Source organism: Bacteroides sp. An279 (assembly GCF_002159615.1).
In the GTDB taxonomy this organism is placed as follows: Bacteria; Bacteroidota; Bacteroidia; order Bacteroidales; family Bacteroidaceae; genus Phocaeicola; species Phocaeicola intestinalis.
Genome location: NZ_NFJA01000022.1, coordinates 1 through 45,949 on the forward strand (window position 1 = coordinate 1; position 45,949 = coordinate 45,949).

A 45,949-nucleotide genomic window follows, 5' to 3' on the forward strand; every position below is an offset into this window, starting at 1 on the left:
ATCTGACGAAGAACAGGAGCGAAAAAGACCAAAAAATCGCCCAAAGCACACACGAAAACGTATACATCAAGACAAGAAAAACTTTTTGGAGAAATTCAAAACAGCTTCTAAGTCTTACAGGTTTCGGATATGATTTAGTAAACCTTTGCAAGCATCTTCCAGAATGTCTAGTACATTTTCGAAGCCTTGTGCACCGCCGTAGTAAGGATCGGGTACATAATCGGCTACTTTCGTTTGGCAGAAATCGGTCATCCGACCAATCTTTCGTTCTGTTTCCACATCAGGGGCTTTCTCGCGTAAGGCATCGATATTGGCATCATCCATACCAAGAATCCAATCGAAGTTGTAAAAATCATCGGTACGCACGGGACGCGAATGGTGCGTAATCTGGTAGCCACGCCGGGAGGCATGCATTCGCATCCGTGGGTCGGCAAGGTCGCCTTCATGATATCCGCTGATACCTGCCGAGTCGACCTCTATTTCCATTTCCAGTCCTTCTTGTTTCAGGTAAGTACGCATGATTTCTTCGGCGGCAGCCGAACGGCATATATTGCCGAGGCAGACAAAGAGTATTCGCTTCATAATTTGTAAAGGAATTAGAAAAAGCAAAAGAAGCCAGGAGAACAAGAGGAGCAAGAAGAGTTTAACGGCATTTCGGACATAAAAGTCATGGCTTCTTGGATCCCCGATAACAGTTCCTTTCCTCCCTGCTTACATTATATATTCAAATAAGTTTTAAACTTTTCTACGCTGGTGTTCATGATCAGTTCTTCAGGGAACTCTGTCTCACCTACCAGCTGCAAGGCATAATCGTAAGTTGCAATATCGAACGAAATGTGTGCATCGCTTCCCAATATGACCGGTACTTCGTATCGTTTGCACAAACGCAGTATTTCCAGGTTATTGTCGCGTGCATCCATCTTTTTCCGGCAAGGACGAAGTGAAGAATTGTTGATTTCGAGCAACGTGTGGTGCTCTTTGGCGGCCAGCACAATGGGTTCGAAATTCAGTTTCGCAGTCCCGTCTCCCGGATGACTGATAATGTGAATGTAAGGATTGGCTATTGCCTGTACCATGCCGTGCGTGTTTTCTTCAGGTGTACCGCCCGCATAACACAACGAGTGTATACCGGCAATACGCAAATCGAGCAAATTAAGGTAAAACTCGTCCATGTCAATGTTGCCTTCACAATCCAGAATGTTGATTTCCGCTCCCAGCAGCAAATCGACGCCGTACATCCGGCGCGGTACGACATAAAGATTGCGGAAATAAATGGGACTGCACGAACCCGGAATGCCGGGAGCATGTTCGGTAATGCCCAACAGTTTCAATCCCTTTTCGGAAGCCGCTTGCACCATTTCCTGCAAAGTGCTGAATGCATGCCCGCTGGCTATCGTATGGGTGTGTACATCTAATTCTATTTTCATATTCTTTATTATAATTGGAGAGAAAACTCAACTCACATAGGGTCTACGTCATAATATACCAACAGCGAACGAAAACGTTCGTCTTCTGCGATGGCACGTTGCACTTGGCGCAGGTATGCCCGTACTTTTGACATCGACGCCTGTAATTCTACTTTTACCATTATCTTCTTTATGAACAAAGTTTGAATACGTGCTACCAAAGGTAAATCCGGTCCTAAAATCCGTTCGCCCAATCCTTGTCGCAAGTAACGTGCCATTACGTCAGCCGCCTGGTCGAGAACTTCTTGTTTACGGTGTTTCAGGTATACATAGACCAACCGGTAAAAAGGCGGGTACTTGAACAAGTGGCGTTCGGCAATTTGCTCATCGAACAAACTGCGGTAATTATTCGTTACCACTTCGTGTATCAACGGAAGGTCGGGCGATTTGGTCTGCAAGATTACCAGTCCTTGCTTGTTTTTCCTGCCCGCACGTCCTGCTACCTGTGCCATCAGTTGGAACGCGCGCTCGTATGAACGGAAGTCGGGATAGTTCAGCATCGAATCGGCATTCAGTATGCCAACCACACTTACCCGGTCAAAATCCAAACCTTTCGATACCATTTGGGTTCCGATAAGGATATCGGTTTTTCCTTCTTCAAAATCAGCGATAATTTTTTCGTATGCAGTACGGGTACGGGTCGTGTCCAGGTCCATCCGGGCAATACGTGCTTCGGGAAAGATTTCCTTGATGCTGTCTTCCACCTTCTCGGTTCCGAACCCCCGACTGACCAGTTCCACTCCTCCACATGCCGGGCATGCTTTCGGTATGGGTTCGGCATACCCGCAGTAATGGCACGTCAACTGGTTCAATCCTTTATGATAAGTCAGGCTCACATCGCAGTTTTTACACTTTGGTATCCAGCCACATGTACGGCATTCTATCATCGGGGCAAATCCTCGCCGGTTCTGAAACAGGATGACCTGTTCCTTTTGCTCCAACGCCTCCCTGATCTTTTGTAAAAGCAAAGGAGAAAATTGTGCCGTCATCCGTTTCTTGCGTGCCAGTTCCTTGATGTCTACCACTTCGATTGCCGGCAACTGAATCTGTTGGTGACGCTCGGTTAGTTCCACCAGGCCGTATTTCCCCTGAAGGGCATTGTAATAGGTCTCGATACTGGGAGTGGCAGTCCCCAGTAATGTCTTTGCACCGAACAATGAAGCCAGCACCATGGCAGCATTACGGGCATGATAGCGCGGTGCCGGTTCTTGTTGCTTATAGGTGTTCTCGTGCTCTTCGTCAACGATGACCAGCCCTAACCGACGGAAAGGCAAGAATATGGACGAACGTACACCCAATATGATATCGTAATCGTTTTCGGAAAGCTGCTTCTGCCAGATTTCTACCCGTTCGGCATCCGGAAATTTGGAATGATAAATTCCAAGCCGGTTGCCAAATACTCGCCTTAGCCGTTCGGTTATCTGAGTGGTCAAGGCTATTTCGGGCAGCAAATACAACACTTGTTTGCCACTCTGGATAACCTGTCTAATCAAATGAATGTAAATTTCCGTCTTACCACTGGAGGTCACTCCATGAAGCAAGCATACGGATTTTGTAGCGAACGACCCGATTATTTGCTCGTATGCTTTTTGCTGTGCCATGCTAAGCGGGTTTAGCGGAACTGTATCCAAAACACCTTTTGCCAGTCTTCCTATTTCCTGATGGTATAATTCAAATACTTTTTTATCCACCAGGCCAGACAATACAGCAGGGGTCACTCCCGATTCTTGCAGCAAAGCCTTGCGTGATACTTCTTTCAGAAAGCAGCCGGGACGCACCCAGCCTGAAAGTTCTACGTATTTCATCAAAGCAGCCAGCTGTTTAGGAGCACGTGCAAGCGCATCGAACAGCCGATGCAGGTCTGCTTCCTGTTGTATCGTCTGTGGAAAACGCACAAAAACCTCGGTACGTGGCTTGTAGCTACGTTTCAGTTCCTCCTTGACATAAATGGCATTTCTCTTCAGCAGGCTATGAATAACAGGAAGTATGTTCTTGATGCCGGTGATTTTTCCCAGTTGGGTAATGCATTGTTCGTTATCAAGGGTCAGGGCATCAAGCACAGATTGTTCTTTCTCAGGAAGGATGGAATCCGCTTCAAATTCAGGATTGTAGACTACTAGAGTCTCGCTTTCCAGCTTCATCCCCGAGGGTAGGGCAGCCTTATAGACATCGCCCAACGTGCACAGGTAATAATCGGCTATCCATTGCCAGAAATCGTATTGCCGTTTTAGCAATACAGGTTTTTCATCGAGCACTTCTACAATCTCCTTGGTCTCATATCCTTCTGGAACTTCTTCGTGCACGCGTGTCACAATAGCCGTATAATATTTCTTTTTGCCGAATGAAACAACGACACGGATGCCTGCGCATACTCTTCCTTCCAACTCTGCCGGAACAGCATACGTATATTGCCCCAGGATAGGCAACGGCACTATGACATCTGCAAACTTTTTCATGCCGCAAAGTTACAAAAACCCGTGCATCTTGCTGGGATATTTTGGAAACTTTTAATAGCTTTGCATCCGACTCATTGTTTCATCTTATAGTTAATTCAATATGAAAGTTTATAAAATAGGTATCATCGGTTGTGGCAGAATAGCTCAGAAGATGGCAACTACCTTGGGAGGAATGAAAGGAGTGGCCCGTTATGCCGTCGCTTCGCGCAGTAAAGAAAAAGCAGAACATTTTGCCCGTGAATGGCAGTTTGCCAAAGCATACGGCTCTTACGAAGAACTGGCAAACGACCCGGAAGTAGACCTTATCTATATAGCTACTCCGCATTCGCACCATTACGAGCAGGCACGAATGTGCATCGGAAAAGGGAAACCGGTATTGTGCGAAAAGTCTTTCACCGCCAATGCACGCCAAGCCGAATCTTTGCTGGCATATGCCAAAGAGAAAGGAGTCTTTGTTACCGAGGCTATTTGGACACGATATTTGCCTCTCTCGCTCAAAATACAGGAACTGATACATAGCGGCATAATCGGTACACCTTATACACTCTCGGCAAACCTTAGTTATCCGGTATCGTACAAAGAACGCATCCAACGTCCGGAACTGGCGGGAGGTGCCTTGCTGGACATTGGCGTATATACACTTAACTTTGCCGCTATGGCATTCGGCACCGAAATAGAACGGATGGAATCTTCTTGCCTGCTGGCCGATACAGGAGTGGATGCACAAGAAAACATCACTTTGTTCTACAAAGACGGGAAAATGGCTTCGCTCCAGTCGAGTATTTATGCCAAGAGCGACCGTATGGGAGTCATCAGCGGAGATAAGGGACAACTCATTGTAGAGAATATCAATTGCCCACAATCGGTACGGGTAATAGATGACGATTACAATGTATCTGCCGTATATTATGCCCCGCAATGTATCACAGGATTTGAATATCAAGTATATGCCTCCATCGAGGCCATTGAAAAAGGCTGGCTGGAATCTCCTTATATGCCGCATGCAGAAACACTTCGCATCATGAGACAAATGGACGAATTGCGGAAATCGTGGGGAGTGGTTTTCCCGTGTGACTGACTTAATACGATGCCATGTAGGGGCATATTCAACTTCTCTATTTGCAGACACACGCATATAGATGCGTAAGCATAAGCATAAGCAACTATTCCTGATTAATTAAATTCATCACAGAAGACAAAAATGCCCATAGCATAAAAGGGAGTTAGAAGGAGTTATGTCTTCGGCAGGAGTTAAAGGCCAATAATCCTGTTATGGCTTCCATGAGCAAAAGTATTGGCTTCTAACTCCCTTTAACTCCCTGAAATAACTCCTTTTCAACTCCTTATTGGGGAAAATGCTTAAAACATATATGCCAGTGATACCTGCCACGTGTTTTTCTTCATGTCTACCGTGCCTTCATAATCTTCTATCACGGCTTTCGCCACTTTGTTGATGCTGAAGTTATAGTTCAATCCGATTTGCAAATGCTGAATGAGTTTTACACCTGCTCCCACATTGAAGGTAGTATAAGATTTCTTCATATCAAATGTTTCCGAACCGATATTGAAAAGTCCGCTGCCTACATTGAAGCCGAATTGGGGTCCCGCCGCAATATAAGCTCCGAAGGTACTTCCCAGTCCAAACGTCCATTTTAAGTTGACAGGTATTTCTATTGTTTTCAATGTCCTGTTTTGAGATACTCCTTCTTCATAATAATTCGCCTTTCCTTTAGACTGGTTATACAGGGCAGCCACATCAATGCCCAGTCCCACTACCGGAATAGTAAATTCAGCCATCGGTCCGATAAAGAATCCGGTCCGGTTGTCTCCTTTAAACACATCTTCTGAAAAGGTGAGGGTGGAAATGTTCAGACCTCCTTTTAAGCCGAACTTCAATTGAGCCTGTGCCGGTATGGCTATCCACAGGCAGGCCACCACCATAAGAGTCGATAAAATCTTTTTCATAACGCAAATAGTTTTAGTTTAGCCAGACAAAAATACGTATTTACCTTGTGGTTTACAAATGTTTGAAGGTAAATATTTGCATAAGCCCCCGATTCTATCTGTATAAGCCAATGCACCTATATGCATCGGGCGGTGCAGCTATAATTTTTTATGTAAAAACAGAAAGAAGGAAACCGGTTAGGTTATGAACCGGCTTCCTTCTTTCAATCAGTTTATAGAAGCGATGTGTCTTCTTATAAAATCATAGCTCAATACCAGCGAGGATCGCCTACCTGGTTGTAAATCAACTCTTCATTACTTAATGTAAAGTCACCGTTTGCAGCATCTGCATACCCCGGGTCAAGCGTTGTACCATCGGCGTCGAAGAACTTGGCTTTGCCGTCTCCTCCATCTGAAACAAGGTTCTTCGTATTGAAGTAATTATTGTTTTCGAATGTAGGTTCTGCCGTATTGCTGTTGTCGGAGAATCCTCTGCCACAATTCGGCATATTGGAAACCATGTTGTTAGTAAAGCTAATGCTATTGCCCTTGAAGCGTACGTAAAGCAAACGGCGGCTGCTGTCATTGCTTGCACCGTCAATCGTACAATGGTCGACTGTAATGACAGGGGCAGCACCGGCAAAGTCGCCGGAAGCATCATCATAGCGTATGAAGTCACGATCGGCACAACTGTTCCAGATGGTGCTGTTTGTGATGTTCAGTGTGGCAATGTATCCCTTGCGGCAATCGAACATATCGCCACCGCTGCACTGTATTCCGTGCATCAGGCTATTGTTGATGGTGATTTCATTGATAGAGGCAGTTACGTTGACATAATACAGGCCTTTCACATAATTGCGGATTTCACAATCATTAATCATCAAATGTCCATACGTGCCTTCATCTTTGTATTCGAAAGCCTGGCTACCGTCTGTACCTGTTCCATCCATGACAATCTGGCTCAGGCTCAACGATGCTCCTTCATTGAGTGTAATGCAACCATTGATAACCGGCCGGTCGCTTGGACGTACAGCTTTGAGTTCGATATCTGCCTTGATATTCAACTTACCAACTCCACCTTCTTCGCCAGGTACGGTATAGGTGCCCGGATAAAATGCGAAGGACGCACCGTCTTCGGCTCCTTCCAGGATGGCAACAAAGTCATCTTCGGGACTAATTGCTGTAGCGCCCGCCAAATCAATCAATGTTGTAAAGGTTTGCGAGCCTCGGGTCTTGTTACCGTTCATCAGTTTGGCGGTATATTCCGTTTCCGGTTTCAGACCGGTGATAGTGGCCTGTCCGGCTGCTATTTCTTCGGACGTGACTGTATGTGCAGGCACATCGGCAGGACTTAGCACGATTTCTGTTGCCGTTTGTCCTGCAGGCCAACGTAAAGTGACTGAATTGTAGGTAAGGTCGGCTTCGGTTACGGTTTCCAGTATCTGTTCAGCATCGGTCTCGAAAAATACGCCGCTCCATTTCGAAGTCTTGCTTTCGTCTTCACCTACTGCCTGTACACGTGCCGAATATTGAGTTTCACCTTCCAGTCCGGAAATAACATAAGGAAGGTCGTCCGCCGTAATTCCGTCGAATGTCAAAGCTGCTGTACCTGCAAAAGTCAGGCTATCATTGGCAAATAGTTCAATATTATAGCTTGTCGCGCCTTGGCTAGGAGTCCAGGTCAGACGAACGTCCGTGCGGTTTACAACTCTTGCTTCCAGATTGATAGGAGCAAAGTAACGGCTATAGTCAATGCTCAGCACTTCTTCGCTTTGGTCTTCGCAAGCCGTAGCAAGAGCCACCAAAGCAACTCCCAACAAATAGGTATATTTTTTCAGCTTATTCATAATCATGTGTTTTTAATCATTCGTTAACATTCCATTGCTATTATCCACGAATATCTGCCAGATAGGCCAATATTGATTTTCATCCGGATTATTCACATAAAGTACGTCTACCTTGGCGTCTTCCAATTTGTCGGTTCCCAGCCATGTCGTACTTGTATATCCTTGGTCCAGCAAGGTTTCACCGACCGTTTCCGTATCGCCATAATTCAAACCGTAAATTACGAAAATATCAGTCATGCCATCAATGGTTTCGATGGAGGTATAAGCACCTGCAGGAATAGCGTTCACAATTTCGCTTGCCTCTCCCTCGTTTACTACTGTCTGGTATGTATAGACTTTATCTATCAAGTCGGCGTATTTTCCTTCACGTCGTGCCAGTTGTTTCATCTTGGTCTTGGCCTCGTCCAGTTTGGTCTTTAACAAATTCCAGCGTATCAGGTCAGCTTTCCGCAACGATTCTCCGGCAAATTCCAATCCGCGTTGCTCTACAATGGCATCAAAGAACGATTCTTTGCTGGCAGTAGCTGTATTCATATAAGCGGAAACTTTGTCTGATGGTAATGCACGTTCCAGCACCGGACGCATGTATTGGGCAGCATTTGCCGGACCTTCCAGTTCGTTAACAGCTTCTGCAGCCATTAAATAGACATCTGCCAAACGCATGTATTGCCAGTTTACACCGTCATCATTAGTAGAAGTCACGATGCGGCTCATCCATTCGTAACGCAATTTTCCGAAGTTCCATTCTTTTAATGAAGCCAGCTCTTGTGTACTGCGTCCGTTGGTCAATGTTTGCGACCACCTGAAAGGGGCACAGGTGATGTTGCGGCGTATGTCATCTACATCATAATCATAAAATAAAGTAGGAAGAGGACCGTTCACACCGCCTTTGTTCTGTTGGGTATACTGGTCTTTCGCCTGATGTTCTACCCCTAATGTATAAAGTACACGGCCACGTCCTTCCGAGAAAGGAATCTCCCAAATAGACTCCTGCCCGGCGGTAACTACATCCCGGCACAAATTCGTAAAGTTATCTTTAAACGGAAGTGAAGCCAGATTCGGATATTGTGCTATCACATCAAGGCATTCGTCACGTACGATGGTATACATGGCGGTACGATCCAGGTCTGGGTCATTGCTTAACCGTATACCGTCGGCACGTTGGCTGTAGCCTCCTGCATAAAGAGCGATTCGAGCACGAAGTGCCTTGACAAAAGCCTTGCTTACACGTTCGGTAGTCTGGGTTATGTTGGACTCATTAGGCCAATATACATAGTTTTCTGCTTCCAGCAGGTCAGCCAACAGTTGTTTGTATATTTCATCCCGGTCAGCCCGCGGAAGGTACATCGTTTCTGATGTGATAGAAGAAAAACGTGCAGGTACATCTCCCCAGCCTTTAATCAAGTCAAGATAGATGACAGCCCGTAAGGTCAAAGCTTCTCCCAGCAGGTGTGCCATGTCAGGGTTGTTTTCATAATTGCCGTATGCACGTATGCCTTCGATCGCCTTGTTGGCACGTTCGATACCTTCGTAAAACTTAGCATATGCATTATTGTCTGTATTCATCTGTGAATTGGAAGGCTGGGCATTATAAGTGGCGAGGTCGTTCTTCCCTCCGTCATTGATACCGCTGGCTTCCAAGCCATTAATCCATTCCACATCGCTATTGATGCCATAGTAAGGCAAGTAGCGTCCACGATAAGAATTGGTTTCTCCGAATGACTGATGAATACCCATAACGGCAGCTTCTGCCATCTCATACTGCGAAAAAATAAGCGATGAGTCCATTGATGACTGTGAGGGAGCTTCCATATCACAGGAGCTTATACCGCATGCCAGCAACGCTAATAGAGGTATATAAAATAATTTTTTCATATTGTCTTAATTTACGGGTTTAGAAATTCAAGTTAACACCAATGACGAATTGGCGGCTCTTGGGATAAGCAGAATAATCTACCCCCGGAGTCAGATTCGTCTGCAAGGCAGTAGATACTTCCGGATCGAAGCCTGAGTAACCTGTAAGGCAGAATACATTATAAGCTGTCACATAGAAGCGCAGGTTCTTGATGTGTACTTTGTTCATCAAAGATTCCGGCAATGTATAGCCTAATGTCAAAGTGTTCAGGCGCAGGAATGAACCGTCTTCTACCGCCCAGTCGCTGAATACCATGCGTTGAGTCATAGGAGACCACATTGTGGTATTGGCATTCATGGCTGCAAGCTGTTCCGGGTCATTACAAATGGTTCCGTCCGGATTCAAGTTAGTCCAACGGTTTCCGTCAGCCATTTCCGTAGTCATGTTACGGTACTGGTATTTACCGGTCATGGTGTACTCGATTTTGTTGGCATTGTAAACGTCGTTGCCGATACTGAAATTAAAATTGGCACTCAAATCAAAACCGTATGCACGCGCATTGATTCCGAAACCTCCGGTTGCTACCGGATTGGCATCGCCAATGATCTCACGGTCTTCATAACCTCCAGTCACTACTCCGTCGCCACTTAAATCTTTCAGTTTCATCATACCTGGACGTAATGTCCCCACTACCGCAGTACAGTCATCAACACCTTCTTTCAGTATCCATGTTTCTGATGCAGCATCGTAACCTACGAAATCACTCACTTCATAACGTCCTGCCGAACGATAGCCTAACATCTCACCTACAGACCCGCCTTTGGCAATCCAGAAATCTTGACCGATTTCAGAAGAAGCCCAACTGGTATCTTGTCCGAAATCCTGCATAATTCCCAAATCCTTGATTTCATTCTTGTTGAAACCGATATTGGCATTCAAGCTGATTCCCCAGTTTTTCTTGTTGACAATAGTCCAGTTAATAGTAGCTTCAATACCTTTATTTTGAGTTTCTCCCATGTTACGGTATTGGGTATCATACCCCGTTCCACTGACTGGGAAGTTTATCAGCAAGTCCTTAGTCGTATTCAAGTAAGCTTCGATTGTACCATTCAGCTTGCCACCGAATAATGTGAAATCCAATCCTAAGTTACGAGTAATGGTTGTTTCCCATTTCAAGTCTGGATTTGCCATGGTCTTGCTGGGTGCCCAATAATTATTAAAACCGTTAATCCACGAAGTCGTATTACTGTTGTACACCTGTACGAGTTGTCCTGACGGGATGTTGTTGTTTCCTGCAGTACCATAACTGAAACGCAACTTCAAGTCATCCAGCCAATTCTTGGCACCTTCCATAAAAGATTCAGACGAAATACGCCATGCAACAGCAGCCGACGGGAAAAATCCCCAACGATTGTCTTCCGAAAATTTGGAAGAGGCATCGGCACGGAATGTTGCAGTCAACAAATATTTGCTTTTGTAATTATAATTGACGCGTCCGAAGAACGAAAACAACTTATCGTCTGGATTTAATGTATTTTCTATGTTATAAGGAGTGGTACCCTGAATATTTGTCAGTTTCCACGCCTCTGTAGCCGAAATCCAGTCTGGAAATCCGTGAACTTCATTTTCCAGCTCGTTTTCCTTGGTTATAATCCATTCGTGCCCTACCAACAGATTCAAACTATGGTCTTTGTTTTTGAGTACTTTCTCAAAATCATAATTGATGGTATTCGTATTCCGGAAACGGTGACGGAACAAATTGTTGATGCGGATAGCAGGATGTCCTTGATTGGCTGCAGCCGGTGTGTTTTTTATATAATAGGTAGTTGTACCCCAAAAACGTTGGTCATTATTGCGGTAATCATCATAACCGAATTCAGTTTTTACCTTGAAATTCTTGAATATTTCCCAGCCAAAACTACCGTTCATATTCAGGGTCTTGCGCTCTTTCATACGGTCGTTGTCCCAAATGGCGGTTATCGGATGATATAGATTACCCAAGTCATCGTCGGCACTACCTGCCGATTCATCCAGATTTGCCAAAGGTATCGGCGTATAGATAACAGAATACTTCAAACGCTTGTCTGTATCCAATGTACTGCTTGTTTCATTGGCACCACCACCTCGGATATCGGTTTCCGAATAACGGATGGAGAAATCCAGTGTCGTGTTCTTGGTAGGCTTCGTGTTCAGTTTCAGACTGAAGTTATCACGCTTATAATTCGAACCTTCCATGATGGCTTTATCGTTCATGTGTGCATAGCTGAACGAATAGCGGATACGTTCCGTACCACCGCTGATATTCAGGTTATGATTAAACGTATGCCCTATACGGCCGAATGTCAAGTCTTGCCAGTCATTATAAGGTATATTTTGATACATATCCATGTCTTCATACTTCCCGAAATATTGTTCGTACGAAGTCAAGTCATCTTTCAGCAAAGCCAGTTCATATTGCCACTTGGCATAATCATAAGGGTCGAGCACATCCATTGTATTGGCAATTTTCTTCCACGAATAATAGGCATTATAACTGACGCTGACCTTACCTTCTTTTCCCGATTTAGTTGTGACCAGAATAACACCATTGGCACCACGTGAACCGTAGATAGCAGTAGAAGATGCATCTTTCAGCACAGTGATATCTTCTATTTCCGAAGCGGGGATATCTGAAATAGACTCTACCGGGAAACCGTCTACGATAAACAGAGGACTGTTATCGCCTGTGATAGAGCCTCCACCACGTACACGGATTTTCATTTCTGCATCAGGCGAACCTTCTGTTGTGGTAATCTGTACACCAGCCATCTTACCTGTCAAGGCTTCTGTGGCCGAAGCTACCGGAACTGCTGTCAGTACGTCTGCATCAACCGTAGCCACAGAACCGGTCAGGTCTTTTCTCCTTACAGAACCATAACCAATGACAACAACCTCTTCCAACGCCTGAGAGTCATCATCCATTGTTATATTCAAGATAGTCCGCCCCTTTACTGCCACTTCTTGTGTCTTCATTCCGATGTAAGAAAACACCAAAGTTGCATCAGAAGGAACGGTAAGCGTGAAATTACCATCAAGATCCGTAATTGCTCCATTGGTGGTATTTCCTTTCTCTACTACAGAAGCACCGATAACAGTTTCTCCTGTATTGTCTTTCACTGTACCTTTTACGGTTACATTTTGCGCTGATACGCTAAGCGATATCATCGCTGCAAAAAACAGCAGCACATAACGCATAGATTTCATCTTACTAGCCATTCTTACGCATATATTAAATAAAAGATTAATAAAGGGTTAATAACGTATGCAAGCATACATTGTTAACGTATCGTAGCAAATGTACGAAAATATAGAATCAAAATTGTGGAAAAATTGTTTTTTCACAGGTCTTTTTTGTTCATGCCTGTCTGCAAAAGAAAAAGCGTAATCCGTATGTGTTGCATAACATCATTTATACATCACACAGTATAAGTTCCATGTTTGTAATGTGCTAGCGAAAAAACAGCTTCTTAATTTCTCCGATAAGTTTGGCATATACGAATCAATGTATGATTGAAAGGTTCAGTATCTGTTTCAGGCTGTCTTCTTTTTACGTTCTCCATATGGAAACCGTACGGTTTCCATATCGAAAACATACGGTTTCCATATCAAGAACGTATGGTTTTGAGATGGAAACTATAAAAGGAAGCTATCTGGATTGATAACGCAACCCAATCAGAAACTCCAATTGTTTTGATTACCTTTTGGAATTTGATTACCCAATTGATTAGATGCCCATAGCATTTTTCTTTGATTAATTCAAAACTGTCTCTTAATAATAGTCCGTTAAGAATTCAACATATCGGCTAAGCGGCTTCTGCCACTATGCCAAATAGTTCTTTGATAAGTTTAGTATTAAAAGTTCTGTTCGGTTTCAGACCGGACTTGCTAAAAATTCTTTTGAGCATGTAAATATTACTCAGATAGGCCTTTAGCAGTCCGATGGAAAGCGAGGGATAGTATCGTTGCCGCAAATAATTTATAATTTTGCGACAAACTCAATGTAAAGGTAAGCATAGAAGACCATATTTTGACTGAAGTCGGAAACCTGTTTTTATCGCATATCTTAGAGATAAGAATTCATCTGGATATGGCAATCTCTCGTTAGTCTTTTAGCTCATTCTGTAATCTGCAAAAAATATATAATACTATTTTGCACGATAGAATGATTGTCATAAAACCAATATAAACCTTCTCCCAAGATGTGAATTTTCTTTTCGGTTGACCTAATACTTTTCTCAAATGTTCCATTGTATTCAAAATTTAAGTTAGGGGCAGAGATTGTCAATACGGCATTCCTTTTGCAGGAATACCAAGACAAAGACACAGGTAAAGCCAAAGTCCAAGACCGGATGTTTTTATAGCTGCAAACATCCGCCGTTTGTTAATTAGACATCCTTATTCCAATTCCTATTAAATAAGAACGACAACCTCTGCCCCATCAAAGCCGTGATTAGCATCCATTGAGATGCAAGTTCACGACACCTTTTTTATTCTTCAAGCCGGCTTAATTGCTCATAAGTGCTTTGCAAGGCTTCCGGTACATTGATTTTCAGTTTAGAGATGCGTTCCTGCTCTTTCAGTTGCCATTCTTTGTATTGAGTGAAAAGCGTCATGTGGCATTGTTTTTCACTTTCCAGTTCCTGCTTGAACCGATGCGTATTTTCTAAAGTCTGTTTCTCGGCTTGTTTTTTGATAGCAAACTTCATTTTATTCAGCTCCCGTTCATTCTGACGATGCCATTTTTGGAGTTCGAAAAACACATCTTCTACTTTTTGCGGGTCAACGGAAGGAACATGAGCGTAAATCAGCGTGTCTTTTCCATTGCCATCGGTGCTGTATGGCTTCATGATTCCGTTTTGGAGTTCTTCACGAGCAGAAGAAAATTGGCCTCCGGGATGGATGTATTTTCCAATAGTAGCAGCTACGGCTTCCAATTGTAGATAACGGTTACGCTCCTTGATATTCATTTGAGCAATGATATCCGTTTCCGTCGTTTCCTTCGGATAGGATGGACTGGAGGGTATTTCGACTCCTTGAAGCGTACACCATTCTTCAAACGTAAAGTTTGCTACTTGTTTCAATTCCCTGTCTTTAGCCTTGACTGCTTCCCTCATCCAAGCGCAAAAAGCGTTCATTGCAGCTATGTTTTCCAAAAGAGGACGCACCTGGTCCAGCATATTCCCGTCATAACCGACACATATAGTTTTTCCCGATTCAGAAGGTGAGCCTACAATATCAACTTTCGTAGTCAAAAAAGTCATGTTTTTCAACTTTGCCTCATTCCCAGCTATGACTTCTTGTGCCAAATCCGCCAAATGCGATGCCGATGTGGAAGTCAGCCCGTGATTGTCAAAGAATATTTCATTAATATTATTCATGCCGTTTTATTAATTAGTGAGTTTGATTATACGAAGACAAACAAAGATACACTGCATTGATTTAAAATATTGGCACGTTCTTGTATTCCCCATATCACCTCTATATCCTGTTTTGTTAAATTGTTCAAACAATCAGCCATGCCCTCAAGTTCTTCCATCATAAACGGATATGAAGGATTGAACGAGACAGACAGAATTATGGCTGACATCACAGTTGTCTCTTGTTTCCTTATTTCCTCCATAGCAGTTTCAATTTGAGCGGAAACCGAGATGCGGGCATCAACGGTTATCTGCATTACGAGTTTATACTTATCAGCGAATTTTCTGAAATCATTCAGATCTAAATTAATCAATCCTTTTGCTTGGGCTACATTGATGAAATAATCTTTTGTTATTTCCTGTTCATCCTTGATAACTCGTATCAAATCTTCTCTACTTGATTCTTTCATTTCTATTTACTATTAAAAACCTATTCTTACCCACCGCTCTTCCGACATTTCTCCGTTAAGCGAGACAAGCAGGAAAAAAATAAGGGTAAAAACAATACATGCCCAAATGATTGCGGCAACCTTTTTCCGTTTCATGTCCATGAAGGCAGAAATAAGACATTCCCAAATGAACATGACAATATTCTCTCGTTTCATTTTGTTCCTCCGTAAAATGTCCTATTCATATTTTTTTGTGCAATCTCTTCCGTCCCGCCAAAGTAAGTGATTTCCCACAGCAAGCCCGCAACAAGCTCTTGTGGCGTGATCACGATATCTTTTTCTACCACCACTTCCATACCAGCTATTTCCGACCACGAAGGATAGCAGGCCATAGGGCAGTCGAGGTGATTGTCCGCTTTGTCGTATACAGAACAGTTCATATCTATCATCGGACTACAGGTTTCCCAACGCCATCCCAAGCGGATGTAATAGGGGGATGATTTTGCCTCCAACGCTTGCACTTTCTGATAAATTCTTTTCCACTTGTCCAAATCAAGCTGCCCGGCCAACTTCGGTTCGTTGGTTTGCCATAGATTCAAGAATGCCGGACTTATTTCAGCAAAACTAAATTGCGAAAACAGTTCCTTGAATGTCATAACACTATTTTTTATCATGATACTAATCCCCTCAACCCACCCTCGTCCTCTTTCCAAAAACAATCGGCACAAGGTAATGCGTAATAATCTTCCCCCAGGGGTCGTATGCGTGAATGCGTTTGTACGCTGTGTTGGAGATGCGCAGTAATAACCATGCCTCTACCAGCTGCCACCTTGGTTTGTTGCCCCTGTCATACGACAAAGAAGTGCCGCCATTGCCTGATAAAAGAAGGACTACACCTTATTTTATTAAATTAAATCAACTGACCAATTCAGGCTTTGTAGCTTCATATCCAGACTTCGGAGTTGTTTGGAATAGTTGTCCGTCACCCTTCTCAATTCACCCACATCCACCGTGCGGACATATTTTATCTCCTGTCGTCCGTAACGGTCATTTTCAACAACGTGCTTCAAGAGGTCGCGCATTACTGTCAGACGCAACTTCAATGCGTCTTTGCGGGCAATCATTTGAGTGAGAGTTTCTCCTTCGTGCACGGTTTGCATGTTGGTGTGGTTAATCCGATAAACAATCCCCTCGAATTGCGAAAGGCATTCATCCAATTCTTTATACAATTCGTTCACGTTCTCAGAAGGTTGGTCACCTTCCTGCACCTTGGCGCTGTACTTCAGTCGGCTCTTTAATTGGTCGATTCTGTTTTGCAGGTCAGCGCGGATGCTTAATGCTTCTGCCAGTTTCATTCTATTCCTCCTATTTGGTTTGATGGTGCAAATATCCGTCATGAAAGTGCCAAATCGCAGCACAAGGCGGAGATATTTTTATTTCTATTATAATTTTTCGAACCACATGTAGAGTAATGCAAACGAAAGCAGACGAAAAAATAATCAGCCTATGCTCCGATTCGGCGCATCGAAAGGTTTCCTTTGCCGCAAAATAAATATCGTCTTATGAAAAATAGCGAAGATTGGAAAGGGGCTGCCAAGAAGCAGCAAAATAAAATAGAGGCATGGAGGCTTTCTTATCTTTCGGTAGAAGAATTATTATGCCTGCAGTTGCTGGGGTATTTTCCCAAGCAACTATATGAAGACATGGAAAGCGAAAGATATTCACTGAAAGAAACGGCTTCCATGTCCATCCGCGAACTCGACAAGGCAAAACGGATATTGGACAGGCAGACAAAAGCAGGAGTGATTACCATCCCTTATCATGAGGAAGCGTATCCTCATCACTTCCGCAATTTATGCCAAGATGCACCGCTGCTCGTCCACGTGCTAGGGAATAAGGATTTACTCAACCGTGAAGACAATGTGGCTATCATTGGTGCCCGTGCTGCGGACAAAGATGGATTGGACATGGCATACGGGCTTGCCAAACAGATGGGTGAACAAGGACATATCGTCATCAGTGGTTTGGCTTTGGGATGCGATACGGCTGCCCATCGGGGTTGTCTTGATGCGGGCGGACAGACAATCGCAGTGGTGGCCTCAGGCTTAGATATCACACATCCTAGAGTGAACAAATCATTGCAGGATGAAATAGTAGCCAAGGGCGGAGCCATCCTTTCCGAACATCCTTTCGGCGTGAAAGCCAATCCCACAAGACTGGTGGCGCGTTGCCGTATGCAAGTTGTCTTGACCCAATCGGTCATCGTGGCTCAATGTCCCATCATCAGCGGCACGATGTATGCTGTACGCTTCGCCCAAGAATACTGTGGTGATAAATTCGGATTAAGACGGCAGATATACGCAGTTGAATACGGCACAATGGACGAACTGAATTCAGGCAATAAGTTTCTGCTTGATTGTCAACTTGCCTTACCTATTAAGCCAAGACAAAGGACTGAATTGGATGGATTTGATTGTCTTGTGGTAAACTAAGCTATTATGATTGAATACAAAGAAGAGACTATAAAAACAGGCATAGCCTCTTCTTTGTTTTACTTGAATTATCTCATTCAAGTTTAATGCCTCGTTGATTTAATTCTGTCAACACTGCCTCTATTTTTTCTTTAATGTAATTCACAAATTTATCCGTATTATTAATAATTTCAGCCCGGGAAGTCATATCCCAATACCGATATTTGTTTAAAGAAGCGTATCCATAAGGCCAAATGTTGGAGGGTTTCTCTTGAAAAATATTTAACTTTTGTTGTATTCCAGGGTGTTTACCATCAAGAGAAACTATGCCATAAAACATATCTAAATCATAAGACCGTGTATTGGATTGAAACCTTATTCCTGTATATAGGCAGTCTGCTGCTCGAAAAGTGAAACTTTTACCATCCCGGTTTTGGCATGTCATATTATATTCTTCATATAAAAGAGTCTTTTCTGTTGCTATTTCTTGTAACTTCGGGCGAATACGATTTTCCCACGTGTATTTTATATAATCACTTTGATTGTTAAAGATTTCAGCAACAACTTCAGCATTATTAGCCATTAACTCTAAGAGTTCGTTTTTGTTTATAGCATCCATAGTTTGATTTGTCAGTTCTTTTATAAGGTTTGAATATTGTATCATTGTTTCCCGAATGAGAGGCTTTTGCGCAGAAATGCGGATGCAGCGTTTGAGCCATTCCTGTATTATGTCTTTGTAAGATATACATTTATATTGAACGCCTTCACCGCTTTGTTCACTCGCCTCATCACCCCATAGTGTTAGATAAAGGATAGCGTAGTTTCCTGCATGATACTTTTGTGAGGCAAAATTGTCATAACGCTTCAACTGTCCCCACTGGTCACCGGCGTAAATCTTGTTTTCTATTATTATGGCCTGTCCTTTGCTGTTACTTATCAATATGTCCAGCCTGCCGCTAGAAGTCGAGTATTCAGTAGAAACTGATGATTCCGAGGTGTCGAATGCCGATGAAAAACCGATATCACCGACTACGGAGAGAAATTCTTTTAGGTAAGTGTCACCCTGCCCGTGACTGCCTTCTGGATTCAGAAACTCTGCAAGGATTGTAGAGTGTGTCGTTTCATAATGGTTAACACCGCACGCATGAAAGATGTTGAATTGTTCTCCGCGTAGACGGCTTTCATTACGGGACACTTTAACTTTTTCTATAATCAGTCTCGCTTGATTTAATAGTTTGTGTATTTCAGCCATAAGCCTATTCTTTTTCACAAAAATAGCATAAAAGTATTGGCTTTCTACCCCATTAGGCTATAAAATTTTGCAGCAATGCTTGGTATTGGCACAAGCATATCGTTCCTTTGTCCCAGAAATAGACAAACCTATAATGCTTATGACACTAAAAGAACTATTGACCCAAGTCGGCTTCGACGAACTTCTTCCGCATCTGAAAAGACACGAACCGGAGCATCTTGACAACATCTATGCCTTCCGCGAGGCATACGACATACTTCAAGGCATGGAACCTTCTACTGGATTTAACGGGGAAATACACGTGGAATGGTCTGGCGGAGAATTTGAAGGTGAAGAGAAATGGATTAGCGTCGGACCGATGCATGACAGCAGTTGGGAAGAAGATTTGGCCAAGGAAATCGTCATAACCGATGATGTGCATCTTTCTCTAGCAGAACTAGCTATGCACTGTCTATGGGAAATCACTTATTGGGGATTCTCACCTGACGAAAGAGAAGAAACATGGCAAAGAAAATTTGGACCAAAGATTTTGAATAATAAGTATGAAGTTGCTTTGGATAAACTGGAGGAAAGCATCTGGCGGCATCAAACTCCACGCCGCCTACGCAGCAAAGGGAAAGACGGACGGCGTTATGTTACGTGGACAAACGCGCGTGACTTCTTTAACAATCGCATGAACCGCTCAAAACGAAAGCGGGAATACCGTCAGGACAAACGGGAAGAATATCTGCGCAAAATGGCCGCACGAGAGAATCTGGTAAGGATGCTTTCCGCCGAAGGCAGCACCTTTAGGCGGAGCGACGTGGAGTTTCTGCTCAGTATGCAATACGGTAGACAGTATGATTACCACTCTGTGACACAGGATACCGGTTCACGCCTCGCCTACATTCTGGAGTCAATGACCCAATATCAGCTGTTTGACCTTACGAAGTATGACAGTGCCGTTATCTTCATCCGTTGTCCTTCTCACTGCCCGCTGGATGAAACGGAGCTTGAGACCTTCCGTAAATCCGTGATGCAACATCTTGGATACACAAACATGTTGTTTGGTACGCAGACAGAAAATTATGAAAAAGAGGAAGTAAAGGTTACGCTGTTATTGAACAAAAAATAAGTTTAAGACAGGGACGCCAATATACCGATGTCCCTGTCTTATCTTAGGGTTATTGCCGATAATGTTTGTTTTACTCCCACCACTCCCTCATCTTGTAAAGACGTATCCGGTAATATAGCCGCTCCATCTTGCGGACATATATCTTCTCGCCATAATAGAACTTGTCGGGAAGACCGTCTTCTTCATCACTTGGTGCAGGCGCTTCTTCATAAGCGCCCACTAGAGTGGAAGGAACTATATTCTTTACATTTCTGGTATTCATTCGTTCAATCTGTTGCCGGGAGATGTGCAGGCCATCTCCTTTGATATGTTGCAGCAGGCTGATGCAAATATCTATCCAGCGGTTGAAGCTGAAGTTACCATTCTCGTTCGCTATCAAAGAATGTGAGAAGTAAGCCCTCATACAACGCAATTTGGCACACTCCAAAGCATACAGATATTGCCAGTCATATTGCGGGTCGTGGGCGGCATGTTCCACCAACTCGTCAATAAGCGGTTGCAGATGTTCTTTTTTCCATTCGTTGAAACGCTTGCGGTGATACCACAAGCCACGCTCATAACTTGCGGTAGCCATTTTTTCGGAGTTTCTTTCTTCTTCCGTAGGCTTATGGCCGTTGCTGTGGCTGTATGTGTTCCATTCAGCAAATACCGTTACCCATTGTTCAAACTCCTCATCGGAATACAGTTCCTTCGGCCTGCGCATCCCTCGTCTTAGCAAATCCTTTTTCTCTTCTTCCGACAAATACGACACGTCAGCCAACGGATAGCTGTAATCACTTTGGCTTAAACCTGACAACATCTTAGGTTCGTCCATATTATTCTGCTGTTTTGAAATTATAGATTGGCTTTATCACATTCATAATGTCCACCGTATCACGAATGTTTCCGATGATTTCATCCTTGTGATGCGTCCGGTACCATGTGGGACGGAACAGCTTTCTATCGTTTTCATTTTACTTTATGAAAGAATACGTATCTTTAATTGTTTCTTTTCGTCTTCAACCAATTTATCCCACAGGCGTGAACGCTGCAGGGCGGATGCCGGAATATAATCCTGGTATTTCTCCAGAAACTCCATGCTGTACAAATCATCCCGGTTATAACAGTCGATGATTTCACTCCAATCCCAATATTCGGCAAACTGTTCCAAGAGCGCGGGAGTCAGTTCCACGCTTGAATTACCCGACAATTTAGACCAGTTCCAACAATTCTTGTATTTTCCCAGATTTTCAGCCGTAAACAGATGTTCGTTGTCGGAACCGGAAAGCTCATCCCAATCTACTTTGTTCTTGAACTTCTCTATCATGGATACAGTCCAAAGAATGTTCCGATTGTCGGAAATCTCTTTCCACGACACCTTGTCCTTGTACTTTTCCAGCAGTTGCTCATTCCACGCAAACTCGCTTGACAGTTCTTTCCATGCGGCTTCTTCCAATACCTTAGCCATAAAATCGTTGTTCCAGTTCTTTGTTGCCATACTACTTGTCATTAAAAGGTTTAACATCTATTCTGCTGCAAAGTAAAGAGTCTTAAATGCCAAAACGCGGCATAACATAAAAGAAATGCAGGAAAAGAGAAAAAATTAAGATTGGGCTACGATTTGGCACAGGAGAATACGTAACTTTGTGGCATAACCATAAAATGATAGTAGCATGGCAGCAAATCTTTTGGGACGATATGTCTGGCTGATGGACATTCTGCGAAGACATAAGCGTTTGACGTTTGAGGAAATCAACGAACTTTGGCAGGAAAGCGGACTGAGTTATGGCGAGGAATTGCCTTTGAAGACTTTTCATAACCATAAGAAGGCTATCAAAGACATATTCGACGTATATATAGAATGTGACCGGAAGGATGGATACCGTTATTATATTGATGAGCCGGAACGCATCGAAGGAAACAATCTGCGCAGTTGGCTCATCAGTTCATACGCCACATTGAATCAGATAAAGGCAGACAATAAGTTGGAAGACCGAATTATTTTTGAAGAAATCCCTTCAGGGCAGACTTGGCTAACCTGCATTGCGGATGCCATGCGGCGTAATCGAGTATTGAGTATTACGCACCAAGGTTTTGGCAAACCGGAACCCAGCACATTTGAGATTGAACCATATTGCCTAAAAGTCGTGAAGCGCCGTTGGTACGTGGTGGCACGCAGTCCCTATTATTCAGACCGGAACAAAGAAAAAGGCATCAAGCCCACCGATGTCTATCGGGTATATGCCCTCGACCGTATTTCAGATATTCAGGATACGGGCAAGACATTCAAAATGAAGAAGAACTTCAATATCAATCAATATTTTGAAGGATGCTGTGGAGTAATCACATCGAATGAACCTATACAGCGCATTGTTCTTTTGGCTTATGGCGGTTTTGCCGATTATCTGCGTACCTTACCCTTGCACGAATCACAACGGGAGATAGAGGGCGATGATGAGTCCACGCTCTTTGAATACCATCTGAAACCGACTTTCGACTTCTATCAGTTGGTTCTCGCCCAAGGAGACCAGGTGGAAGTGCTGGAGCCGGAATCCGTGCGCAACGAAATGCGCAATTTTGCAAAAAACATGTTGAACTATTATACTTGGAAAGAGGAGGATAAACCATGCAAGGAATAAATTTCATCGCCATCGATTTTGAGACAGCTACAGGCAAACGTGCTTCCATCTGTGAAGCAGGCATCTGCGTGGTGCGTGACGGAGAGATTGTGGAAACCCGTTCGTGGCTTGTCCGTCCGCAAGGAAATAGTTACAGTTATTGGAACATGCAGATTCACGGTATCCGACCGAATGATACAGAAAACTCTCCGGAATTTCCGGAAGTATGGGCAGAGATAGCCGAATACCTTAAAGACATTCCCGTGCTTGTGGCTCACAATGCCGCTTTTGACATCGGTTGCATCCGTCATTCGTTGGAACTATACGGCATTAAGAAGCCTGACATTACCTATTATTGTTCCCTCCGTGCAGCACGCAGACTTTACAACTTCGGTTGCAACAGTCTGGACTATCTCTGTGACCAGTTCAAGATACCTTATGGGCAACACCATCGGGCTGGAGATGATGCGGAGATGTGCGCACGGCTGTTTCTAAGGGAATTGGAATATGCAGGTGAATTGGAGAAGCTGAGGAATTATGGAGGGAAATTGTAAAACGACAAATAAACTCATTATACGATGAATACATTAGAATTAAAATCTATTGCGGAACTGCGCAACATGGCGTTTTATATTCCCGCCTATCAACGGGGATATCGCTGGACGCAGCGACAAGTGAAAGATCTGCTGAAAGATATTTTTGAGTTCAGCGAGAAGAAAGAGGATGCCGGAATCTATTGCCTGCAGCCATTGGTTGTGGTGAAAAGAACTATCAGCGAATCCCTTATCGACGAATCCTCAATCATGGAGAAAATTCGTAAGACAGACAAGCTGAGCGAAGTCAGACGTATCTTGGAAGCTTCGAAAGAACAATGGGAGGTGGTGGACGGACAGCAACGGCTGACCACCATCCGCCTCATTTTGGAAGTACTAGAATATCCTCGTTTTTACGAACTTGAGTATGAAACACGTGAGGACAGTGCCAAATTCTTCTTAAGCGGAATCCGGAAAATTTTGAGTGAAATTGAAAGTCAGTCTTTTGACTCTAAGCCAGAGGATAACATTGACTATTACCATATTAAACAAGCAGTCAAGTTAATCTGCAAATGGCGGGAAGGGAAAGATACGACTCGCTTCCTGAATTTCTTGCTCAATCAAGTAAAGTTCATCTGGTATGAAATCCATGAGGAAAACAACCCTAAGGAAGTGTTTACCCGACTGAACATCGGAAAAATTTCGTTGACCAATGCGGAACTAATTAAGGCTCTCTTGTTGAACAAATCCAACTTCGATACGGAGGATTACAGCAAAGTCAGGTTGCAGCAACAAGAAATAGCCATGGAATGGGATGTTATAGAATATTCCCTTCAATTCAAAGAGTTTTGGCTGTTTCTCAACAAGCCCGGCAGCGAAAGTCCTACACGCATCGACTTTATCTTTGACCTTATTTGCCAAGAAGACATGCTGCAGTGTAAGTCTACAATGGATAAAGAAGAGATGCAAATAAGTGATGACCTCAAAACCTTCCGTTACTTTAACCATTTCTTAGAAACACAGAAACAAAAGGAAAAGGCCTTGCAGACCATTTGGGAGAAAGTGAAAGAGATTTTCCAGACCCTGCAGGAGTGGTTTAATGACAAGGAACTGTATCACTACATTGGTTTCTTGATTTGTGCCGGGAAGACTGTGAACGAGATTTATCAGAAATGGACAGGATATGCCACCAAGTCAGTTTTCCGAGAAAAATATCTCATAGGAGCAATCAAACAAAGTATCCGTTATAAAGACATTGAAAATACCGTCTATGAAGTTGACGCAGAAAGTTCCCAAGATATTAAAGGCGGAAACAAACGGAATTGCCTTTCCATTTTGCTTTTGCACAATCTACAGACTGTCATCAACCAAAACAAGGTGCTTGCAGAAAACCGCAAATATAATGAAGGCGTATTCTACAAATTTCCGTTCCATTTGTATAAATCGGAAGGATGGGATGTGGAGCATATCGATTCCAACACTGAGAACCAACTGAACGACATACGATCTCAACGCGAATGGTTGCTTAATGCCTATTTTGGACTCCAAGGTGAGAAATTCAAGGAGATCAAGGATAATATTGAAAAATTCTTCAAGGAATTTACTGGAAAGAATTACGAACAAAACGAAGACCCCGACAAGCAGAATACACGTAACGAGCGATTTGAAGAGTTGCGAAGCACCATTGATGACATAAACGGGAATATTCGATTGTCTCAGACAGAGAAGAACAAAATATGGAACTTTGCCCTACTGGATTCATCCACCAACCGGAGCTATGGCAATGCCATCTTTCCAGCCAAGCGAAGAGTCATCATAGGCAAAGATCAGGGTAAGAGATTCCTTCCTTCAACTGTTGACGAGAATGGGAAAATTGTGAATTGTGAAGTTCAAGAAGGCCAATCCTCTTTCATCCCGCCATGCACCAAATCTGTATTTCTGAAGTACTATAACGACGCATCGTCCGAACCCAATACTTGGAATAAGGAAGATGCCAAAGCCTATATGAACAATATCAAAGTCACACTTAAAGAATTTCTATCATGACTGAATATAGCAAAAACATTTCATTCTGGAGTCTGTTGATATCAAAGAAAATCGTCATTCCCATTATTCAGCGGGACTACGCACAAGGTAGAATAGGTAAAGAATACCTGCGTGAACGTTTTCTTGGCCAGTTGTTTGATGCTTTACAGCAACAAAATACTGAATTGGTGCTTGATTTCGTTTATGGAAGTGTTGAAAAAGGTGTTCTTTATCCGCTCGACGGGCAGCAACGTTTAACTACTTTGTGGCTGTTGCATTGGTATTTGGCTCTATGTGCTGGAACTTTGGAAGAAGACAAGAAAGTGCTGCAACGATTCTCATACGAAACAAGGGTATCGTCCAGAACCTTTTGCCAAAAACTTTGTGAGATTGACGAAAGCTACACTCCCCAAAAACACGGCATCGCTGCTTTCATTCGCAACCAACGTTGGTATTATTCGGCCTACGAGCAAGACCCTACCATACAATCCATGTTGCGCATGTTAGATGGTACGAACATTAAAGACAGCAACGCAACAGACATAACCGACGGTATTGAAGAATATTTCATCAATATAAATACAGAAGGAAAAGCGTTGGAACTTCTGGAGAAACTAAAAGATAAAGAAAAAGCCCCGATCAAGTTTTATCTTCTGAACATGGAAGACAAAAATATGCCACTGACCGATGACCTGTACATCAAGATGAATGCCCGTGGCAAAGCCCTGACTGACTTTGAGAATTTCAAAGCCGACCTGCTGAAATACAAAGTGGACGACCGGAAGTATTTAATACCGGAGAATGATGCAAGTGAAGATAGCTTCAGGGTGCTGATGGATACTCGTTGGACAGATATATTCTGGAATTTTCATTCCGAAGAATACCGCATTGATGAAATCTATATGAGTTTCCTCAACCGCTTCTTTCTCAACTGGTACATAGCCAACACAGAATCCAAACAGAAAGAGATTATAAACGACAATTTGTATAAGATGCTGTCTGCCACAGATAAGGAGGAGGGCAAAACAGACTGTCATTATCAAAGCATAACCGTCTACGAACCCATATTTATCACAGATTGTATCCGTGTGCTTACTGCTTGTCTGAACAATCTGTGCGAACTATATGAGGAGAAGGACAAACAGACCATAGATGAACTATTCAGGCCTTATTGGAAGTCAGACAAGCAAAAGTCCAGTAACACCCCCTTCTATTTCATTCCGCGTTACGAAACAGGAAACAGTCCATACACGCTTACCTATCCGCAGCAAGTTGTTTTTCATGCCATTTGTGTCTATCTCTCCACATGCAAGAAAGTAGAATTAGAAAGGCTGAAAGACTGGATACATTTTGTTTGGAATATGGTGGAAAACAGCGATATAGATAAGGTACAAAGCATCAGTGCCATTCGCTTCTTTGCAAAGGGTATTAACGAATTACCCAAACTTGGAGATGAAGCAATGCTTGTCAACGCCTCGGATGACATTACCGCTTATTTGTCTGGAATAGACGAAAGTCAGATAAAAGACACATTCGGCCGAAGACAACTTCTGGAAGAAATAGCGAAAGCCAAACAGATAATGAAAGCCCCTGACTGGAAAGAAAAAATATATGCAGCAGAAAACTTTGCGTTCTTCAAAGGTGCCATTGCTTTCCTTTTCACTGACGGAGATGGGAAGACTGATTGGAACAATTTCGATAAAAAATTGGAAACCGCAAGGTTGTTGTTTAATAAAGGAGGGGTTCAGGCAGACCAACGCGTGAAGGCTTTGCGTACATTATATAGTTACTGCGATGATTTTAATTCACAATTCTGGAGGGATGCTAAGATATTCAACTGGAGTACAGAGACATGGAAAGAAAATATCCTGACTAAAGTCAATGCTTCAAACGAATATATCTATGCCAAGCCTGTTCACCATCTGTTGATGGGAGATGCTCCCTCGGAAGAAAAGAAGCAGGATGAGAGGCTGCAACTATTGGCAAATGAATCTTTTGTCACATTCCTTGTAAAGGAAAACAAGAATAATGAAGATATGTACATCCGAGATCCGCATAATGCCTTATATTATTGCGGTCGTAAATACGGAGTGATGCTTGAGCATAAAATGCGTGATTCCTATTTGAATCAATTGTTGGATGCAAACAAAATAGAATTGACAGACAGCAATAACAGAATAGCCGATACTGGACTGTTTTGGGGAAATTTTAGCATAAACTTTATCTATCATGCAAACGGAAAGGATCTGCATCTGCAATGGTATCGGCAGCGTAACAATAGGGAATACGATATCTATCTCATGACGGAAGATTGGAACTACATGAGACGTACCACTAAGTTGGAAAATGAGCAAGGCGATAGGCAGGACTTTTACTGTTTTAATATCGAAAAGCCGGCTGATGGCATTTCATATATTGAGTATTTCTGTCAGCTGGTAGAAACTGAATTTAAAGAGTTTATAGAAAACAATAATATCTGATGAACAGCCTATCCATCCTCCACCTCTCCGATACCCACAGTCAGCATCGGCGGCTCACCCAGCTGCCCGATGCTGACATCCTTGTACATTCAGGGGATTTCACCATGAATGGAAGTGAGCAAGAAGCCATTGATTTTATGAACTGGTTTTGCGACCTCCCTTATTCCTACAAAATTTTTATCTGTGGCAATCACGATGCCTGCCTATATGGAGCCAAGATAGACGGGTTGGATAAGAATGTGTATTACCTATGCAATTCCGGTGTGACAATTGATGGCGTTAATTTTTATGGCGTTCCCATGTTTATGGAAGATTGTATCTCTGAACGTCAGAGCCGTAACTATGCCGCCATACCTGCCGACACAGATGTATTAATTACCCATTGTCCGCCCTATGGCATTCTTGATTTTGACGATGAGATAAACTATGGTTCGACAGAACTTTTAGCGAGAGTAGAAGAAATAAAGCCTCGTTTGCATCTGTTTGGCCATATCCATAAACAGCATGGCGTAAAGAAAGACGATTCAACTATTTTCTCAAATGGTGCAATCATGAATGGAGATTACACGAACTTCAACTTTTCGAACCTGATTGAAATATAATGAAAGTATTGATTATTCAGAAGATGTGTTCAAAGAAATAGCAGCGAAATTCATTCGCTTTTCCCAACTTTGCTTTTTAATTTGCTGACAAGTTGCTGGTAAAGACCGGGCCATAGTAGAGGTGAAAAACAGCCTTATTGGATGGCATCGTACATGATACCTCATGTGGAACAATATACAACCATTCCTACATTCCTAATGCCATCGTATAAACGAACAAAAATATCACCAATACTTTCATCCAGAAGTCAGAGAACCAAACACCTTCATTCCGCCTAAGGATTTTGCGCATATTGGATTCATGTTCCGTTAGCATCTTCGCCTGTTCGGAACGGTGATTTCCCAGCATGGTTTTCCATGTCTCAGTGGCTTGGTTTAAGAGCTGTTGAAGCTGGACAAGATGTTCGAATTTTATAGTTGCCTTGAACCGCGTGTTTCGTTCTGCTTTTACAATCGCATTGCAAATACCGTTAATGATATTGCCGGAACTATCAATAGCAGTTTTCAATATCATTGCAGTATCACGCTCTGCTTTAATAGCATCCTGAAGGTCTTGATGGATTTTCAGCAATGCCTCTTTTGCTTCACGGATTTCTGTGAACCGCTTGTCTGCATCCTGCTTTTCAGCCTCTATCTCATGGCTGATTCCAGCCTTTTTCAACATATCATCAACGTTTATTGATGGAATGATTTTTGATTTTCCAATTCCCTTGATTCTTGTCTTTTAATAGTTCATATATCAATAAAGGATTGTGACTTGGTCATGTTTTCTTTGGATAGCATCACACCCTCACCCATGATACATTGGCGTACCATTTCAAATGTCAGGATGCCACCCTTGTTCAGATTCATCAGCATTTCTTTGTATTTGGGAACAAAGGTATCTTTCCACTCTTTTTGAAGTTTGTAGTTCTCGCTCTTGCATTTAGTCGCATTACAGATGTCTGAGAACTTTCTTTCAGTGAAAGAACTTCCGACAATAAGATAAAAGAATTTGCGGTCTATCGTGAAACGGAGAGATAACGGAAACTCGCACGCGTTTTTCCTGCGAGTACGTGAATCCAACACGACAGAAACAGAACAGTTCCGTTCCTTGAAAAGCGACAGGGACTTTGTCAGTTTTTCCATTGCATTCATTGTTTATGTTCAACATAACCTCTGAATACAGACGCTTTGCAATGTGAGGCATACATATACAAAACACTGCATATAACCACAGAGTTCCTATCCTTTAGGCAGATAAAAACATTGTCGTTATATGCAGCGGTGCAATCTCGTTGTCTTCTGTCGCTGACTGGTAACCGGGCTTATGCTAATCGATCTCAACCCCTGAAGCAACTCTCGCGTTTCGTTTGTCATAGAGTACCCTCCGACTGGCACTCCCTCTACGCATTGATTCATCGGAATGGGATAACCCTCCCACGGCGGTTAGGCAAACTCACTTTTCTTTTTCAAGAAAGAATACCACCAAAGGTCATGGCTTGCCACAAATGCATTATGCAATACAAAAGTACAATATTATTCTATAAATCAAGATGTAAATGAATATATTTGAACTTATTTAACCGCCAAGTAGAGTCATATTAACAGAATATTTCAATGAATTATGTTATAGAATGGCATGGGATTTCATAGAATTTCTATGTGTAAACAGAACCTACTCAAACCGTTTGTTTACGCATTGTTTACGCAGACAAAGAAAAAAGCACTTGCGATTTCTCGTAAGTGCTTGATTACTAACGTGGACCAGCCAGGGCTTGAACCTGGGACCTCCAGATTATGAGTCTGTTGCTCTCTTCGGCATAGAAAAGCTGCGCTTTCCTATGCAACCAACTGAGCTACAAGTCCTTTGCACATCATTGCTAACAAGTTAATGAACTCTATTAAGAATGAATTAGTCAACAATCAGTCAACATTCGTTCTTGTTGCAAAGATAGTCATTCTTATGGGTTTATGCAATGATAAAGGCTATATTTAGTAAGTTGTTTGCAACTATTCCTATATTGAGAGATAGTATAGTTTTTATGATAAGGTATTTGTTCCGGTAGGTGATTCCTGCTTTTATATCAGTATTCCCGTTTTGAGAATGTCTGCATAGAGAGGATTGTTGATGTCCTCTGTATGGTTGCCTTTGCTGTATGAGCCATAAAGGTAAAGAGCCTTTAAGGGCAACCGTTCTGCGACTGCCGCTTTATAGCGCTGTGCCAATTTTATAGCTTGCTCTTTATCCATAGACAAAACTACCTTTATTTTAGTTTATCAAATGCTTCTGCAAAGAAACGGTTAAACCATTCGTAGCTCTGATTAGTGATTTCGTGTTTAGCTGATTTCTTGATATAGATTGCCACTATTTCTCCATAATTGGAGTTCCCGTCTACAAATGTGATATTGTCAAAAAGATGCAGATTTTCTTGTACACGCTTGATTCCCTCATAGAAGTTGTATTCTATGATTTCATTCGCAACATCGTGTCCTCCAAATAACTTTCTCTGCATCACCCTTGTTGTGCTTTCTTCCAAAGACCCTAAGCCGAAATATAAAAGCGAGATTTTATATCCGGCTTCCTTGAACTCCCCAATCATGTTCAAAATAAGGTCGTTGGAGAAGTTTGTTTCAAAAGCGAAGTCTTTATGCTGTGCAATGGCTTCATCTTTTTGCTTCTGCAATTCGCTTGCTACTGTACCACTTATCCAGCGTTCTATCCAATCAGGATGTTCCTTACGCAGATTGAGTGCAAGCAAATCACCATCAAAAGATTTGCAATGCAAATAATAAGGAGACAAACGGCTCTTACCAGCTCCGTTTGCACCTGCTATTACTGTAAATTCAGGACGTATTTCCATTCCTATCTGTTTAACAGGTAAGCGTATCTGCCTTTCCCCTTGTCTGCAACTCTTGAAATAACCTTGTAGCTTCTTTCCTTACGGTTGAACTCTACCAAATCTTCACTACCGTCAGGATTAGCCAAATAGAAGTTGCCTTGCTTATCCCAAAATGGAATAGAAATGCCTTTTGCCCAGCCCTCCAAGTAAATGTGTTCCACTTCCTTGCGGACATTCTCATTCACTTCCTTGACGGTCTTTCCATTGGAGAGTTGAATGTTTTCTATTTCTGCATATTCGCACATAATAGTCTATGATTTGTTTTGAGCAAAGGTAGTGAATATTGTTGAATTATAGTACAATAAGCCACTGATAAATGCCTTTCAAGTATGATTTTTAGCAAGAGGACTATTTTTCTACTCCTCCTTATAAATTGGATTCGTTCAAAAAAGTACCAGCTAAAAAGAAACGGCATCCATATTGAATAAATGCCATTTCTTCTTATCAAGTTTTTTAGAAGCCGAAGCCAATAGAAACAGACACACCATGAGGGTAAATATCCGTTTTATTTTGTTCTGACACCCATCCCATTTCATTTGGCTTTATCCAATCATCACAAGGGTTGGCATTGTAGGTATATCCAACTTTTAGAAACACAGATAATCCTTTATAGAAGTTCCAATTAACGCCCACTCCCGGATTCATATAAAAGCCTGACGCATCAAGTAGGCTATATCCGATTTTTGCATCTATGAAGGGAGAAACTTTCTTCTTTAACATGGTGTAGTTAACATCTGCATATATGGGAATGGCAGTATAGCTATCTCCTAAACGTATTCCAGCACCTGCACCCACATAAAGGTATGGGTTAAATTGAAAACCATGTGTTGTGTAAATATCAGTGGTACTAAACAGTCCCATATCATCGGTATGCAGTGTTCTGCCACCCTCAATAGAGCCTTTATAAGTTTGCGCATTGCTTGTTGTGGGAGCTATGCTCAATGTAATAAGAGCAAAGAGCAACCCCATAATTCTTAATGTTTTCATCTGTCTTTTGTTTTTATATTAAACGTATATCTTATTACTCGTTTGTCACTCTTATATATTTCTCAATCTCTCCGTTTATAAGCTCGTCTATGCTGTCTGCATATATCCTTTGCCGGCTAATCTGCCTTATAAGGCTGTCATTGGATAGTTTGAGTATCTTGAAATGCTGTTCTCCAAAGCCCTTATTATAGATAATCAACGAATCAGACTTTATAAAGCGGTAGGTAAATTCACCTGTTTCAGGTGGGCAGTCAACCTTACCATCCTTGTAAAAGCAATGAGTACCAAGAGCATTTACATAGCCACTTCCATATTCTACCATTTTCCATTTTCCTACTATTATGCTATCAAGAGAAGCTGATTGTCGCTTGTCAATATAGCTATAAATAAACGGTAAAGCGAACATCGTAAAATAGAGTGGTGAATATTTACAAAAGAAGTGCAACATAGCATTTCCTATTTATTATTGTAAAGCAAGAAGCGTTGTTAGTTGCCATTGCTTAACAACCTTTCCGGCGTTATTAGTTATTTCAAGTGTATCATAACCTAATGTTACAAGTTGTCTTGTAAGTGCAGGATTAGAAGCAAGCATATTCCCTATGTTTATAAAGTCACTATCTGCCAAGAAAGCACCTGTCATGGTTCTAATTTTAAGTCCATGGTATAAGAAGCTGGAAAATTGATGCTTAAAAGCGTTATTCCCAAATGAAGATTCTGCTTTAAGAAATATGGGCACAACATCCATAATAAATGCTTGCTTTGCAGATTTATTGAAATCGTTAAGAAACTTATTCCTCTCCTTGTTATTTGTGAACCATTCTATTATCCTATTCCACCACATATCGATTACTGAATTTAAGTTTGAACGAAATATCTTTATGCTCGTTGATGATTTGTTGTATATTTGCTGGGAGTTCCATTTCGCATTTTTTATATAATTGTAGTAACTTAGCTATATATTCCGTCAATTCTGTATTCATTCGTTCAAGACTTGTGATATCTGAGGCTGTACCGATTATTACAAATTGCTTTGCAGCATCTTCTTTTACCCAATCAACATCATAAAGTGCTGGTTTCAAGTGGTTACTGATATAACGACCTTTCCCATATGAAGTAGATACGAACACATTTGCAGGCTCGGCTTTTATCTTAGACTTATAGCAAAGAGATTCTTTTTCCCAACAAGTTTCAATAACTTCTTCAATCCTAGCAAATTCTCTTATGTTAATTGCAAACTTTAATAATCCCATTTCAAGTAAATAGCTATTCGATAAAAGATATTACAATAAACCCTTGTTAGTCAAATATTCTACAAAGTCCATTGTTAAAGAAGTGGAGTGTTGTTCTGTTAGCTGCTTCTTAATTTTTTTGATTGCCTTGTCGGTGCATCTTGTATCACCTCCGGCAAAAGCATTGCTGAATGAATATCCCCATGCAGATAATTGAAAATTGAACTGAGTGTTGCAGAAACTGGCTAATGCTTCACCGAATCTTTTACCATTTGAACTTTGAGCAATATATGCACCCCATATATTGGTTGCAATGTCATCGCTATTTACAAGCCTACGTTCCTTCAAGAATTTTAGTAGTTCACTAAAACTTGGCTTGATTTCTGCTACAATTTTTACAAGCCCTTCTGAACCGGATTTTTTGTGATATGTAATATCCCAATACTGATATGTTTCGGTAAAAGGAAAATTGTAATTATAATATGTAACTTTCATTTCTTACCTATGAGTTCCTCATCCCCCGTTGGAACATTTAAGTTATTATATGCGAAAAGCGTGAGGACTGTATCTTGCTCATCCACACTATCAGGCTTCTCGCATTGCCCACGCAAATGGATAAGCAACAGCCACTCACGCTTGCGAGGTATATAGTTCTCCCTTTCAGGATAGTATATATCCGTAGCGTGAGCGTTGTTGCTACCCGACCTCTTTGCGTATTCAAATTTTGCGAGAATTTGATAGTAAAGGCGAGTTTCAATAACGCTCTTCGTTCTCTTATGTCTGACAACCTTTCGGAAGTCAGCCACAAAGTTAGCAAAAAGCGTTGAATATCTGCATCTACACAAAAGATTTTTGCTTATTTCTGCTAAATAACAGCATTTTAGATGAAAGGTAAATGTGCATCATCCAACAGACCACTTTCTACTATCCTTTTACAAAGCTCATGTGCAGCCCTGTTTCTAAGGTCTGTCCCATAGTTCTCACTGCCCACCATTCTTATAATGGCTACAACAGTCCTTACTAAATTCTGCTGCAATGTACGATGAAAGAACCTTGTACTTTCTGCAAACCTTTCAGGATTCCAACTATAATCATTCAAGGCTCTTTCCAAGTCTTTTGCAGCCTTGTATTCACGTGTATTATGTATGTCCATTTTTATCTTGTTTATTACTATATTTATAAGAGTGTCAGGAATAAAAATCGGACACTCCCCATAATGAGGAATGCCCGATTGTCAGAAGTGAATCAATAAGCACTTAGTCCAAGAACCAAGCGTATTTCGTATCTCCATGCAGTGCATTGTTGATGCCTACCGCCACTTCCGTTGCATTCACAGCCCTTTGCAGATAGGTGTCAATATAACTGCTCTTGTTGGCTTCTGTCAGCAAGTTGTGGAAGTCAAACATGGAGATGGTGTTGCCTTTAGCTCCAAAATTTGGATTGGTGAAGTAATCACGGCAGACATTGTTTATCTGACTGTCCGTTATCAGCAAACGGGGTACTGCTCTTTGATAGCCATTAGGCAGAGCCTGATATAATCTCATCCTACCCACTATTTGGGCAAACTGGGTCTCTGTCAGGTAAGACTGTGATAAGGTCTGCATCAGGTGAATCTCCCTCGCAGGGTTGAAGTTGTAGAACAGTTCAAGGATAGCTTTATAAAGGTCGTTCAGGTTCATCACCTCTAAGGAGAGTTTCACCCCATCCCCTGTAAGGACTTGATTGGAACAGATGTTGACCCTCCAACCTATAAAGACGGAGAACTTCTCTATGCCTTTATTAACCCTGTAAAGGTTTAGGTCTGAATAGTTCCTGACACCACCAATGCAAAGCTCCAACTTCTGCCCGTTCACCTTTTCATGGATGGTGGGAATGGTGAATGCAAAAGCCAGTCTTTGGTAGAACTGTGTCTTTTCAGATTCCAACAACTCACTTGCTTTCTTGCCAAGTGCTGACGGAACCCTGCCACGTACTATGTGCGACACACGTATTGCAGGCTCACAGATAGTTTCACCTGAAAACATGGTCTGTGCTGCTTCATGCACAGTGTGGATGAAATCCTGATGTGAGATAGTCAACTCCTGATTTGCCCATGTAGGCACTACGCATTGAGTAGTCAGTTCCTCAATGGAGATTTCAGAAGTGTTAGCTTCCAAGAAATTCACATTGGATTTGATAGAAACCTTTTCTTCCTCTCTCACTTCCTCAAAAGGAACGTACTCTGCTTCTTCTCTAAATGATGAATGATTTTGTACCATTGGTACGGATAATAATGTTGCTTCCATAATTTAATTGGGATTAAGTGTTATTGATTACAAGGACAATGACTATCATTGTCATATAGTTATAGAAGTTTATAGTAGGATAGGTTATATTTTTCTCCTGTACTTATCGGATAGGTTTTACTTTTCCATTCCACTTATGGGGAGGGAAGTTTTTTGAGGTGTAGTCGCTTGTATGTAACACTTTCCGTATTTTTTGATTGGCACAAGTTCCTGTTTTGCGTTGTATGTCGCTTTTAAGTTGGAAAGGGGCTATTGCGAATTAGAATTGAGTGGTGCTATATGTACAAGATTCAAAGTCAAAACTTATTGTATAAAATGAAATAGGTAAAATCTGTTGGTACAACATAAGGTGTAATTGCTTCAATAATGAGTGGTACTTTTTTCAACTTTACCCTATAAGCATAAGTTATTGCCGAAAAAAGTCCTTTTACTTGCTCATCCTGTATGATTGTGAGCCAAATCGTTGAAATATAGACGTGAACAATATGTAAGGTACTGTTTTTATGGTTGGAGCTATTTTCGTTTGGAAGTGTCCTTAAAGGTGTATATATTTGCTTATATCAGGATTCAGAGAGGAAAAAATTACTATCTGACCCTTTTAATTAGAAAATCGACATATCCATTTCTTGCAGATGGGAATAAAGCCGGAAACAATGTGTTTCGGTTTTATTTTGTGGGTACTGTCTGATTTTCTTTCCTGATGTCCTTAGAAAGATAGATTGACTTCAAGATTTTTTGGACTGTCTGATTTTTTGTCCTGACCTCCTTAATAATAAAGATTAAACCGATGGAATATCGGACACAGATTCTGAGATTCGGATATGTTGTATTTTCAATTTTGTGTTATGGTTAAAACTATAAAAGTACCAACTAATGTAAATTATTTGAATAAATGGGCAGGCTTTGAACTGCCGAGAGGAATTGTAAACAAGGGAATAACAGGATGTGGAGCTACCACCCTTGCCATTGAAGATGAACATAAGACTGTCATTTGCAGTCCAAGAATCAACTTGATTAGAAACAAGTGCCAACAGCATAAAGGGGCTTTGGCAGTCTATGGTGATGTTAGGAATGGAGATATTGAAGATTATCTAAGAAACAGCCCAAAGCCTAAACTTTTGGCAACGTATGATTCTGTTCCACGATTGAACGGTCTTATAAAGGATAAGCCGAATTGGAGAGTAGTCGTAGATGAATATCAATATCTTCTAATAGATAGTGGATTCAAGTCAGAAACGGAAATAGCCTTATTAGAAACATTGAGAGATTATTCGTATGTCACTTATATCTCTGCCACCCCTATTGCAGACAAGTATATGAGGCAAATGGATTGGTTCAAGGATTTGCCCTACACAGTCTTGGAGTGGAGCAATGTGGAGCAGAGGTTTGTCAAAAGGGTGCAATCAAAGAATCCGATAAACAATGCCATTGAGATAGTCAGGAACTATCAGAAAGGCATTTATCCGTTCATCCTTATAGATGGAGAAAAGATGGAATCGAAAGAGTGTGTTATCTTCTTGAACAGTGTGACCAACATTATAAATATCATCAGGCAAACAGGATTACAGACTGATGATGTCAATATAGTAGTGGCTTCTACTCTTGAAAATGAACAGCTTGTAAAGAAGTTAGGGCTGGATTATGGAATAGGTGTGATTCCATTAAAAGGAGAACAGCATAAGAAATTCACGTTTTGCACTTCCACAGCCTTTGCAGGGTGTGACTTCTATTCAACCTGCGCATCTACTTTTGTCATAAGTGACAACAAGAAAGCCTACACTTCCATTGACATTGCTACGGAGTTGGCTCAAATAGCTGGTCGGCAAAGGTTGGAATGCAATCCGTTCAGGAACACGACTACTTTCATTTATAATGTGGATGTTGGAGAAAATAAAGATGATTCTTATAAGTCTGCTTTGGAAAAGAAACTGCAAGATTCCAATGAATATGCCCAACTTAAAAACAGTTTGACAGGTAAGAATAGGGAATTTGCTATCAAAGAAATTCAAACTTGTCAAAAGCTGAATAAATATAGTGAGCATTATGTATGCTATAATGAGGCAACCTACTGTTTCTTTGTAAACAACATGGCTTATTTGAATGAGTGTTTTTCTTATGATGTGCAGAAAGAGAACTATTTGGACGGCATTACAGTTAGGAAGCAGTTGGAAGATAGCGGCTTTAATGTTAGTGGGAATGAGGTTCATTTGGATTATGAGGAACAGTTGGAGTGTATTATTAAAAAAGAAGGCTTTGCCGATAGGATGAAACGCTATTGCGAGTATCGTAGGAACAAAGAAACCTGTATGTTCGTATTGGTTGATGAAGTCATGGAACGTCAATGTGAGGACTTGAAGCTGTATTATGATTCGCTGGGTTATGAGCGGATTAAGGCTCTTGGTTATAAGGAACTGAATCTTAAAAATGAAATGATGAACAGACGGGAAACCTATCATCTTTATAAGGAGTTCAGGGCTATCTTTCCTGTTGGAACAAGAATGCTTACTGATATGATAAAGCAGAAAATGGAAGAAGTGTATGCAAAATATGGAATCAGGCAAAAGGGAGTTGCAAGCCATTTGGAAAAACGGTTTGGAATTAGGACAAAGCCTGTAAAGATTCCGTTGGCAGACGGTAGCCGGAAAAGTGGCTATGAGTTTGTATAAAAATAGAGGGCAAACCGTGTAATGCGGAATGCCCTTTACTTTTTAAGGAACAGGTTGTTCAAAGAATATATTCTTCTTTAGTTTGTGAATCAGCGATTTACATAGATTGTTTTCATTATTCGCATTCTTCTTGATATGTACCTTTGTAAATATGGTTAGCAAGAGTATCAAATTAATCAGCTTTTCGATGGCAGGACAGGGCAATTTTATATTTGCATTGGTGTTTATTCCAATATTGACTTGCAGAGGATTGCATCTTTTGACAAGTGACACAAATTCGCCTAAGTCAAAATCCATGATAGGCTCTACCGTCACAAAAGTTTCAATGCCTAATTTTGCTATGGCATTCATGGCTTCCGCCCTGTCTTGTGGGAGTGGGGCATTGTTCATAATATCAGGATAATGACGGTTTGTTTCCAATGTGGTGCAAATTACGGCTTGCTTTCTTTCCACATCAAACAACGGGTGGCTGATGAATTGCAACAAGCGTTGTAGATTCTTTGTCTGAAACATAAAACGTGTCCTTTCTTGCTGTGCTTGTCGGGAGGTCTTAACAAGGCAAAAATCAAGAACTTCTTTTATCCATTCGTCTTTTACATTCTGTGCAAACATATCAGTACTGCTACCTACAAATATAAATTTGTTTATTCCAAAATCCCCTTGCAATTCATTTTCAACAAGCCTAACCGGCTGCGCATCAGGGTTGATTTTCTTCATGTAACAATAACTGCAATCATGGTAACACTTACCTTTTATCGGATTCCATGTATGAGTTACAAACTCGTACATATTCCCTTTCCTTTCATATAGTATCATGTGTTCAAATTTTTGTTACCGACAGCTTCAGGAATCCCCGTATAAGGGGATTCTCTGAAAGCCATATCCATTTGTAGGTTACGCTATTCTGCTTTCAATTAATCGGAATTGTTCAATCACTTTTTCTTCTATGAGATTGCCCTTGTCATTGTGCATGGCTTGACAGTCATTAGGTGTTATCCGGCTGAATATGTCAAAGGCTTTATCTTCTCCACCCTCATTGAATAAATCGGAAAACCTTTCGGACAAGTATCGTTTGGAAATGTCTTTGTCGGAGAACCCTTTATCCTTACAAAGTGCGATAAAACGGTTTCCACGCTCTATATTGTGGGCTGGAATAATTGGCTTCTTCACTTTGCCTCTACCTTTCTCATTCTTGCCTTGACAGAGTAATGACAGGCTTGTCTTATTCATGGCTTTGGGATTGTTACAATAGATTATGTTCAATGTGCTTAGAGGATAGCCGTTGGGGTTATCGTCTGTCCTGATAAGCTCATTGTATTTATCAAGTAACTCATCTTGTTTTACATTGGCTGCACCACGAATATAATCATCCGTTTTCCACGGCATTTTAGTGATGTTTACGGCGGAGATATATTCCGCAATGGTTTCATTTTCTGCAAGCTCTATGAGTATGCCGGGAACTTGAAATGTACGCTCACCTTGTTTCTCACGTTCACGATTGAGCATAGAAGCGGCATAAACACGGTGTTGCCCGTCAATAATGAGATAATAGCCATTCGCATTGTCCTTGTTGATTTCATTGCCATTGATGTCAATAAGAACAATGTCCCCATTGGCAATAGCATCCTCAGCACGAAAGACCTGTACCATCTCTGCCTTGCGGTAGCCTTTGAGGCCCATTTCAGCCAATAGTTTTTTGACGTTTGCAAAATTCACTTCACGGTTAATGCCCTTGGCGAAAGCCACCTTACGAGTTTCGTTATTTACTGAAACTTCGACTTGAAAATAATTTTCTTTCTTCATATTTCCAGTGTAATCAGGGATAAGTCAGCCACAACGTGTGGTCTGCTGTCTGATTTCAGGTGCAAAGGTACTACGGCTTCAAGGTTCAATTACAAGTAAGAAAAACACGCTTTTCTTACTCTAATGTAAAGCAAACACTGCTGGTAATGGCATATCCTTGTATCTTCTCATCAACAAGTCAAATGTCCCGTTATTAAAAGTTTCTGTATCCAATGGGCAGTCATTTTTTCCATGAGCAATTTCCCCTGTCAGCCAAAGAACGCTAAGAGAAAAAATCCTCTCCGCCTTTGTGTATTTACCTTTCTTTTCTTTCGTATATTTTATTGGGAGGTTATCTAGCAGGGTCTTTATCAAGATATAATCTATTTCAAGTTTGTCAGGTTTGACGGTTTCAACACTGTTTAAGCCCTCAACATTTGAATTAAGGAAAACAGCAAACAAAGACTTTATGAATCTATCATTTTCAAATTTTATATGTTTCCTGCCAACACTTACATCAAGTTTCAGGTGTACATCAGGCTGTTTCTCAATCAAGCCGAACAGACGCTTTATCCTTTCTGTTACAAGTTCAACATCTCCATGTTCCCACCATCTTTTAAGTATATCCCATAAATAAACGATAAATTCAAAAGTCGGTTTTGGCTGTATGCCTAACTCCTTGATTGATTCCTGTATTTCTTTCAGTGAATAGAAATCTGTTTCTGACAACTTGCAGTATTCAAGCCTTTCCTGTCTAATTTCATAATAGTTTATGGCGGCTTGGGATGGGAACCATTCTTCACCATCAAAATCAGGATAGAGCAAAGCATATTTACGGATATATTGTAACCGTTCTTTTATGTCGGTACATTTTTCTGCCGGATATTTCTTTATCCAAGCATTAAATAATCTTTCTTCCTCCCATTCTGCATTTTCCTTGTAATCGCCAGGTAATGTAGGGAGTGGTTCTCGTTTTCTTAGAAAGTCGGATATTTCCATAAATGCTGTTTTGCTACAAAATTAAGAAATAATCCTGCCTATCGTTCTGATAAATAGGATTATTTTCATTAAAACAGTGATTTCATTGCTTCATCTATCTGCTCATTGTCAAAACTGTCAGGGTAGATTTGGGTTACTCTTTCAGAATTATTTGCCAAACACATATCTCACCACCTTATCATTAGCTTTATTCTCATTCACAAAATCACGCTCTATATAAATATCGGTCACTTTCATAGAATCGTCAATGTGGTTCAAAGCTGCATGAATTACATATTTATCAATGCCGACTTTGTTCAAGGCAATGGTAGCCCAGCTATGCCTTGCAGCATAATATTCCAAATCATCCACTTCTAATGTAGCACCAATCTCTTTAAGCCCATAGTTGATGGCTTTGTTGAAGCCTTTTTCATCTGCATAGTATTGATAGAAGTTGAATAACCGCTTACCTGTCTTGTCCTTGTACTTCTCTATTAAAGGCAAAATTATTTGAGGAACATCTACTACCATCTTCGCATTATCCAATCTGCGGTCTTTCGTTTTGGTTCTATAATAGGTGATAGTGTTATTCTTCATTTCTGTGGCATTATAAAGGTCTGCTGAATTGATTCCCATTAAACAGAATGAGAGAATAAAGCAATCTTTTGCCAAATTATAGCGGCAAGTGGCTTTATAGCCTTTCTTCATGTCTTTATAAGGCAGCTTCCATATCTTCTTTATGATGTCTGTGGATATGGCTCTCTTACGTGTAGCTTCCTGCTTGGGTATGGCAAAGTCCTCAAAAGGTGAGTGGGGTATCAGAATCAGATTCTTGTCTTTTCTGTTGTACTTCTTCTTAGCTTCATTGAATAGCTTTTTGATGCTCACCAAATAGAGGGACAAGGAACGATTAGAGGGAACACGTTTGCCTTGTGCTATCAGTTTCTTTGTTCTTGCTTCACGCTCTTTATTCAAAAACGCTTTGAAGTTCTCTAAGAAGTCAAGGGTTATCAGATTCACGTCCAATTCTTCTTTGCCAATGAAGCGTATTAAGGCATTAAGGGCAGACGTGTAATTGGCTGCGCCTTTAATAGTAGCTGAGGCTATCCACTCACGACTGAACTTTATGAAGTCAATGGTTTGCTGCTTCTGACGTTCACCGTCCAAATAGTCCATTACTTCATCAAGTGTATAATGGTTTAGTTCAATTTGTAGCTTGGCACACTTCTCCTGATAACTGCGAATCAGGCTATCCACTTCTTGCCTGATAGATGATGTCTGTTTGATTTTCAAGTCTTTAGTTAAGTCTTTGTTGGTGACAAACAAACTCGTTGACAAACGCTTTACTTTCCGGTCAAGGGTAAACCGTAGCTTGACATTGTACGTTCCATCCAACTTCTGTTCTTGCTTCTTGATTTCTGCTTTGATAGTCAGCATCTTGCACATCTTTTAATTAGTCAACAATTAGTCAACAAATGATGTGAAAGGCACAGATAACTGTATGTTTAAGATTGCCACAGGAGCATAAAGAGGGCAAAAAGAAAAGCGTTAACTGCTTGATTTCGTGCAATTAACGCTTTGTTTTCGAGTGGACCAGCCAGGGCTTGAACCTGGGACCTCCAGATTATGAGTCTGTTGCTCTAACCAACTGAGCTACAAGTCCTATTAGAAGTATCCCTTAAAAACTGGTGCAAAAGTAATTGTTTTGACTGACTTTTGCAATACTTAAGCGGTTTTTTTGCAAAAAAAAACTAATCACGAGCAATGCTTCCAATATATATTGTATTTTTGCGGCACTTAAATTAACTAATAAACAGGCATTATGTCACAAAAAACTAATGAACCGCACCTGACTGGATTGTCTGATCAGGAAGTTCTCTCCAGTCGTGAGAAGTATGGAGTCAATCTTCTGACTCCTCCCAAACGACCATCTATGTGGAAACTGTATCTGGAAAAATTCCAAGACCCTGTTATCCGGGTGTTGTTGGTCGCTGCAGTCTTTTCACTTATCATTTCTATTATTGAGAATGAATATGCCGAAACCATTGGCATTTTCTTTGCTATCTTTTTGGCTACAGGCATCGGATTCTATTTCGAATACGATGCAAACAAAAAGTTCGACCTGCTGAATGCAGTGGGCGAAGAAACTCCTGTTACGGTTATCCGAAACGGGAAGGTACACGAGATTCCCCGCAAAGATGTGGTGGTAGGTGATATCGTCATTCTGAACACAGGTGAAGAAGTGCCAGCCGACGGTATCTTGCTGGAGGCCGTATCGCTTCAAGTGAATGAATCGAGTCTGACAGGAGAATTGATGGTAAACAAGACTACAGTGGAAGCTGACTTTGATGAAGAGGCTACCTACCCCTCGAACAGCGTGATGCGCGGTACAACCATTACTGACGGGCATGGCATGATGCGGGTAGAACGTGTGGGCGATGCTACTGAAATCGGTAAAGTAGCGCGCCAGGCTACGGAGCAAAGCCAGGAACAGACTCCGCTGAACATTCAGTTGACCAAACTCGCCGACTTAATCGGGAAAATCGGATTTACGATTGCGGCACTTACCTTTATTATATTTACCTCGAAAGATCTGTATGCTTACTTGCAAGTGAATACAATAAGCGACTGGCATCAATGGCTTGACATCGCCCGCATAGTATTGAAATACTTCATGATGGCGGTTACCTTGATTGTCGTGGCTGTTCCCGAAGGCTTGCCGATGAGTGTTACGCTTAGTCTTGCCTTGAATATGCGCCGGATGTTGAAAACCAATAACCTGGTGCGGAAGATGCATGCTTGCGAAACAATGGGTGCCATCACCGTAATTTGTACGGATAAAACCGGTACACTGACACAGAATCTGATGCAGGTATATGACGCAAAACTGGATGAAAGCCAACCCGACCTGATAGCAGAAGGCATTGCGGCAAACTCTACCGCTTTCCTTGAAGAGAAAGCGGCAGGTGAAAAGCCGTCGGGTGTAGGAAATCCAACTGAAGTGGCACTGCTGCTTTGGCTCAACGGCAAGGGTAAGAATTATGAAACGCTGCGGGCAGGTGCTAAAGTGGTGAACCAACTTACGTTCTCCACCGAACGCAAGTATATGGCTACGCTGGTAGATTCGCCTATCCAGCAAAAGCGGATACTTTACGTGAAAGGTGCGCCCGAAATCGTGATGGGAAAATGCAACGTAAGCAAGGAACAGGTAGATGCCAACAATGAGCAGCTGCTTGCTTACCAGAACAAGGCGATGCGTACCTTGGGGCTTGCCTATAAGATAGTGCCCACAGATGCATCGACCGATTGTGCCGAACTGGTAAACGAGGGCGGATTGACCTTCTTGGGCATCTTTGCCATCAGTGACCCGATTCGCCCCGATGTGCCTGATGCCGTGAAGAAATGCCAGTCGGCAGGCATCAGCGTGAAGATTGTGACCGGCGATACACCGGGAACAGCTACCGAGATTGCCCGTCAGATAGGTTTGTGGAAACCCGAAGATACCGAACGCAACCGTATTACGGGCGTGGAGTTTGCCGCTTTGAGCGATGAAGAAGCACTCGACCGTGTGCTCGACTTGAAAGTGATGAGCCGTGCCCGCCCGATGGACAAGCAACGATTGGTGCAACTCCTGCAGCAGAAAGGTGCTGTAGTGGCTGTAACAGGCGACGGAACCAACGATGCCCCGGCATTGAACCACGCACAGGTAGGACTTTCGATGGGTACAGGTACATCGGTGGCTAAAGAGGCGAGTGACATCACCTTGCTCGATGATTCCTTCCATAGCATTGCCACCGCCGTGATGTGGGGACGCTCCTTGTATAAGAATATCCAACGTTTCATCGTATTCCAGCTGACCATCAATGTAGTAGCTTTGCTGAGCGTATTGTTAGGCGCATTCTTCGGCACTTCCCTTCCGCTTACGGTGACGCAGATGCTTTGGGTGAACTTGATTATGGACACCTTCGCCGCCATGGCACTGGCATCTATTTCGCCCAGCATGGACGTGATGAACGAGAAACCTCGTAAACGTACCGACTTCATTATCACGCCGGCGATGCGCAACAACATCTTTGGCGTAGGGTTGGGATTCCTCGTCATCCTGATGGGTATGTTGGCTTATTTCAAGGGATTACCCGAAGGCTTGCTTCCCAACGGCGAAATGAACGTGCACTACCTTACCGTATTCTTCACGGTATTCGTCATGCTCCAGTTCTGGAATCTGTTCAATGCCAGCGTATTCGGAACCAACCATTCCATCTTCCGTGACGCCAGCCACGCATTGGGTATGCTGAGTGTGGCATTGATTATCCTGGTCGGACAGTTCATCATCGTCACCTTCGGCGGCAAAGTGTTCCGCACCGAACCGCTTCCGCTTATGGAATGGCTTTATATCATCGGCGGCACGTCGTTCGTATTATGGATTGGCGAAATTTGGCGAGGCATCAAGCGTTTGTCTAAGAACTGATAAGTAAGTGTGCAAAATTAAATGAATATTACCAGAAACACAGATTTTCACGGATTAGCGCAGATTCTTTTAATTTAGAAGCTGTTTTGAATTTATCGTGCGATGATTTGGGATGAGTTTTTGAGGCATTTTCGCTTGTGTGATGAGGAAGATAGCGGGCTATCTGACGAAGAACAGGAGCGAAA

39 protein-coding genes, 2 tRNA genes and 1 pseudogene are annotated in these 45,949 nt (G+C 41.9%); 10 read left to right on the plus strand and 32 right to left on the minus strand.

Annotated elements, in window-relative coordinates:
* Positions 1-114 precede the first annotated feature (114 nt).
* The 3 genes from B5F78_RS05780 to priA all read right to left on the minus strand — a co-directional run bounded on the left by B5F78_RS05780 (position 115) and on the right by priA (position 3,922).
* Complete coding sequence (locus tag B5F78_RS05780; protein WP_022040446.1) at positions 115-582, minus strand: low molecular weight protein-tyrosine-phosphatase; 468 nt, start codon at positions 580-582, stop codon at positions 115-117.
* A gap of 134 nt (positions 583-716) precedes the next feature.
* On the minus strand, positions 717-1,427 hold the full coding sequence (locus B5F78_RS05785; protein ID WP_022040447.1) for a phosphatase: 711 nt from the start codon (positions 1,425-1,427) through the stop codon (positions 717-719).
* Between the two features lie 32 nt (positions 1,428-1,459).
* Entirely contained in the window at positions 1,460-3,922 is a 2,463-nt protein-coding gene (priA, locus tag B5F78_RS05790) for a replication restart helicase PriA (protein ID WP_087406251.1), read from the minus strand.
* A gap of 100 nt (positions 3,923-4,022) precedes the next feature.
* Here priA and B5F78_RS05795 point away from each other — a divergent pair, with 100 nt between their 5' ends.
* The gene (locus B5F78_RS05795; RefSeq protein ID WP_087249080.1) at positions 4,023-5,000 is read left to right on the plus strand and encodes a Gfo/Idh/MocA family protein; all 978 of its coding nucleotides are present in this window, start codon (positions 4,023-4,025) and stop codon (positions 4,998-5,000) included.
* A gap of 281 nt (positions 5,001-5,281) precedes the next feature.
* Here the strand turns inward: B5F78_RS05795 and B5F78_RS05800 are convergent, their stop codons facing one another.
* The 8 genes from B5F78_RS05800 to B5F78_RS05840 all read right to left on the minus strand — a co-directional run bounded on the left by B5F78_RS05800 (position 5,282) and on the right by B5F78_RS05840 (position 16,768).
* Positions 5,282-5,887: a porin family protein gene (locus B5F78_RS05800; protein WP_022040450.1), complete on the minus strand. Its 606-nt coding sequence runs from the start codon at positions 5,885-5,887 to the stop codon at positions 5,282-5,284.
* A gap of 248 nt (positions 5,888-6,135) precedes the next feature.
* On the minus strand, positions 6,136-7,713 hold the full coding sequence (locus B5F78_RS05805) for a fibronectin type III domain-containing protein (RefSeq protein ID WP_162608492.1): 1,578 nt from the start codon (positions 7,711-7,713) through the stop codon (positions 6,136-6,138).
* A 12-nt stretch (positions 7,714-7,725) separates the two neighbouring features.
* Complete coding sequence (locus B5F78_RS05810) at positions 7,726-9,588, minus strand: RagB/SusD family nutrient uptake outer membrane protein (RefSeq protein ID WP_087406252.1); 1,863 nt, start codon at positions 9,586-9,588, stop codon at positions 7,726-7,728.
* Between the two features lie 19 nt (positions 9,589-9,607).
* Positions 9,608-12,823, minus strand: coding sequence for a SusC/RagA family TonB-linked outer membrane protein (locus B5F78_RS05815; RefSeq protein ID WP_087211427.1), 3,216 nt, complete (start codon positions 12,821-12,823; stop codon positions 9,608-9,610).
* A 1,271-nt stretch (positions 12,824-14,094) separates the two neighbouring features.
* A complete protein-coding gene (locus tag B5F78_RS05820) occupies positions 14,095-14,985 on the minus strand; it encodes a hypothetical protein (protein WP_087406253.1) in 891 nt (296 codons plus the stop codon).
* Positions 14,986-15,011: 26 nt separating this feature from the next.
* Positions 15,012-15,434, minus strand: a complete 423-nt coding sequence (locus tag B5F78_RS05825; RefSeq protein WP_087396107.1) for a hypothetical protein — start codon at positions 15,432-15,434, stop codon at positions 15,012-15,014.
* 191 nt (positions 15,435-15,625) lie between these two features.
* Positions 15,626-16,069, minus strand: coding sequence for a DUF6557 family protein (locus tag B5F78_RS05835; RefSeq protein ID WP_087406254.1), 444 nt, complete (start codon positions 16,067-16,069; stop codon positions 15,626-15,628).
* 249 nt (positions 16,070-16,318) lie between these two features.
* Positions 16,319-16,768 (minus strand): DIP1984 family protein, encoded by a 450-nt coding sequence (locus B5F78_RS05840; RefSeq protein WP_087249070.1) that lies wholly within the window; start codon positions 16,766-16,768, stop codon positions 16,319-16,321.
* A 207-nt stretch (positions 16,769-16,975) separates the two neighbouring features.
* Between B5F78_RS05840 and B5F78_RS05845 the strand changes: the two genes are divergently transcribed.
* Positions 16,976-17,905 carry a DNA-processing protein DprA gene (locus tag B5F78_RS05845; protein WP_087406255.1) on the plus strand — a complete coding sequence of 310 codons (930 nt, stop codon included), beginning with the start codon at positions 16,976-16,978 and terminating at the stop codon, positions 17,903-17,905.
* A gap of 73 nt (positions 17,906-17,978) precedes the next feature.
* Here B5F78_RS05845 and B5F78_RS05850 read toward each other — a convergent pair whose 3' ends face one another.
* Positions 17,979-19,136 carry a PDDEXK-like family protein gene (locus tag B5F78_RS05850; RefSeq protein WP_087406256.1) on the minus strand — a complete coding sequence of 386 codons (1,158 nt, stop codon included), beginning with the start codon at positions 19,134-19,136 and terminating at the stop codon, positions 17,979-17,981.
* A 139-nt stretch (positions 19,137-19,275) separates the two neighbouring features.
* Here B5F78_RS05850 and B5F78_RS05855 point away from each other — a divergent pair, with 139 nt between their 5' ends.
* Positions 19,276-20,250 carry a hypothetical protein gene (locus tag B5F78_RS05855; RefSeq protein WP_087406276.1) on the plus strand — a complete coding sequence of 325 codons (975 nt, stop codon included), beginning with the start codon at positions 19,276-19,278 and terminating at the stop codon, positions 20,248-20,250.
* A 70-nt stretch (positions 20,251-20,320) separates the two neighbouring features.
* Here B5F78_RS05855 and B5F78_RS05860 read toward each other — a convergent pair whose 3' ends face one another.
* Together B5F78_RS05860 and B5F78_RS05865 are read right to left on the minus strand one after the other, a co-directional pair.
* Entirely contained in the window at positions 20,321-21,064 is a 744-nt protein-coding gene (locus B5F78_RS05860) for a hypothetical protein (protein WP_087249063.1), read from the minus strand.
* 144 nt (positions 21,065-21,208) lie between these two features.
* Positions 21,209-21,727, minus strand: a complete 519-nt coding sequence (locus B5F78_RS05865; protein WP_204429485.1) for a hypothetical protein — start codon at positions 21,725-21,727, stop codon at positions 21,209-21,211.
* Positions 21,728-21,902: 175 nt separating this feature from the next.
* Here B5F78_RS05865 and B5F78_RS05870 point away from each other — a divergent pair, with 175 nt between their 5' ends.
* From B5F78_RS05870 to B5F78_RS05890, 5 genes are read left to right on the plus strand one after another with little or no spacing between them, the layout of a single operon-like run.
* Positions 21,903-22,868 carry a helix-turn-helix transcriptional regulator gene (locus B5F78_RS05870; protein WP_087406257.1) on the plus strand — a complete coding sequence of 322 codons (966 nt, stop codon included), beginning with the start codon at positions 21,903-21,905 and terminating at the stop codon, positions 22,866-22,868.
* The gene (locus B5F78_RS05875) at positions 22,856-23,401 is read left to right on the plus strand and encodes a 3'-5' exonuclease (RefSeq protein WP_087406258.1); all 546 of its coding nucleotides are present in this window, start codon (positions 22,856-22,858) and stop codon (positions 23,399-23,401) included. The genes B5F78_RS05870 and B5F78_RS05875 overlap by 13 nt, the downstream gene beginning before the upstream one ends.
* Positions 23,402-23,425: 24 nt before the next feature.
* Positions 23,426-25,426, plus strand: coding sequence for a DUF262 domain-containing protein (locus B5F78_RS05880; RefSeq protein WP_087406259.1), 2,001 nt, complete (start codon positions 23,426-23,428; stop codon positions 25,424-25,426).
* Complete coding sequence (locus B5F78_RS05885) at positions 25,423-27,885, plus strand: DUF262 domain-containing protein (protein ID WP_087406260.1); 2,463 nt, start codon at positions 25,423-25,425, stop codon at positions 27,883-27,885. The genes B5F78_RS05880 and B5F78_RS05885 overlap by 4 nt, the downstream gene beginning before the upstream one ends.
* Complete coding sequence (locus B5F78_RS05890; protein ID WP_087406261.1) at positions 27,885-28,487, plus strand: metallophosphatase domain-containing protein; 603 nt, start codon at positions 27,885-27,887, stop codon at positions 28,485-28,487. Before B5F78_RS05885 ends, B5F78_RS05890 begins: the two co-directional genes overlap by 1 nt.
* A 187-nt stretch (positions 28,488-28,674) precedes the next feature.
* Here the strand turns inward: B5F78_RS05890 and B5F78_RS05895 are convergent, their stop codons facing one another.
* The 13 genes and pseudogenes from B5F78_RS05895 to B5F78_RS05955 form a co-directional block, all read right to left on the minus strand.
* Entirely contained in the window at positions 28,675-29,151 is a 477-nt protein-coding gene (locus tag B5F78_RS05895) for a hypothetical protein (RefSeq protein WP_087406262.1), read from the minus strand.
* A 71-nt stretch (positions 29,152-29,222) separates the two neighbouring features.
* A pseudogene (locus tag B5F78_RS05900) lies at positions 29,223-29,615 on the minus strand (integrase); the annotation flags it as partial.
* 614 nt (positions 29,616-30,229) lie between these two features.
* Positions 30,230-30,335 (minus strand) — tRNA-Met (locus B5F78_RS05905).
* 213 nt (positions 30,336-30,548) lie between these two features.
* A complete protein-coding gene (locus tag B5F78_RS17520) occupies positions 30,549-30,719 on the minus strand; it encodes a hypothetical protein (protein ID WP_164470541.1) in 171 nt (56 codons plus the stop codon).
* Positions 30,720-30,733: 14 nt separating this feature from the next.
* The gene (locus tag B5F78_RS05910; protein ID WP_087406263.1) at positions 30,734-31,330 is read right to left on the minus strand and encodes a zeta toxin family protein; all 597 of its coding nucleotides are present in this window, start codon (positions 31,328-31,330) and stop codon (positions 30,734-30,736) included.
* 2 nt (positions 31,331-31,332) lie between these two features.
* On the minus strand, positions 31,333-31,614 hold the full coding sequence (locus B5F78_RS05915) for a xenobiotic reductase B (protein ID WP_087406264.1): 282 nt from the start codon (positions 31,612-31,614) through the stop codon (positions 31,333-31,335).
* Positions 31,615-31,822: 208 nt separating this feature from the next.
* Positions 31,823-32,356: a hypothetical protein gene (locus B5F78_RS05920; RefSeq protein ID WP_087406265.1), complete on the minus strand. Its 534-nt coding sequence runs from the start codon at positions 32,354-32,356 to the stop codon at positions 31,823-31,825.
* Positions 32,357-32,390: 34 nt separating this feature from the next.
* Entirely contained in the window at positions 32,391-32,678 is a 288-nt protein-coding gene (locus B5F78_RS05925) for a hypothetical protein (protein ID WP_140400053.1), read from the minus strand.
* A gap of 141 nt (positions 32,679-32,819) precedes the next feature.
* On the minus strand, positions 32,820-33,197 hold the full coding sequence (locus tag B5F78_RS05930; RefSeq protein ID WP_087406267.1) for a hypothetical protein: 378 nt from the start codon (positions 33,195-33,197) through the stop codon (positions 32,820-32,822).
* Complete coding sequence (locus B5F78_RS05935; RefSeq protein WP_087406268.1) at positions 33,184-33,606, minus strand: hypothetical protein; 423 nt, start codon at positions 33,604-33,606, stop codon at positions 33,184-33,186. The genes B5F78_RS05930 and B5F78_RS05935 overlap by 14 nt, the downstream gene beginning before the upstream one ends.
* Positions 33,607-33,636: 30 nt before the next feature.
* The gene (locus B5F78_RS05940; RefSeq protein WP_087406269.1) at positions 33,637-34,080 is read right to left on the minus strand and encodes a hypothetical protein; all 444 of its coding nucleotides are present in this window, start codon (positions 34,078-34,080) and stop codon (positions 33,637-33,639) included.
* A 385-nt stretch (positions 34,081-34,465) separates the two neighbouring features.
* Positions 34,466-34,738 (minus strand): hypothetical protein, encoded by a 273-nt coding sequence (locus tag B5F78_RS05950; protein WP_087406271.1) that lies wholly within the window; start codon positions 34,736-34,738, stop codon positions 34,466-34,468.
* Between the two features lie 103 nt (positions 34,739-34,841).
* Complete coding sequence (locus tag B5F78_RS05955) at positions 34,842-35,870, minus strand: DUF3871 family protein (protein ID WP_087406272.1); 1,029 nt, start codon at positions 35,868-35,870, stop codon at positions 34,842-34,844.
* An 884-nt stretch (positions 35,871-36,754) separates the two neighbouring features.
* On the opposite strand from B5F78_RS05955, the gene B5F78_RS05960 reads away from it, so the two are divergent.
* Positions 36,755-38,536, plus strand: coding sequence for a hypothetical protein (locus B5F78_RS05960; RefSeq protein WP_241148255.1), 1,782 nt, complete (start codon positions 36,755-36,757; stop codon positions 38,534-38,536).
* A gap of 42 nt (positions 38,537-38,578) precedes the next feature.
* On the opposite strand, the gene B5F78_RS05965 is transcribed toward B5F78_RS05960, so the two are convergent.
* From B5F78_RS05965 to B5F78_RS05985, 5 genes are all read right to left on the minus strand, one after another.
* Positions 38,579-39,352: a hypothetical protein gene (locus B5F78_RS05965; RefSeq protein ID WP_087406273.1), complete on the minus strand. Its 774-nt coding sequence runs from the start codon at positions 39,350-39,352 to the stop codon at positions 38,579-38,581.
* A gap of 78 nt (positions 39,353-39,430) precedes the next feature.
* A complete protein-coding gene (locus tag B5F78_RS05970; RefSeq protein WP_087406274.1) occupies positions 39,431-40,339 on the minus strand; it encodes a hypothetical protein in 909 nt (302 codons plus the stop codon).
* A gap of 120 nt (positions 40,340-40,459) precedes the next feature.
* Positions 40,460-41,317, minus strand: a complete 858-nt coding sequence (locus B5F78_RS05975) for a hypothetical protein (RefSeq protein WP_087406275.1) — start codon at positions 41,315-41,317, stop codon at positions 40,460-40,462.
* A 147-nt stretch (positions 41,318-41,464) separates the two neighbouring features.
* Positions 41,465-42,733, minus strand: a complete 1,269-nt coding sequence (locus tag B5F78_RS05980; protein WP_087406278.1) for a phage integrase SAM-like domain-containing protein — start codon at positions 42,731-42,733, stop codon at positions 41,465-41,467.
* 152 nt (positions 42,734-42,885) lie between these two features.
* A tRNA-Ile gene (locus B5F78_RS05985) sits at positions 42,886-42,959 on the minus strand.
* Between the two features lie 159 nt (positions 42,960-43,118).
* Between B5F78_RS05985 and B5F78_RS05990 the strand changes: the two genes are divergently transcribed.
* Entirely contained in the window at positions 43,119-45,764 is a 2,646-nt protein-coding gene (locus B5F78_RS05990) for a calcium-translocating P-type ATPase, PMCA-type (protein ID WP_087249049.1), read from the plus strand.
* The last annotated feature ends 185 nt before the right edge of the window (positions 45,765-45,949 follow it).

What these genes read in the sequence shown, in the direction of transcription:
- B5F78_RS05895 (WP_087406262.1), bottom strand. Translation starts at nt 29,151, where the DNA reads ATGTTGAAAAAGGCTGGAATCAGCCATGAGATAGAGGCTGAAAAGCAG.
- B5F78_RS05935 (WP_087406268.1), bottom strand. Translation starts at nt 33,606, where the DNA reads ATGGGATTATTAAAGTTTGCAATTAACATAAGAGAATTTGCTAGGATT.
- B5F78_RS05910 (WP_087406263.1), bottom strand. Translation starts at nt 31,330, where the DNA reads ATGGAAATACGTCCTGAATTTACAGTAATAGCAGGTGCAAACGGAGCT.
- B5F78_RS05805 (WP_162608492.1), bottom strand. Translation starts at nt 7,713, where the DNA reads ATGAATAAGCTGAAAAAATATACCTATTTGTTGGGAGTTGCTTTGGTG.
- B5F78_RS05870 (WP_087406257.1), top strand. Translation starts at nt 21,903, where the DNA reads ATGGCAGCAAATCTTTTGGGACGATATGTCTGGCTGATGGACATTCTG.
- B5F78_RS05795 (WP_087249080.1), top strand. Translation starts at nt 4,023, where the DNA reads ATGAAAGTTTATAAAATAGGTATCATCGGTTGTGGCAGAATAGCTCAG.
- B5F78_RS05920 (WP_087406265.1), bottom strand. Translation starts at nt 32,356, where the DNA reads ATGAAAACATTAAGAATTATGGGGTTGCTCTTTGCTCTTATTACATTG.
- B5F78_RS17520 (WP_164470541.1), bottom strand. Translation starts at nt 30,719, where the DNA reads ATGGATAAAGAGCAAGCTATAAAATTGGCACAGCGCTATAAAGCGGCA.
- B5F78_RS05940 (WP_087406269.1), bottom strand. Translation starts at nt 34,080, where the DNA reads ATGAAAGTTACATATTATAATTACAATTTTCCTTTTACCGAAACATAT.
- B5F78_RS05810 (WP_087406252.1), bottom strand. Translation starts at nt 9,588, where the DNA reads ATGAAAAAATTATTTTATATACCTCTATTAGCGTTGCTGGCATGCGGT.
- B5F78_RS05875 (WP_087406258.1), top strand. Translation starts at nt 22,856, where the DNA reads ATGCAAGGAATAAATTTCATCGCCATCGATTTTGAGACAGCTACAGGC.
- B5F78_RS05955 (WP_087406272.1), bottom strand. Translation starts at nt 35,870, where the DNA reads ATGGAAGCAACATTATTATCCGTACCAATGGTACAAAATCATTCATCA.
- B5F78_RS05950 (WP_087406271.1), bottom strand. Translation starts at nt 34,738, where the DNA reads ATGGACATACATAATACACGTGAATACAAGGCTGCAAAAGACTTGGAA.
- B5F78_RS05800 (WP_022040450.1), bottom strand. Translation starts at nt 5,887, where the DNA reads ATGAAAAAGATTTTATCGACTCTTATGGTGGTGGCCTGCCTGTGGATA.
- B5F78_RS05885 (WP_087406260.1), top strand. Translation starts at nt 25,423, where the DNA reads ATGACTGAATATAGCAAAAACATTTCATTCTGGAGTCTGTTGATATCA.
- priA (WP_087406251.1), bottom strand. Translation starts at nt 3,922, where the DNA reads ATGAAAAAGTTTGCAGATGTCATAGTGCCGTTGCCTATCCTGGGGCAA.
- B5F78_RS05850 (WP_087406256.1), bottom strand. Translation starts at nt 19,136, where the DNA reads ATGGCTGAAATACACAAACTATTAAATCAAGCGAGACTGATTATAGAA.
- B5F78_RS05980 (WP_087406278.1), bottom strand. Translation starts at nt 42,733, where the DNA reads ATGCTGACTATCAAAGCAGAAATCAAGAAGCAAGAACAGAAGTTGGAT.
- B5F78_RS05815 (WP_087211427.1), bottom strand. Translation starts at nt 12,823, where the DNA reads ATGGCTAGTAAGATGAAATCTATGCGTTATGTGCTGCTGTTTTTTGCA.
- B5F78_RS05970 (WP_087406274.1), bottom strand. Translation starts at nt 40,339, where the DNA reads ATGAAGAAAGAAAATTATTTTCAAGTCGAAGTTTCAGTAAATAACGAA.
- B5F78_RS05785 (WP_022040447.1), bottom strand. Translation starts at nt 1,427, where the DNA reads ATGAAAATAGAATTAGATGTACACACCCATACGATAGCCAGCGGGCAT.
- B5F78_RS05860 (WP_087249063.1), bottom strand. Translation starts at nt 21,064, where the DNA reads ATGGACGAACCTAAGATGTTGTCAGGTTTAAGCCAAAGTGATTACAGC.
- B5F78_RS05780 (WP_022040446.1), bottom strand. Translation starts at nt 582, where the DNA reads ATGAAGCGAATACTCTTTGTCTGCCTCGGCAATATATGCCGTTCGGCT.
- B5F78_RS05990 (WP_087249049.1), top strand. Translation starts at nt 43,119, where the DNA reads ATGTCACAAAAAACTAATGAACCGCACCTGACTGGATTGTCTGATCAG.
- B5F78_RS05925 (WP_140400053.1), bottom strand. Translation starts at nt 32,678, where the DNA reads ATGGTAGAATATGGAAGTGGCTATGTAAATGCTCTTGGTACTCATTGC.
- B5F78_RS05820 (WP_087406253.1), bottom strand. Translation starts at nt 14,985, where the DNA reads ATGAATAATATTAATGAAATATTCTTTGACAATCACGGGCTGACTTCC.
- B5F78_RS05880 (WP_087406259.1), top strand. Translation starts at nt 23,426, where the DNA reads ATGAATACATTAGAATTAAAATCTATTGCGGAACTGCGCAACATGGCG.
- B5F78_RS05840 (WP_087249070.1), bottom strand. Translation starts at nt 16,768, where the DNA reads ATGAAACTGGCAGAAGCATTAAGCATCCGCGCTGACCTGCAAAACAGA.
- B5F78_RS05930 (WP_087406267.1), bottom strand. Translation starts at nt 33,197, where the DNA reads ATGTGGTGGAATAGGATAATAGAATGGTTCACAAATAACAAGGAGAGG.
- B5F78_RS05865 (WP_204429485.1), bottom strand. Translation starts at nt 21,727, where the DNA reads ATGGCAACAAAGAACTGGAACAACGATTTTATGGCTAAGGTATTGGAA.
- B5F78_RS05825 (WP_087396107.1), bottom strand. Translation starts at nt 15,434, where the DNA reads ATGAAAGAATCAAGTAGAGAAGATTTGATACGAGTTATCAAGGATGAA.
- B5F78_RS05975 (WP_087406275.1), bottom strand. Translation starts at nt 41,317, where the DNA reads ATGGAAATATCCGACTTTCTAAGAAAACGAGAACCACTCCCTACATTA.
- B5F78_RS05855 (WP_087406276.1), top strand. Translation starts at nt 19,276, where the DNA reads ATGACACTAAAAGAACTATTGACCCAAGTCGGCTTCGACGAACTTCTT.
- B5F78_RS05915 (WP_087406264.1), bottom strand. Translation starts at nt 31,614, where the DNA reads ATGTGCGAATATGCAGAAATAGAAAACATTCAACTCTCCAATGGAAAG.
- B5F78_RS05965 (WP_087406273.1), bottom strand. Translation starts at nt 39,352, where the DNA reads ATGATACTATATGAAAGGAAAGGGAATATGTACGAGTTTGTAACTCAT.
- B5F78_RS05845 (WP_087406255.1), top strand. Translation starts at nt 16,976, where the DNA reads ATGAAAAATAGCGAAGATTGGAAAGGGGCTGCCAAGAAGCAGCAAAAT.
- B5F78_RS05890 (WP_087406261.1), top strand. Translation starts at nt 27,885, where the DNA reads ATGAACAGCCTATCCATCCTCCACCTCTCCGATACCCACAGTCAGCAT.
- B5F78_RS05835 (WP_087406254.1), bottom strand. Translation starts at nt 16,069, where the DNA reads ATGACATTCAAGGAACTGTTTTCGCAATTTAGTTTTGCTGAAATAAGT.